The organism is Rhodanobacter glycinis (assembly GCF_900114325.1).
GTDB lineage: Bacteria > Pseudomonadota > Gammaproteobacteria > Xanthomonadales > Rhodanobacteraceae > Rhodanobacter_A > Rhodanobacter_A glycinis.
The window spans coordinates 1-49,894 of the sequence record NZ_FOSR01000021.1 but is presented as its reverse complement, the minus strand read 5'-3'; the positions used below and the strand labels follow the sequence as shown (position 1 = coordinate 49,894).

Annotated in this window: 48 protein-coding genes and 1 pseudogene; 24 read left to right on the top strand and 25 right to left on the bottom strand. The window is 64.2% G+C overall.

All coding sequences use genetic code 11. The features are described from left to right. Positions 1–226, bottom strand: a 226-nt coding sequence (locus tag BMY90_RS17360) for a hypothetical protein (protein ID WP_217638587.1), incomplete at its 3' end; no start/stop codon positions are given. Here BMY90_RS17360 and BMY90_RS17115 point away from each other — a divergent pair. After that, positions 225–671 (top strand): hypothetical protein, encoded by a 447-nt coding sequence (locus BMY90_RS17115; protein ID WP_139201781.1) that lies wholly within the window; start codon positions 225–227, stop codon positions 669–671. The genes BMY90_RS17360 and BMY90_RS17115 overlap by 2 nt on opposite strands. 137 nt (positions 672–808) lie before the next feature. Then, positions 809–1,378, top strand: a complete 570-nt coding sequence (locus tag BMY90_RS17295; protein WP_217638586.1) for a hypothetical protein — start codon at positions 809–811, stop codon at positions 1,376–1,378. A 200-nt stretch (positions 1,379–1,578) separates the two neighbouring features. On the opposite strand, the gene BMY90_RS16170 is transcribed toward BMY90_RS17295, so the two are convergent. The 3 genes from BMY90_RS16170 to BMY90_RS16160 form a co-directional block, all read right to left on the bottom strand. Then, the gene (locus BMY90_RS16170) at positions 1,579–2,070 is read right to left on the bottom strand and encodes a DUF3761 domain-containing protein (RefSeq protein WP_092705212.1); all 492 of its coding nucleotides are present in this window, start codon (positions 2,068–2,070) and stop codon (positions 1,579–1,581) included. A gap of 180 nt (positions 2,071–2,250) precedes the next feature. Further along, positions 2,251–3,897: an alpha/beta hydrolase gene (locus tag BMY90_RS16165; RefSeq protein WP_092705211.1), complete on the bottom strand. Its 1,647-nt coding sequence runs from the start codon at positions 3,895–3,897 to the stop codon at positions 2,251–2,253. Positions 3,898–4,121: 224 nt separating this feature from the next. After that, the gene (locus tag BMY90_RS16160; protein WP_092705210.1) at positions 4,122–5,777 is read right to left on the bottom strand and encodes a serine hydrolase; all 1,656 of its coding nucleotides are present in this window, start codon (positions 5,775–5,777) and stop codon (positions 4,122–4,124) included. Between the two features lie 251 nt (positions 5,778–6,028). Here BMY90_RS16160 and BMY90_RS16155 point away from each other — a divergent pair, with 251 nt between their 5' ends. The 3 genes from BMY90_RS16155 to BMY90_RS16145 are packed head-to-tail and all read left to right on the top strand — an operon-like array spanning position 6,029 to position 7,103. Continuing rightward, positions 6,029–6,433 carry a guanyl-specific ribonuclease gene (locus BMY90_RS16155; RefSeq protein WP_092705209.1) on the top strand — a complete coding sequence of 135 codons (405 nt, stop codon included), beginning with the start codon at positions 6,029–6,031 and terminating at the stop codon, positions 6,431–6,433. Continuing rightward, positions 6,430–6,867, top strand: a complete 438-nt coding sequence (locus tag BMY90_RS16150) for a barstar family protein (protein ID WP_092705208.1) — start codon at positions 6,430–6,432, stop codon at positions 6,865–6,867. Before BMY90_RS16155 ends, BMY90_RS16150 begins: the two co-directional genes overlap by 4 nt. Positions 6,868–6,869: 2 nt before the next feature. Beyond that, positions 6,870–7,103 (top strand): RNA-binding S4 domain-containing protein, encoded by a 234-nt coding sequence (locus tag BMY90_RS16145; protein WP_008208942.1) that lies wholly within the window; start codon positions 6,870–6,872, stop codon positions 7,101–7,103. 266 nt (positions 7,104–7,369) lie between these two features. Here BMY90_RS16145 and BMY90_RS16140 read toward each other — a convergent pair whose 3' ends face one another. Further along, entirely contained in the window at positions 7,370–8,191 is an 822-nt protein-coding gene (locus BMY90_RS16140) for an arylamine N-acetyltransferase family protein (protein WP_092705207.1), read from the bottom strand. A gap of 125 nt (positions 8,192–8,316) precedes the next feature. On the opposite strand from BMY90_RS16140, the gene msrA reads away from it, so the two are divergent. Next, entirely contained in the window at positions 8,317–9,015 is a 699-nt protein-coding gene (gene msrA / locus BMY90_RS16135) for a peptide-methionine (S)-S-oxide reductase MsrA (protein ID WP_092705206.1), read from the top strand. Between the two features lie 210 nt (positions 9,016–9,225). Further along, positions 9,226–10,437, top strand: coding sequence for a voltage-gated potassium channel protein (gene kch, locus BMY90_RS16130; protein WP_092705205.1), 1,212 nt, complete (start codon positions 9,226–9,228; stop codon positions 10,435–10,437). A gap of 3 nt (positions 10,438–10,440) precedes the next feature. On the opposite strand, the gene BMY90_RS16125 is transcribed toward kch, so the two are convergent. Continuing rightward, complete coding sequence (locus BMY90_RS16125) at positions 10,441–10,863, bottom strand: VOC family protein (protein ID WP_092705204.1); 423 nt, start codon at positions 10,861–10,863, stop codon at positions 10,441–10,443. A gap of 228 nt (positions 10,864–11,091) precedes the next feature. Between BMY90_RS16125 and BMY90_RS16120 the strand changes: the two genes are divergently transcribed. Next, positions 11,092–13,296 (top strand): penicillin acylase family protein, encoded by a 2,205-nt coding sequence (locus BMY90_RS16120; RefSeq protein ID WP_092705203.1) that lies wholly within the window; start codon positions 11,092–11,094, stop codon positions 13,294–13,296. A gap of 139 nt (positions 13,297–13,435) precedes the next feature. Here the strand turns inward: BMY90_RS16120 and BMY90_RS16115 are convergent, their stop codons facing one another. Beyond that, positions 13,436–14,140, bottom strand: a complete 705-nt coding sequence (locus BMY90_RS16115) for a glutathione S-transferase N-terminal domain-containing protein (protein WP_092705202.1) — start codon at positions 14,138–14,140, stop codon at positions 13,436–13,438. A gap of 295 nt (positions 14,141–14,435) precedes the next feature. Between BMY90_RS16115 and ovoA the strand changes: the two genes are divergently transcribed. Further along, a complete protein-coding gene (ovoA, locus tag BMY90_RS16110) occupies positions 14,436–16,559 on the top strand; it encodes a 5-histidylcysteine sulfoxide synthase (protein WP_092705201.1) in 2,124 nt (707 codons plus the stop codon). A 48-nt stretch (positions 16,560–16,607) separates the two neighbouring features. Next, a complete protein-coding gene (locus BMY90_RS16105) occupies positions 16,608–17,774 on the top strand; it encodes a MalY/PatB family protein (RefSeq protein WP_092705200.1) in 1,167 nt (388 codons plus the stop codon). Positions 17,775–18,356: 582 nt separating this feature from the next. On the opposite strand, the gene BMY90_RS16100 is transcribed toward BMY90_RS16105, so the two are convergent. From BMY90_RS16100 to BMY90_RS16085, 3 genes are all read right to left on the bottom strand, one after another. Continuing rightward, a complete protein-coding gene (locus BMY90_RS16100; protein ID WP_092705199.1) occupies positions 18,357–18,740 on the bottom strand; it encodes a carboxypeptidase-like regulatory domain-containing protein in 384 nt (127 codons plus the stop codon). A gap of 695 nt (positions 18,741–19,435) precedes the next feature. Next, complete coding sequence (locus BMY90_RS16090; RefSeq protein WP_092705198.1) at positions 19,436–20,203, bottom strand: DUF899 domain-containing protein; 768 nt, start codon at positions 20,201–20,203, stop codon at positions 19,436–19,438. A gap of 20 nt (positions 20,204–20,223) precedes the next feature. After that, the gene (locus BMY90_RS16085) at positions 20,224–20,877 is read right to left on the bottom strand and encodes a glutathione S-transferase family protein (RefSeq protein ID WP_008208965.1); all 654 of its coding nucleotides are present in this window, start codon (positions 20,875–20,877) and stop codon (positions 20,224–20,226) included. Positions 20,878–21,029: 152 nt separating this feature from the next. Between BMY90_RS16085 and BMY90_RS16080 the strand changes: the two genes are divergently transcribed. The 4 genes from BMY90_RS16080 to BMY90_RS16065 all read left to right on the top strand — a co-directional run bounded on the left by BMY90_RS16080 (position 21,030) and on the right by BMY90_RS16065 (position 24,366). Beyond that, positions 21,030–22,250, top strand: coding sequence for a tetratricopeptide repeat protein (locus BMY90_RS16080; protein ID WP_092705197.1), 1,221 nt, complete (start codon positions 21,030–21,032; stop codon positions 22,248–22,250). Positions 22,251–22,259: 9 nt separating this feature from the next. Next, entirely contained in the window at positions 22,260–22,910 is a 651-nt protein-coding gene (locus BMY90_RS16075; RefSeq protein WP_092705196.1) for a Vgb family protein, read from the top strand. A gap of 153 nt (positions 22,911–23,063) precedes the next feature. Continuing rightward, complete coding sequence (locus BMY90_RS16070; protein ID WP_092705195.1) at positions 23,064–23,543, top strand: VOC family protein; 480 nt, start codon at positions 23,064–23,066, stop codon at positions 23,541–23,543. A gap of 178 nt (positions 23,544–23,721) precedes the next feature. Next, positions 23,722–24,366: a glutathione S-transferase family protein gene (locus BMY90_RS16065; RefSeq protein WP_092705194.1), complete on the top strand. Its 645-nt coding sequence runs from the start codon at positions 23,722–23,724 to the stop codon at positions 24,364–24,366. Positions 24,367–24,404: 38 nt separating this feature from the next. Here the strand turns inward: BMY90_RS16065 and BMY90_RS16060 are convergent, their stop codons facing one another. From BMY90_RS16060 to BMY90_RS16045, 4 genes are all read right to left on the bottom strand, one after another. Beyond that, entirely contained in the window at positions 24,405–25,238 is an 834-nt protein-coding gene (locus tag BMY90_RS16060) for a DJ-1/PfpI family protein (protein ID WP_092705193.1), read from the bottom strand. A gap of 44 nt (positions 25,239–25,282) precedes the next feature. Beyond that, positions 25,283–27,580, bottom strand: a complete 2,298-nt coding sequence (locus BMY90_RS16055; protein ID WP_245735072.1) for a TonB-dependent siderophore receptor — start codon at positions 27,578–27,580, stop codon at positions 25,283–25,285. A 172-nt stretch (positions 27,581–27,752) separates the two neighbouring features. Beyond that, complete coding sequence (locus BMY90_RS16050; RefSeq protein WP_092705191.1) at positions 27,753–28,016, bottom strand: hypothetical protein; 264 nt, start codon at positions 28,014–28,016, stop codon at positions 27,753–27,755. A 231-nt stretch (positions 28,017–28,247) separates the two neighbouring features. Continuing rightward, complete coding sequence (locus BMY90_RS16045; RefSeq protein ID WP_008208982.1) at positions 28,248–29,246, bottom strand: GlxA family transcriptional regulator; 999 nt, start codon at positions 29,244–29,246, stop codon at positions 28,248–28,250. 371 nt (positions 29,247–29,617) lie between these two features. On the opposite strand from BMY90_RS16045, the gene BMY90_RS16040 reads away from it, so the two are divergent. Then, positions 29,618–30,901, top strand: coding sequence for an MFS transporter (locus BMY90_RS16040; protein ID WP_092705190.1), 1,284 nt, complete (start codon positions 29,618–29,620; stop codon positions 30,899–30,901). A gap of 91 nt (positions 30,902–30,992) precedes the next feature. Here BMY90_RS16040 and BMY90_RS16035 read toward each other — a convergent pair whose 3' ends face one another. From BMY90_RS16035 to BMY90_RS16025, 3 genes are all read right to left on the bottom strand, one after another. Then, positions 30,993–32,078, bottom strand: coding sequence for a threonine aldolase family protein (locus BMY90_RS16035; protein WP_245735071.1), 1,086 nt, complete (start codon positions 32,076–32,078; stop codon positions 30,993–30,995). A gap of 93 nt (positions 32,079–32,171) precedes the next feature. Beyond that, on the bottom strand, positions 32,172–34,256 hold the full coding sequence (locus BMY90_RS16030) for a beta-L-arabinofuranosidase domain-containing protein (protein WP_092705188.1): 2,085 nt from the start codon (positions 34,254–34,256) through the stop codon (positions 32,172–32,174). 291 nt (positions 34,257–34,547) lie between these two features. Then, positions 34,548–34,919 (bottom strand): winged helix-turn-helix transcriptional regulator, encoded by a 372-nt coding sequence (locus BMY90_RS16025; RefSeq protein WP_092705187.1) that lies wholly within the window; start codon positions 34,917–34,919, stop codon positions 34,548–34,550. A gap of 102 nt (positions 34,920–35,021) precedes the next feature. Here BMY90_RS16025 and BMY90_RS16020 point away from each other — a divergent pair, with 102 nt between their 5' ends. Beyond that, on the top strand, positions 35,022–35,645 hold the full coding sequence (locus tag BMY90_RS16020) for an NAD(P)-dependent oxidoreductase (protein WP_092705186.1): 624 nt from the start codon (positions 35,022–35,024) through the stop codon (positions 35,643–35,645). 83 nt (positions 35,646–35,728) lie between these two features. On the opposite strand, the gene BMY90_RS16015 is transcribed toward BMY90_RS16020, so the two are convergent. From BMY90_RS16015 to BMY90_RS16005, 3 genes are all read right to left on the bottom strand, one after another. Beyond that, on the bottom strand, positions 35,729–35,935 hold the full coding sequence (locus BMY90_RS16015) for a hypothetical protein (RefSeq protein ID WP_139201780.1): 207 nt from the start codon (positions 35,933–35,935) through the stop codon (positions 35,729–35,731). Between the two features lie 92 nt (positions 35,936–36,027). Further along, positions 36,028–36,231, bottom strand: a complete 204-nt coding sequence (locus tag BMY90_RS16010) for a hypothetical protein (RefSeq protein WP_092705184.1) — start codon at positions 36,229–36,231, stop codon at positions 36,028–36,030. Between the two features lie 176 nt (positions 36,232–36,407). Further along, positions 36,408–36,821: a VOC family protein gene (locus tag BMY90_RS16005; RefSeq protein ID WP_092705183.1), complete on the bottom strand. Its 414-nt coding sequence runs from the start codon at positions 36,819–36,821 to the stop codon at positions 36,408–36,410. A gap of 153 nt (positions 36,822–36,974) precedes the next feature. On the opposite strand from BMY90_RS16005, the gene BMY90_RS16000 reads away from it, so the two are divergent. Next, a complete protein-coding gene (locus BMY90_RS16000) occupies positions 36,975–37,340 on the top strand; it encodes a nuclear transport factor 2 family protein (protein ID WP_008208996.1) in 366 nt (121 codons plus the stop codon). A gap of 47 nt (positions 37,341–37,387) precedes the next feature. Beyond that, entirely contained in the window at positions 37,388–38,209 is an 822-nt protein-coding gene (locus BMY90_RS15995) for an alpha/beta fold hydrolase (RefSeq protein ID WP_092705182.1), read from the top strand. A gap of 202 nt (positions 38,210–38,411) precedes the next feature. On the opposite strand, the gene BMY90_RS15990 is transcribed toward BMY90_RS15995, so the two are convergent. After that, complete coding sequence (locus tag BMY90_RS15990) at positions 38,412–38,762, bottom strand: VOC family protein (protein ID WP_008209000.1); 351 nt, start codon at positions 38,760–38,762, stop codon at positions 38,412–38,414. 216 nt (positions 38,763–38,978) lie between these two features. Between BMY90_RS15990 and BMY90_RS15985 the strand changes: the two genes are divergently transcribed. Then, positions 38,979–39,758, top strand: coding sequence for a helix-turn-helix domain-containing protein (locus tag BMY90_RS15985; protein WP_092705181.1), 780 nt, complete (start codon positions 38,979–38,981; stop codon positions 39,756–39,758). 154 nt (positions 39,759–39,912) lie between these two features. On the opposite strand, the gene BMY90_RS15980 is transcribed toward BMY90_RS15985, so the two are convergent. Next, entirely contained in the window at positions 39,913–40,407 is a 495-nt protein-coding gene (locus BMY90_RS15980) for a MarR family winged helix-turn-helix transcriptional regulator (protein WP_092705180.1), read from the bottom strand. Positions 40,408–40,453: 46 nt separating this feature from the next. On the opposite strand from BMY90_RS15980, the gene BMY90_RS15975 reads away from it, so the two are divergent. Then, complete coding sequence (locus BMY90_RS15975; RefSeq protein WP_092705179.1) at positions 40,454–41,947, top strand: FAD-dependent oxidoreductase; 1,494 nt, start codon at positions 40,454–40,456, stop codon at positions 41,945–41,947. 185 nt (positions 41,948–42,132) lie between these two features. On the opposite strand, the gene BMY90_RS15970 is transcribed toward BMY90_RS15975, so the two are convergent. The 3 genes from BMY90_RS15970 to BMY90_RS15960 all read right to left on the bottom strand — a co-directional run bounded on the left by BMY90_RS15970 (position 42,133) and on the right by BMY90_RS15960 (position 46,011). Next, on the bottom strand, positions 42,133–43,776 hold the full coding sequence (locus tag BMY90_RS15970) for an FMN-binding glutamate synthase family protein (protein ID WP_092705214.1): 1,644 nt from the start codon (positions 43,774–43,776) through the stop codon (positions 42,133–42,135). Between the two features lie 351 nt (positions 43,777–44,127). Continuing rightward, a complete protein-coding gene (locus tag BMY90_RS15965; protein ID WP_092705178.1) occupies positions 44,128–45,588 on the bottom strand; it encodes a YncE family protein in 1,461 nt (486 codons plus the stop codon). Positions 45,589–45,600: 12 nt separating this feature from the next. Beyond that, positions 45,601–46,011, bottom strand: a complete 411-nt coding sequence (locus BMY90_RS15960; RefSeq protein WP_092705213.1) for a DUF305 domain-containing protein — start codon at positions 46,009–46,011, stop codon at positions 45,601–45,603. Positions 46,012–46,543: 532 nt separating this feature from the next. On the opposite strand from BMY90_RS15960, the gene BMY90_RS17355 reads away from it, so the two are divergent. The 4 genes and pseudogenes from BMY90_RS17355 to BMY90_RS15935 all read left to right on the top strand — a co-directional run. Then, positions 46,544–47,347, top strand: coding sequence for a MarR family winged helix-turn-helix transcriptional regulator (locus BMY90_RS17355; protein ID WP_217638585.1), 804 nt, complete (start codon positions 46,544–46,546; stop codon positions 47,345–47,347). After that, a pseudogene (locus tag BMY90_RS15945) lies at positions 47,344–48,225 on the top strand (SDR family NAD(P)-dependent oxidoreductase). The gene BMY90_RS17355 and the pseudogene BMY90_RS15945 overlap by 4 nt, the downstream one beginning before the upstream one ends. 26 nt (positions 48,226–48,251) lie before the next feature. Then, entirely contained in the window at positions 48,252–49,127 is an 876-nt protein-coding gene (locus tag BMY90_RS15940) for a hypothetical protein (RefSeq protein ID WP_139201779.1), read from the top strand. A 541-nt stretch (positions 49,128–49,668) separates the two neighbouring features. Further along, a partial coding sequence (locus tag BMY90_RS15935) for a transposase (protein WP_175481602.1) occupies positions 49,669–49,894 on the top strand: 226 nt, incomplete at its 3' end.

The following is a 49,894-nucleotide window of genomic DNA, read 5'->3' as shown; positions in this document are numbered from 1 at the left end:
AAAACACGCTCTTCGCCAAATCCACGCCGATGGTTATAGTGCTCATGGAGACTTCCTCTTCGTAGTGACGGTTGTGTCGCAACACCATCATGGCCATCGAGGCCGAAAGGGAGGGGAAGTCTCTTTTTACTCGTTCAAGGCGGACGGCTTCGCCGCGTTCAAGGCGGACGGCTCCGCCGCCGCTCAACTCAAGCATTGGTCTGCGTCTATGGAGGGCAAAGCGCATGAAAGGATCACGTAAAGCTTCTCTACTGTTACCGTTTGCCTTGTTCGGCTGTATCAGTGCAGAAGCTTTCGCCGCGTCATCAAGCCCGCCCCGGGCAGACGTGCTACTTGGGTGCTACGCCCAAGAGGCAAATGGCCCTATTACCATCCGCATCAACAAGGAAAATGAGCATTACTCTCTTGTTTCTATCCAGAAGGACGGTAGCTCAAAAAAAACATTCACCCTGTATAGCCGCGAAGCGAAACCAGGCCAAGCAAAGGCCGCAGAGATGATTGATGCGCTGATCTCGGATGAATCAGGCGTTATTGCCGTACTCAAGTCAAAAAACGGCGTGCCTATAAACACCCAAGGTCCTGGTAGTGACTATTATTTCCATGCGCCTCAGGTCGGCGGGCCACTATACAAAAAGCCGTGTCCAGGGGCGCAGGACCACACCCCAACATGAACCGCCTCAGGCTCGGTGAAGGCCGTTTGGTTCAAGTCGCGCCGCCGCGGCAGCACAGACTTACTGGCGAAAACTGCACACCGCGCGACTTTCGTGTCATGCGACACGTCCACCACCCGAACCAAGTGTGATCTGACATGGCCACGCAAGCACGCCGCCACATGCCCGCACTTCTTGCCTTCTTCTCGCTGGCCTTTGCGACAGCACTGGTTGCTTACGAGAGTGCCCATGGCGGCGTGCAGAGTCACCACTTGCTGGATCGCCCTGATTTGCCTGCCATCTCGAACTGGTTCGGGTTGATCGTCCTGCCTTTGCTGGGCTGGTTGCTGGGCATCCGGCTTCGCAATCACCTGACTTCATCCACCAGGTTCGGCTTGCCTGCGGGCATCCGGGCTGGCCTTGCGTGTTCGTTGCTGTATGGCACGGCCATGGCAACATCTTTTGTGCTTGGCATATCCACCGTGACCTCGGGCCTGTTCTTCGGGTTGTTCCTGCTTGCGGTGGTGCTGCCGATTTACCGCATCGAATGCATTTTCGGATTCGTGGTCGGCATGGCTTTCGCGTTTGGTGCCGTGCTTCCGGCGCTGGTGGCCGTGGTGTTTGCGGCCATCTCGGCGCTGCTGCATGCCATCTTCAGAGCAACGATGTCCGCCATGCGATCCAGGCGCCAGGCACGGTCCAACGACGCGTCCAGACAGGTCCGCTGATACACGGCCCAGCGCTGGCGCCAGCGGCCATCAGATGAGTACGGCAAATCTTCGGCTCAACCGCATGCTCATGCTTCGCCTTCACAGGGAACATCGAAAAACTTCCGTCCCCCCTTCGATTCTCGACAGCCGAAGAGCATGAAAGACATCGGGCTGGCACGTGGCCAGCCCGATGCGGTGCTGCTTCCACGGCAAAAAGCTCAGGCCGAGCAACCCTTCCCGCGCGGGCCGTGATAGCCCTTGGCCTTGGCGTCGCTTTCCTTCATGTAATGGCCATGTTTGGTGCGGCCGTACCATTTGTCGCTTTGGCAGTGATAGACCTTGCTGCCGGCGTTGACCCAGACCATGCCCGGGCCACCTCCGGGCGCTGCGATGGCGGCGGGCTGGGTCCATGCCATCGAACGTTTGCCGGCGGGGGCAGCTTTCGCATGCCTGGCGGGTTCTGCGGGTGTTGCTGACGCATCCGGTGTCGCATCGACCTTGGCGGTCGCAGCGGGTGCATCCGCGCTGGCGTACCACGCCTTGACGCCCTGGTGCCCGCGGCATGCGCCGCGCTTGTGCGCCTGGGTGGTGTAACTGCCGTCCTTGCATTGTCCGGTGGCGCCGGCCGGCGTCGCGGCCTGTTGCGCATACGCACAGGGAACGGCCATCAGGGCGGCGGACAGAACGGTGATCAAACCGAGTGATTTCATTGTGACTTCTCCTCCATGGATTCCATGTCACGCGACGGTTGCGTCACGTTGCCCGCTGCCTGCAGGAAACGCGTAGCGGTGACGTTCCGTCACGCCATCCGGGCACCTGTCAGCACAGGTGCCCGCGGTGACCACTATGGGGAAAAGTGCGGCGACCGTCGAGTCGGTCGCCGCCTACGCTCAGGGCGCTGTTCCGCCTACCGGCTTGAGCTTGGATTTCGGACGGGCGATCGCGTACATCGACCAGCTGATTTGTTTCAGCAGGCCATTGCGATCGTCGCCGATGCGGTACAGGTCGAAGTGGGTACGTCCCGGGAAGAAGCGGATGTCGGACTTCGCATGCAAGCCGTCCAGCACCGCCTCGAGCTTGTGCGCGGCACCGTCCAGATAGAAGGTATCGGCAGTGCCCACGTACAGGTGGATCTTGCCGTCGAGATTCTTCTTCAACTCTGGCCAGTTGTGTTGCAGGCGATACGCGATGTCGTAGTGGTCGCGCCAATAGCTGACCACGGCGGGGTCGACGGCACCGGTGTCACGATTGAACATCTGTTCCGGTCGGCCCCCCTTGCCCTTGGGCGAGAACACCCACTCGAACGAGGCCAACTGGCCGCCGTACGGTCCCAGCACGCGCTCGAGCTTGGCGAACTGCTGGAACGTGGCCAGCACCCTGCCCTTGTTGCGCACCAGCGGGTACGGCGTGCCGTCCGGCTTGTAGTAGACGTTGGCGTTCGGCGCGTACAGATCCACGCCGGTGAAGTCGTGGAAGTCACTGGGATCGGGCGAGGTGGACCAAGTGCCGCCGAAGATCTTCGGGTAGCGCGTCTGCAGCCACAGCGTGGCCCAACCGCCCGAGGAATGGCCTTGCAGGAAGCGGCCGTCGGCATCGGCGTCCATGCGGTAGGTGGATTCCAGGTGCGGGATCAGCTCGGTGGTCAGCGCATGGCCCCACGGACCGTTGTTCACCGAGTCGGCGAACTCGTGCGTCCCGGTGGGGCTGGACTCGTCCAGGAACACCCAGATCATCGGCGGCATGTCGCCCTTGGCCATCGCCGCGTAGACGTTTGCCAGGGTACCGATCACGCGGTCGTTGTTACCGCCGAAGCCCTGCGTGTAATACACCACCGGCCAGGTCTTCTTCGACTTGGCGTCGTAGTTCGGCGGCAGCAGCACGCGACCGCGCATATAGATTGGACGACCCCAGAACGCGCTGAGCGACGGGCTATCGAAATCGATCAGCCGCGCATGCTGGCGCGCCACCAGCAAGGCCTTGCGCAAGGCGTCGGGCGCCCGGCTGCTGAGTACCCACGGGTCATGCGCGGGCAGCGTCTTGTCCAGGTCCAGCGTGGGGATCGACGAGGCCGGCAGGTGCATCTTCACCACGCTGCTGATCAAATCGCCCGCACCGCGGCCGGTATAGTTGTAGTCGTGATTGACGTCCAGCACGGCCTGCACGTAGTAGTCGCCCGGCGGCAGGCTCGACCAGCCCGCGGGAAACGCGGTGTGGTCGGCATCGATGTCGATGACTTGCCCCGGCACCAGCCGACTCACTTCGCGCGCGGCGACGGATGTCTGCGTGGGAAAGAACGGGCTGGTGTCGACGTCGTCCACCTTGCCGTCCTTGGTCGCCGCTTCGGCGTCCTTGGCATCGATCGCGAACAGCAGCAGGCGGCCGGAGGTCGCCGTGGTCTCATGCGCGCCCAGCTGGATGTGGAAAAAATCGTGGTTCGGCGTGGTGACCGGCGCAGCAGCTGGCTGCCGCGCGACGGCATTGCCGCCCAGCAACAGCCCGCAGCCGAGCAGCGCGGCGAAGATATGTTGGTGACGCATGTGCGACTCCCCTTGGGTGAAATGATCTACCTGCAACGTCTGTGGATACGTTGTTTTGCCTTGATGACACCCGTTCGCCCTGAGCGCAGGCCGTAGGTCGAAGTCGAAGGGCATGCCAGAGCGGCCCAGCCGCCATTGATTGCGCTTCGACTCCGCCCGCTGCGCGGGCTACGCTCAGCGCGAACGGTTGGAGGCCGAGTGGTCTCAAGCAAGTGTCGTTCGAATCAATGCCCTCCCGTGTCCGCACTCGCCTTGACCGGCACCGGCCGCAGATCCTGGAAATCGAAGCTGAAATCGGTACGTGGCGAGACCGGCTTGATGCGCATCTCGCGCACATGGCCATCATCGTCCAGCGCGAAATTGACGAAAGCATCGGCGTCGAGCGAGCGGTCGTCCCAGCGCACGATGAAGGTGTCGTGCTGCCATGGCGTCATCGTGCCGATCAGCTGCTTGGTCTTGCTGAAGCGCATGCGCAGCTTGCCGTTCTGGTCGGTGATGACGATGTCGCCGTACCACGGGTCACGATAGGTGCCGGCGTACTGCGCCAGCGGCAGCGACGGCTTGCTGTGCTTGTCGCGCGCGGCCTCGTGCTTGGCCCAGCTAGTGTCGGCGTTGGCATTGAACTGCTTCACCGCCTTGTCGTACACCGCGACCCAATCGGTCTTCTTGCCGGGATTCATGTAGGCGTCGAGCACGCGATAGGTGATGGCGTTGAACGCTGCGCCGGACTGCTGGTTGGTCAGCACCACCACGCCCAGGTGCAGCTTCGGCACCATCGTCACGCGCGAAACGAAGCCCGGCCAGCCGCCGGTGTGCCAGACCAGTTTCTGGCCCTGGTAGGTGCTGAGGAACCAGCCCTCGCCGTAGCCGTAGTACTCCGGCGTGAGCGGGGCCAGCTCGGGGATCGACGGCTTGTGGATCGGGATCGGCGTGAGCATCGACCACATCTCGTGGTGGCTCTTCTCGGAGAACAGTTGCTTGCCATCCGGCAGCTTGCCGCCGGCGAGTTGCACATTCATCCACTTGGCCAGGTCGTGCACGCTGGCGTAGATGCCGCCGGCGCCCGGATCGTTGAGCCAGGCCATCGGCGGCACCGGCTTGATGTCCTTGAAGTTGTACGGCGCGTGACCGGTGGCCACGTCCATGCCGGGCTTGAGGTAGGTGCAGTCGATCAGCGACTCGTCCATGCCCACCGGCTTGAAGATGTGGTCGCGCACGAAGTTGGCGTAGCTTTCGCCGGAGACCTTCTCGATCACCAGCGTGGCCACCGCGAACAGGATGTTGTCGTAGGCGTAGTGTCCGCGGAAGCTGTTCTTGATCGGCACCTTCGCCAACCGCTCCACCACGTCCTTGGTGGTGTAGCTGGTCGGCGGCCAGTACAGCAGATCGCCCGCGCCCAGGCTCAGGCCGCTGCGATGCGCCAGCAGGTCGCGAACGCGCATTTCGTGGGTCACGTAGCTGTTGGACATGCGGAACCACGGCAGGTAATCGATCACCCGCGCGTCCATGTCCAGCTTGCCCTCGTCGGCCAGCATCTGCAGCGAGGCGGCGGTGAAGGCCTTGGTGTTGGAGGCGATCGCGAACGACGTGTTCGCATCCACCTTGGTCGGCTTGCCGATCTCGCGCACGCCAAAGCCCTGCTCCATCACCACCTTGCCATCCTTGACGATGGCCACCGCCACGCCCGGCACCTTGAAGGTTTTCAGGGTGTTGTCGACATAGGCGGTGAAATCCTGCAACTGCGCCGGCAGCGCCGCTTGCGTGACCGCCGAAGCGCTGGTCGGCGAGGCCGCCGGTGCTGTCTGGGCGCTCGCTGCGGCGGCAAAGGCGAACAACGCGCTGCACACGGCCAGGCGCAGGGAGAGGGAACGCTGGGACATCGTCGGCTCCAGTGGATACGAATCCGCCCACTATCGCGGCAAAATCGCCGCGAGGCCAGCGCTGGAAGTCACGCCCGATGCCACTCCCAGAAAAACGAGTTACTCGGGAGGCCAAGGCGGAACGACCGCGGGCAAGTGCGCAATCGCGAGGCCACCCCACGTGCGTGCAATTTCTTGCGATACGGAATCTGGCTCGTGAGGCCTCCGCACCATCCGTTAAGCTGTCCGCCTGTCCATTGCCGGCCGCCCCCATGCGCTCCTGGAAACCGCTGCTTGTCGTTGTCATTCTCGCGCTGGCGTTCATCTGGCAGCGGGAGGGGACACATACGACCGCCCCGAACACGCCGAGCGCTACGGCCACCGCCGCGGGAGACACCGGCCTGCCCGCTTTCCTGCCGCCGGAGGCACGCCAGACACTGGCACTGATCGCTCGCGGCGGCCCGTTCCCGCACCATCAGGACGGGGTGGTGTTCGGCAATTACGAGGGCCTGCTGCCAAAGCAGCCGCGCGGTTACTACCACGAGTACACCGTGGAAACCCCGGGGGCACGCACCCGTGGCACCCGCCGCATCATCACCGGCGGCACACCGCCGATGGTCTACTACTACACTGACGACCACTACCGCAGCTTCCGCCGCTTCAGCTGGCACCCATGAACACGCACGACGCCGAACTGAACCTTTCCCGCCCCGCCCACAGCGGCGTGTATTTCGTGGACGAGGACGACCTGGACAGCATGGCCGCCGCCGCGGTGCGTGAAGAGCTCAGCGTGATCCGTGTGGATCTTGCCCATTGCCATGGCAAGGCCGACCTGCTCCGGCGCATGGCAACCGCGCTGCCGCTGCCGGCCGACTTCGGCCACAACTGGGATGCCCTGGCCGACTGCCTGCGCGACCCGGTGTGGCAGGACGCCTGGGGCCATGCGCTGCTGTTTGGCCATGCCGCCGACCTGCGCCGTGCCGACGGTCTCGAATTCGACATCTTGCTCGGCATCCTCGACGACGCCGCCACCTTCGCGCTGGAACACGAGCGGCCGTTCTTCGCCTTCCTCGCCCTGCCCGACACCGACCACTCCGATACCCAGGCCTGACCGTGCATTTCCTCACCTTCGAACTCGACCGCGATTACGTCGAACTCAACCAGCTGCTGAAACTGACCGGCCTGTGCGACAGCGGCGGCGCCGGCAAGGCCATTGTCGCCAGCGGCGACGTGAGCGTGGATGGCCAGGTGGAACTGCGCAAGACCTGCAAGATTCACGCAGGCCAGGTGGTACGGATCGAGGATGTGGAGATTCACGTGGTGGCGCTCGACACCGCCAACGACTGAGCGGCGCGTTCCGAAGCACGGCGTACACCGCCCGGCGCCCAGGGCCGTCGAGAAGTTCATCCTCTCCCCGCCATGAACGTTCAAAGCCCTGGCAGGAGCCCGCTCGCGGGCGATGCTCTTGCCATGGTGGACAGAGAGAAACTCAAAACAACGGCATCGCCCGCGAGCGGGCTCCTACAAAAGATCGTCAAACCTTCTGGGCGAACGATGGGCAGTTCGGGCCGAGCGTAGCGCCGCAGGCGCGAAGTCGAAGCCACGCCGCCACCTCAATCCCCCTCAGGCAACGCCTCCAGCCGGCGATCCAGCGCGTCCTCGTCAGGAAGCCGCAGCAGGAATTCGCTTTCCAGCACGTGCCGCAACTCGGCGACACTGCGCAACGTGCGCCGCTCCGGCTCGGCACCCAGCCGGCGCACGGTGAACTCGCGGTCACACAGGCTCAGGCGCCGGTCCGATGCCGTTCGATCCACGATCAGGAGATTCACGAAGTGCGATTGCGGATGGGTCGAAACGTAGTGGTTGGCCACCTCGTAATCGATCGGCGGATGCGGCCGCAGATCGAAGCGGTACAAGGGCAACCACGCGCCGCGCACGCAGCCTTGCATGACCCATTCGTCGCCGTGCTGCAGCAGGCGGAATGGCTCCAGCGCGGTGGGTTGTTCGATATCGGGTTGCAGACGCAACGCGCCCGCCAGCGCCAGCGCGCCGAAACCCACGTCGGCCAGCCAGCTTTCGCCATCCAGCGTGATCTGCAACAACATGTGGGTCTGCGCGGTGATCGCATCCTCGGGCCGATTCCACAGCACCCGGGCAATCAAGGTCTGCACCTCGAAACCGATCGCGCGCAAGGCAGCGGCAAACAGCCCGTTCTGCTCGAAGCAATAACCGCCACGGCCACCCTGCACCAGCTTGCGTTCCAGCGCATCGACCGACAACAGCACCGGCATGCCAAGCCACGGGTTGAGGTTCTCGAAGGGCAACGCCGCGACATGGGCCACGGCCAACCCGCGCAGCGTTTGCACGTCGACGGCCGGCGTCGGGTGATAGCCGATGCGTCGCAGATAGGCGTTCAGGTCGAAATCGTCGCTCATGGCATTTTTGACAGGCGGGACTATCACGATACCACCGGCCTCCCGCGCCCGGCCTGGCATCGATCAGGTAACCGGGCAAACCGATGCAGCGAATCAACAGGTACCCACCGCTGCGGAGTTTCGCCATGCGTCATCGTCCCCTCGCCCACCTCGTTGCCTTGGTGCTCCTGGCCGGGCTTGCCGCCTGCAGCGCCAGCGCCGCGGAGCGCCCGGTACCCGCACCCACTCTCGATGCCCCCAAGCTGACGACACCCCAGGGCGACCGCACCGCCGTGTTCGCCGGCGGCTGCTTCTGGGGCATGCAGGCCGTGTTCGAGCACGTGCGCGGCGTGCGCCATGTCTGGGCCGGCTACACCGGTGGCAGTGCGGCGACCGCGAACTACGCCGATGTCAGTGACGGCGATACCGGCCATGCCGAGTCGATCGAGCTGCGTTTCGACCCGTCGGTGGTCAGTTACGGCCAGTTGTTGCAGGTGTATTTCGCCGTGGCCCACGATCCCACCGAACTCAACCGGCAAGGTCCGGACAGCGGCACGCAATATCGCTCGGAAATCTTCTACGCAAACCCGATGCAGCAACGCGTCGCTGACGCCTACATCGCCCAGCTCACTGCCGCGAAGGTGTTCGCGGCGCCCATCGTCACCCGGGTGGCCCCATTGCACACGTTCTACATGGGCGAGGCCTATCACCAGAATTACGTGCAACTGCACCCGAACAACCTGTACGTCGCGATCAACGATGCGCCGAAACTCACCCAGTTGAAGCGCACCTTCCCGACGCTGTACCAGGAAACTCCGACCCTGGTCGACGTGCAGTTGCACTGACGGCTTTTCCACAGTGGGCCGGGCGTGGCACGCGCTGCCCCGGTCCTGGCCACTCGAGCGGGAGAAAACTCGGCAGACGAGCCGACTTCGCGGCTCCGGCCGCGCGTTTGCGCACGGGTGGAAGTTGGCCCTGATCGCACGGCTTGCTAAGGTGAGCGCCATACTCGCGATCACCGCTGACGCGGTTGCCAAGGAACTGCGCATACCACGATGACTCCCGCTCCGATCCGGCGCCTGCGCGCCCAGCTGCAACGCTTCCACCATGTCGTGCGCGGCCGGCACTGGTTCCCCCACGTGCCGTTGGCACTGCTGCTGGGGCTGGCGGGCCTGTCGCTGCTGCGTGCCGAGCTGGGTACGCACTGGCACGATTACGCCCAGCTACTGGTGCTCAACGCTTCGCACCTGCAGCCGAAGATGCTGCCATCGCTGCTGATCGGCGGCGGCATGCTGACCATGGCGCTGGGCCTGTTGTGGCGTTCGCGGCTGGCCTGGACCATGGCGCTGCTGCTGGAAATCGTCGGCACCTTCAGCCTGGTGATCGGCCAGCACAGCCATCACGACCATGTCCTGCTGGCGTATTTCGTCTTCGTGCTGGTGGCCTTGCTGTTCTCCTGGCGGCAGTTCGACCGCACCAGCGTCGCCGCCAGCACCTTGTTCGCACTGACCTCGGTGGCGATGCTGCTGATGTACGCCACCTTCGGCGCGTACTATCTGGGCATGGATTTCAAGCCGCAGATCACTGACCTGGTCACGGCGCTGTACTTTTCCATGGTCACCATGAGCACGGTGGGTTACGGCGATATCACGCCGCAAACCTCCGAAGCCAAATTGTTCACCGTCTCGGTGATCGTGCTGGGCGTGGCGGTGTTCGCCACGTCGTTGACCGCGGTGATCGCGCCGATGGTCAGCCGCAGTCTGCAACGCATCGTCAATCGCAAGGGTTCGCGCATGAAACGTGAAAACCATTTCGTGGTGATCGGCAATACCTCGCTGGCCATCAACACCTGGCACGAGCTGGCCCGTCGCGGTCGCCCGGTCACCCGCCTGCTGCGCGAGGCACCGGAAGAAGGCGAGCTGAAGGACACCGATTACGTGGTGGGCGACCCCAGCAGCACCGAGATCCTGCGCGAGGCCGGCGCGCATCGCGCCGAAGCGGTGTTGGCGATGCTGGCCGACGATTCGGAAAACGCCTTCGTGGTGCTGGCGGTGAAAGAACTGGAAGGCCACGCGCGCACGGTCGCCGCGGTCAACGATGCGCGCCATCTCAGCCGCGTGAAGCTGGTGCAACCTGACGTGGTGATCGCCCCGCAAGTGCTCGGCGGCGAACTGCTGGCCATGCTGTTGTCCGGCGAACAGGTGACGCCGGACTTCGTGATGCAGCGCGTGTTCCAGCAGGTATCCGAACCCGCCAAGCCGAGCTGACGTTCAGCTCGCCGGCGCGCTCGGCACCACCACCATCCATGACACGCCGAAACGGTCTTCCAGCATGCCGAAGCTGCTGGCGAAGAAGCTCGGCCCCAGCGGCATCTGGACTTGCCCGCCTTCAGCGAGGGCGTCGAAGCGTCGCCGTGCATCGGCGTCACTTGTCGCAGTCAGCGACAAGGCCACGCCCTTGAACTGCGGCTGGCCGCTGCACATGCCGTCGGACATCATCAGCTGGGTCGAGCCCAACTGGATGCAAGCGTGCATGACCTTGTCCGCCGGCGGCTTCGTGCCGCCAGGGCAGCTGCCGTCCGGGCCGTCGCCGTAGCGCAACCGCATCAGCACTTCGGCATCCAGCGCCTGCCGATAGAAGTCGATGGCCTCATCGCAGCGGCCTTCGAAGAAAAGGTAGGGATTGATGTGCATGGGACGTCTTCCTTTGTCGTGGGCAATGGATTCCGGCATGGGATATCCATGGTCACGACGAACCAGCCGGCCCGAAATCGACACGTCGCAACCTGCGCCATCACCCCCGACGAATGGCGCATGTCCCTGCCACGGCCGGCGCCGCCTGCTACTGTTGGAAACGACTTGCCACACGCGCTGAACGGACGACAGCCCAAACGTCGCCGCCTGCCAAGGGGACCCACATCCATGCACACCCACCCATCACGCCGCACCGCTGCGCACGCACTTTTGCCGCTGGCCGCACTGCTCACGCTCGGCCTCGCCACTGCCGCGCAGGCAACCACGCCCGAACAGGCACGCTGGCAGCGCGAGTCGCAGGCCGTCACCATCACCCGCGATGACTGGGGCATTGCCCACGTACACGGCAAGACCGATGCCGACGCAGTGTTCGGCATGGCCTACGCGCAAGCCGAGGACGACTTCAACCGGGTCGAGACCAACTACCTCAACGCCATGGGGCGGCTGGCCGAAACCGAGGGCCGGTCGGCAATCTGGCGCGATCTGCGCATGAAGCTGTTCATCGACCCGGTGGTACTGAAACAGAAGTACGCGCAAAGCCCGGCGTGGCTGAAAAAGCTGATGGACGCCTGGGCCGATGGCCTCAACGATTACCTGGCCACCCACCCGGACGTGCGCCCGCGCGTGATCCATCACTTCGAATCGTGGATGGCGCTGTCCTTCAGCGAAGGCAGCATCGGTGGCGATATCGAGCGCGTATCGCTGAAGCAACTGGCGGTTTTCTACGGTGACGAGCACCCGGCCCTCGCACAAGTGAATCCGCCGAGCTGGGCCGAACCCACCGGTTCCAACGGCATCGCCATCGCACCGAAGCTCAGCACGGACGGACACGCGCTGCTGCTGATCAATCCGCATACCTCGTTTTATTTCCGCTCCGAGTTGCAGATGTCCAGCAACGAGGGGCTAGACGCCTACGGCGCGGTGACCTGGGGCCAGTTCTTCGTCTACCAGGGCTTCAACCAGCACATCGGCTGGATGCATACCTCCACCGGCATGGATGCGGTGGATGAATTCGCCGAGACCATCGTGCACAAGGGCGGCAAGCTGTTCTATCGCTACGGTGACAAGCTACTGCCGGTAACCGAACGCACGATTGTCGTGCCTTACCGAGCCACCGATGGCACGATGACATCGCGCAGCTTTACCGCTTACTTCACCAAGCACGGCCCGATCGTGCGCAAGGCCGACGGCAAGTGGATCGCCACCACGCTGATGAATCGTCCGATGCGCGCACTGGAACAGAGCTGGCTGCGTACCAAGGCGCATGACTACGCCAGCTACATGAAAGTCGCCGAGCTCAAGGCCAACTCGTCCAACAACACGCTGTTCGCCGACGACAAGGGCGAGATCGCCTTCCTGATGCCGCAATTCGTGCCCAAACGCGACAACCGCTTCGATTACACCAAGCCGGTCGACGGCAGCAATCCGGCCACCGACTGGCACGGCCTCACCCCGCTGGACCAGTTGCCGCAAGCGGTGAATCCGCCCAACGGCTGGGCGATGAACACCAACGACTGGCCGTATTCGGCCGCCGGCAAGTACAGCCCGAAAAAGGCCGACTTTCCGCGCTACATTGATACCTTCGGCGAGAATCCGCGCGGCATCCACGCCACGCAGATGCTTACCGACGCCAGCGGCTTCAGTCTGCCCAAGCTGATCACCACGGCATTCGATTCAAACTTGCCCGCCTTCGCACGGCTGATCCCGATCCTGCTGCACGACTACGACGCGCTGCCCGCCAGCGATCCGCAACACGTGAAGCTGGCCGGGCCGATCGAACTGTTGCGCCACTGGGACGATCGCTGGGGCATCGCCTCCATGCCCACGTCGCTGGCAGTGTTCTGGGGCGACACGTTGTGGAACGAGACCTACGCCAAGGCCAAGGCACTCGACGTTTCGCCGTACGACTACATGGCCGGCGCCGCCGGTGCGCAAGAGCGATTGCATGCGCTGGACGAAGCCGTTGATCGGCTGGTCCACGACTTCGGAAGCTGGGGCGTGGCGTGGGGGCAGATCAACCGTTTCCAGCGCCTGGACGATGCCATCGCATCGCATTTCGACGACAGCAAGCCCAGCATTCCGGTGCCATTCGTGTCGTCGCGCTGGGGTTCACTGGCCTCGTTCGGCGCGCACCGCTGGCCGGGCACCAAGCGTTACTACGGCACCAGTGGCAACAGCTTCGTCGCGGTGGTCGAATTCGGCCCCAAGGTGAGCGCCCGCGCGATCACCGCCGGCGGCGAAAGCGGCCATCCCGATTCGAAGCACTTCGACGACGAGGCCGAGCGCTACACCACCGGCAACCTGCGCACGGTGTACTTCTGGCCGGACCAGCTGAAAGGCCACACCGAGCGGGTTTACCACCCGGGCGAATAAGTCACGCCAGAGCTCGTGAAACACCGCCATCAGTTTCAATGGTAGGAGCGCACCCTGTGCGCGAATGCTCTTGCCCGGTCGAAACCAAGAGCAATTCGCGCACAGGGTGCGCTCCTACATGGCTGAACCTGTCGTCGCTTCAGCCGCGCGCTGGAATCGCCAGCCCGCGCTGCACCGCCGGCCGCGCCAGGCCACGCTCAAGCCATGCGGCCACATTGGCGTAGCGGTCGAACTGCACCAGCTCGCGCGCCTCGTAGAAGGTGATGAGGTTGTTCACCCAACCCAGCGTGGCGATGTCGGCGATGCCGTAGTCGGCGCCCATGATCCAGTCGCGGCCATCCAGCCGGCCATCCAGCACGCCGAGCAAGCGCTGCGACTCGGTGGCATAGCGCTGCAGCGGGCGCTTGTCCTCGTACGCCTTGCCAGCGAACTTGTTGAAGAAACCCACCTGCCCGAACATCGGCCCGATCGAGGCCATCTGGAAAAACACCCACTGGATCGTCTCCCAGCGACCGGCCGCATCGGATGGCATGAACTTGCCGCTCTTTTCGGCCAGGTACATCAGGATCGCGCCGGATTCGAACAGGCCCAGCGCTTTGCCATCCGGGCCGTCGGGGTCGATCATCGCGGGAATCTTGCCGTTGGGATTGAGTGCGAGGAACTCCGGCAGATGACTCTCGTCCTTCATGATGTCGACCAGATGCGCCTCGTAAGGCAAACCCGTCTCCTCCAGCATGATCGATGCCTTCACGCCATTGGGCGTGTTCAGCGAATACAGCTGGATACGATCGGGATGCGTCGCCGGCCAGCGACGGACGACGGGAAAATCGGCAAGCGTGGACATGGCAAATTCCTGCGGGGCAAGTGCATGAGAATGGAGTCCGCGGCGAACCGATTCAATACGCCACACGTGGCGAGGCCAACGATTTGTCCCACATCAGTGCAAGAACGGGACCGAACGCGGTAACTTGAAGCATTGGCAACGCCTGCAGCCGCCGTGGTGCCGGGAGTGGCGCAGGAACCGCAGCGCCACGTATCGCATCCCATGCGACAGCTACCTGTTCGCATGACCTTTTCCTCTTGCCTCGACGAAACGAAGGGCCCATGGTTTGAATTCCCCACGCCAAGACCGCACCCCCATGACGACGGCAGACGACCGACCACCGGCTTTCCCGCGCGGCATCAACCTGCACGGCGACGATCCGCAGGCCATGCGCCGGCAGCTGCGCGCGTATTTCACCAGCACGTTCGACCGCTACGAGTCGCTGTTCGAAACGCTGGCCTGCGATGCGGCGTATTACGAGCACGCCATCCCGTTGCGCCATCCGCTGATTTTCTACTTCGGCCACACCGCGACATTCTTCGTCAACAAGCTGCTGTTGACGCACCTGATCGACGAGCGCCTCGACCCGCGCATCGAATCGGTGTTCGCCGTCGGCGTGGACGAAATGAGCTGGGACGATCTCAACGAGGAGCGCTATGACTGGCCCAGCGTGGCCGAGGTCAAGGCGTATCGCGCCAAGGTGCGCGCGATGGTCACGCGGCTGATCGACGAAGCTCCGCTGTCGCTGCCGATCGACTGGAACCACCCATGGTGGGCGATCGTCATGGGTATCGAACACGAACGCATCCATCTGGAGACTTCGTCGGTGCTGATTCGCCAGCACAAGCTGGCCTACGTGAAGCCGCATCCGCATTGGCGCCCGTGCACCGAGGCCGGCGCCGCGCCCGACAACAGCCTGGTCAAGATACCGGCCGGCAGCGTCGTCCTGGGCAAGGACAAGAGCAGCCCGCGCTATGGCTGGGACAACGAATACGGCCGCCACGAAGCCGATGTCGCCGCGTTCCAGGCCAGTCGCCACTTGGTCAGCAATCAGGAATTCCTCACCTTCGTCGAGGCCGGCGGCTACAGCCATCCGGGTTATTGGGAAGACGAAGGCAAGGAGTGGCTCGACTTCACCCACGCCGAGCATCCGAGCTTCTGGGTGCCCGCATCGAACGGCTGGCGCCTGCGCCTGATGACCGAGGAAATTCCGATGCCATGGAACTGGCCGGTGGAGACCAACTACCACGAGGCCAAGGCCTTCTGCCGCTGGAAAGCCGCCAGCAGCGGCCAACCGGTGCGCCTGCCCACCGAGGATGAGTGGCAGCGCCTGCTCGACCACGCCGGGCAACGCGAGGTGGCCGATCGTGCCGATCACGCGAACCTGCAACTGGCCCACTTCGCCTCGTCCTGTCCGGTCGACCGCTTCGCGCACGGCGACTTCTTCGACCTCACCGGCAATGTCTGGCAGTGGACCGAAACGCCGATCTACCCGTTCGAGGGTTTCGACGTCCATCCGATCTACGACGACTTCACCACACCCACCTTCGACGGACGCCACAACCTGATGAAGGGTGGCTCGTGGATATCCTGCGGCAACGAAGCCGAGCCGGAATCGCGTTACGCATTTCGCCGGCACTTCTTCCAGCACGCCGGTTTTCGCTACGTCGTCTCCAAGGAATTGAAACACGTGCCAGGCTCACACTACGAAACCGACAAGCTGCTTTCCGAGTACGCCGAGTTCCATTACGGCGACAGCTATTTCGACGTGCCGAATTTCCCGAAGGCCCTGGTGGATCTGGCCATCGACGCACTCGGCGATACGCCTCGGCGCAAGGCGCTGGATCTTGGCTGCGCTTCCGGCCGCGCCACCTTCGAGCTGGCGCGGCACTTCGACCTCGTCACCGGCATCGATTTCTCGGCCCGCTTCATCGGCCAGGGCGTGGCGCTGGCACGTGGCGAAAGCCTGCGCTACACACTGGTCGACGAAGGCGAACTGGTGCAGTACAAGTCGCGCAGCCTCGCGGATTTGGATCTGCAGGACACCGCCGGCAAGGTCGAATTTTTCCAGGGCGATGCCTGCAACCTGAAGCCGCAGTTCACCGACTACGACTTCATCATGGCCGCCAACCTGATCGACCGGCTGTACCAGCCGGCACGCTTTCTCGAAAGCGTGCACGAACGCCTGAACCTCGGCGGCATGCTGATGATCGCCTCGCCCTACACCTGGCTGACCGAGCACACGCCGCGCGCAGACTGGCTGGGCGGCTTCAAGAAGGACGGTGAGAACTTCGGCACGCTGAACGGGCTGAAGGCCGTTCTCGGTGCGCACTTCGAACCGGTGGGCGAGCCATGCGACGTTCCGTTCGTGATCCGCGAAACCCGGCACAAGTTCCAGCACACGCTGTCCGAGGCGACCTTCTGGAAACGGGTGCGCTGAAGCCGTCCCGCCCCCAGCCGCACGCGCAAACCGCAACGAGACACTCCCTTGGCCCACGACTTCGACACCGTCATCGATCGCTCCGGCACCCACGCCACCAAGTTCGATGACCGCCAACGCTATTTCGGCACGGAAGACGTCGATCCGCTGTGGGTCGCCGACATGGATTTCGCCGCACCGGCTTGCGTGACGCAGGCGCTCGTGGCGCGCGCGCAACACCCGATCTACGGCTACACGCTCTACCCGGAAAGTCTGTATGAGGCCGTCATCCAGTGGTACGCACGACGCCACCACTGGAATATGCAACGCGAGTGGATGCTGGTGGGGCCGAGCGCCCTGCCCGCGCTGGCGGCGACCATGCAGGCCGTCACCAATCCCGGCGATGGCGTGATCATCCAGCCTCCGGTGTATACCGAGTTTGCAGCGATCATCCAGGCCAACCAGCGCCGCCCGATACTCAATCCACTGATCGAGACCGACGGTCACTACACCATGGATCTCGCGCAGCTGGAACACTGCGCCAGCCAGGGCGCGCGCATGCTGCTGCTGTGCAGCCCGCACAACCCGGTCGGCCGGGTCTGGCGTGCGGACGAATTGCATGAAGTCCTGCGGATTGCCCGGCGACACGATCTCACCGTGGTCTCGGACGACATCCACTGCGACCTGGTGTATTCCGGCGCGCGCCACACCATGCTCGGCAGCCTGGCGCAAGCGGGCGACAAGATCATCACCAGCATCTCGCCCGGCAAGACCTTCAACCTGCAGGGGCTCGGCCTGTCGGCGCTGGTCATTCCGCACGAAGCGCAGCGCACGGCCGTGGCACGCGTCTTTGCATCCATGCATCTGGACCAGTGCCATCCCTTCAGCATCACCGCCTTCGAAGCGGCCTATCGCGGAGGCGGCGAGTGGCTGGACGCGTTACTGGCCTACCTTGAAACCACGCGCGATTTCGTCGCCGATTACCTGCGCGCGCACATCCCGCAGATTCGCCTGGTTCGCCCCCAGGCGACCTATCTGCTGTGGCTGGACTGTCGTGGCCTGGGCATGAATGACGCCGCGTTGCGCGACTTCTTCATCAAGCAGGGCAAGGTCGGCATGAATCCGGGAGTGATCTACGGGGCCGGCGGAAGCGGCTTCATGCGCATGAACATCGGTGCGCCGCGTCAGCGCATTCGCGCTGCATTGGAATCGATCAAGGCCGCACTGATCGGCTGAACCGGCAAATGCGGCTTACAGCCCCGCCCCTTCCCCCCGTCGAACGGGCGGAAAAATTCCGGCAACCGGCGAATCAGACGCGCAGCCGCCTGACTTCAACACGCCGACAGCGCGTGCAATGTCGCCGGTCCGGCTCGGACCTTGCCCATCGATGTCCAACTATGCGGCACAACAGCCGCGTCACTCTGTAGCCCAGTTTCATCACACGCCCCCAACTGTCCGCTGGAAGGACGTGCCTTGTCCACCAGCGTCAGTGACACCACGAGCCAGCGCACCCGGCCAGCCCGAAACGAAATCAACATAATGTGAATTCTATCGCGGTTCAATTTTTTTAAAAGTGGCAGAGAGGCATGTTTTTAGTCTTGACTTTACTGCCTCGTGGATATCGCCGGCCCGCCAACCGACCGAAGCCATGACCGAGCCTCCGACTCCCAGACAGCAAAAAGCCTGACACATGCATGTGTCAGGCTCTGGACAAATCAGCTGCCGTCGATTCGAGGCCGGACAAGCACCAGTGGCCTCTGGTCAAGACACCGCAGCAACGCTGTCTGCGCTACCGGCAGCGGGCGACGGCAGTCAGCGTCATTTGCTGGCCGTTTCCGAACACTGGCCCGGCGCGCAATCGAAGTCCACCTCGCTCCCGCGCCCGACGATCACCGGCACGTTCAGGTGCTTCATCACGGCATGGCCGTCTTCCTTCAGCGTCACCGTGTAATTGCCGACCGGAAGCTCCCTGATGGAATAGCGACCATTGGAATCCACCTTGACCTGACGATGGGCCCCGGTGGTGGTGCTGCGCGCCGCAACGGCATAACCCATCGGCGCCTTGCCGAAGACCTTGCCCGCGGTGGCCTGTGCGTTAACCACGCTGGCTCCCGTCATGGCAAAGCCACCGACAACAAGCGCCAGCAGCAGGCTGCGGCCGTGGCGGCGCGAAGACGAATGATTCGAGAAGATGCTGTTCATGGGATGGCTCGCTTCTTGTGATTATTGATGTGGGGCATGGGCTTGCCATGGGGAATGGCAGTCAGCTCATGGGGACGCGGGATGCTTCTGACCGAATGTCCGACTTCGGATCGAGCGTCTGCAACACGCAACGCCCGCACCCCTGTCTCCCGCGACAAGAACCTGACGTCGGGAGATGCTGCGCAGACTACCCACTGGACATGACACGTCGAAGAGCCAGAGGTCATGGGGGCGCCAAAGGTCATGGCCACCCGAGCCAGGAAGCAGGCTTTGACGCAACACGCCCCACGCATGAGGCAGCGTCGCTCGATCATCCCGTCCGGAATGAATCGGGCGCTGTCCGGGTCTCGGGTTCCGGATGACGGCCGCGCCATCGTCGCCGCGCGAAAAGCCTCAACCAGGGACCCAAGTGGAAGACGCTCATCCATCCGTACATCAGCACCATGCCGTCGAGTGGCGCTGCCCCCTGCGCAACCGGACAAGACATGTTCATCGGGCCGCCGCCGAGGAAGCCGGCCAGGCATGCCATCAGGGCAAAGGTCGGCGCAGCCGCCAACCCGATCCCATGCGCAGCGCGACGAAATGCCGGATCGAAACGCCCACGCCCGGCTGCCACACGAGGACGTGTGTCGACCGACGTTTCCGCCGCCTCACCCTTTCCTAGGAGCGCCACAGCGGCGCCGTCGCGACGGGGTTCAACGCTGGTCGTACTTGTCATGGTGCCGCCACCAGACGCCGTTTTCATCGCGCCCGCGTGGCGCCCGATCGAGCCACGGGTACATGCCCCAAAGCGCGTCCAGCCCGCGCGCATAGGTGGAATACGTGTGATAGACGATGCCGTCTTCCAGCGCGAATGCACTCATGCCTGGCATCTCGCGCAGATAGGTGGCCACACCCGTCTGCGTCATCGCCGCGATCTGTCCGACGAAACCGTCCGCACCGGCTTTCAGCGCCGGCCTCACGTCCATCGACTGGTAGTTGTAATCCACCGGCCCCTTGCGCAGTTGTTCTTCGCTGAACGCGACGTTGAAGTCGAAGCCGAACTCCCCATCGGGTGCCGATGCCCATGGAAAGGTCCAGCCCATCCTCTGCTGAAACGCCTGCAGCTTCGCCAGCGGCGCCCGCGACACCGCGGTGAATGCCACGTCGTGGTTTTCAAGATGGACGACGGAACCGCTGAAGCCATCCGCGATGGCCGAGCAGGAAGGGCAACCGGCCGCGTAGTCGGGGCCGAACATGAAGTGATAAACCAGCAACTGCGAGCGCCCGCGAAAAAGATCCGCCAGCGACACGCTGCCCTGCCCGGTCTCGAACCGATACGCCTTGTCGACCCGTACCCACGGCAGTGCCTGCCGCTGGCGCGCCAGCGCATCGCTGTGTCGCGTCAGTGCTTTCTCCGCGCCCAGCAACTCGAGACGCGCCGCCAGCCACTCTTCGCGTGTTCCCGTCTTGCGTGTGTTCATCGCTTCTCTCCTTCGCCGATTCAGGCTGCCACCGGTTCGTTGCGTGCGTAACCATCCAGTTGATTGCGCAAGGCGGCATCGAACGCCGGCCGCGCCTCGCAACGCTCGACGTAGGCCACCAGCGACGGGAACCGGGCCAGCAAGTTCGTGTGGCGGATGAACCGCAACACGGTGGTCATGAGGATGTCGGCCGCCGTGAAACGACCGAGCAGGTAATCGCGATCCGCGAGACATTCGGACAGCGCCGCCAATCGGTGATTCACCTCGTCGACAACGGCGGGTCGCCGCAGCGGCACCCAAGCCTCTTCGCCGTGCAGCACATCCATCACGAACAAATTCCACAACGGCGGCTCGACGGTATTGAGTGCCGTAAACATCCAGCCAAGCGTTTCCGCGCGTCGGTCGGCAGGCATCAGCGCCTCACACTGCTCGGCAATCGCATGGACGATGGCGCCCGACTCGATCATGGCCCCGTCAGCGGATTCGAGAACCGGCACCATGCCGAAAGGATGCTTGTGTCGGTAGTCCCCGGAGTTTCGCTCCCCGGTGTCGATGCAGCGGCTTTCATAGGCAAGCCCGGCCTCTTCCAGCGCCCAGCGTACGCGCAGGTCTCGCACCAGCCCCTGGGCGACGGGTGGCACCCAGCTGAATCCCCACACAGTGATCTTTTTCATGTCGTCTTTCCTCGCGTTGGCATCTCGTCCGTGCCCGTTGCCGCCGGCACGTGGGCGGGTGATCGTGGGATAGACTGCGACCGGGCCATCAAAGGGTGGGAGTGACAACTTTGGCGGGATTCAACAAGGTTCGCTGACATGAGCTCGATCGAGTGGACGCCCTGATCACCGCCGCGGCGCGTGCGCTTGCAGCGGGCGATCCGCTCGGCGCATTGAAACGGGTCGCCTTGCGCGACGACGCGCCGGCGCTGGCACTGCGCGGCATCGCGATGGCCCAGCTCGGCGATTTCGCGCGGGCAAAGGCATTGCTGCGCCGCGCCGTGCGCGCCTTCGGCCCGCACGAAGCGTTGGCCCGCGCGCGCTGTGCCGTCGCCGAAGCCGAGATCGCGCTTGTTTCGCGCGAACTGGGCCAGTCGGCCAAGGCGCTGGATATCGCACGAGCCACGCTGGAAGCACACGGCGACCGGGTGAACGCCGCGTACGCGGGCTACCTGCAGGCCCGGCGCCTGCTGCTGATCGGGCACCTGGACGAGGCCGAGCGCACGCTCGCCGAACTCGATGTGACCGTGCTGCCACCGGCATCGCAGGCCTCCTGCGAGCTGGTCGTTGCCGGCCTGGCCATGCGCCGACTGCACGCAGCGGCGGCGCGCAGTGCACTGGCCCGGGCCGAACAGGCAGTGCAACGGGCGGGCATTCCGGCACTGACGGCGGAAGTCCAAAACACCTTCCGCGCGCTTGAGCGTCCCTGCGCGCGACTGGTCACACGCGGCGATGAGCGACCGCTTCGACTCGATGAAGTCGAAACCTTGCTGGCCTCCTCTGCCTTCGTCGTGGATGCATGCCGCCACGTGCTGCGCGATGCACGCTCGACGGTTTCGCTGGAACGGCGCCCGGTGTTGTTCGCGCTCGCCCGAGCCCTGGCCGAAGCGTGGCCCGGCGATGTGCCGCGGGCCGCCCTGATCGAGCGCGCCTTCCGCACGAAACATGCCGACGAAACACATCGCGCGCGCCTGCGCGTCGAAGTGGGACGCTTGCGCACGCTGCTTCGCGCGACGGCCGATATCAGTGCGACCCGGCACGGCTTCACGCTGGTACCGCGCCACGCAAGCGACGTTGTCGTGCTGGCCCGGCCGGTCGACGATGCGCATGCCGCCGTGCTGGCCTTGCTCGCCGACGGGGAAGCCTGGTCAAGTTCGGCGCTGGCGCTGGCGCTCGGCACCAGTCAACGCAGCGTGCAGCGTGCGCTGGAGGCCCTGGCGACCGCCAACAAGGTGGACTCGTTCGGCCGTGGTCGGGCACGCCGCTGGATCACGCCGCCCGTGCCGGGATTCCCGACAAGCTTGTTACTCCGCGCCCCCTTCCCCGGCAGCTAGGATGGACGCATGAAACGATCAGACGCCGAAATCATCAGCGAGTACGGTCCCTTTGCAGGCGTCGACAGCGTGGGTGGCGTCACCTACGACGGCGAGCAGGTGTGGTTTGCCGGCGGCGACACGCTCGCGTCCTTCGACCCGGCCGGATCGGAGGCATCGCGCAGCATCGATGTCACCGCGCATGCGGGCACGGCCTTCGACGGTCACCACCTGTTCCAGATCGCCGAAAATCGCATTCGGAAGATCGACCCGGCCAGCGGCCGTGTGCTCGCCACCATCCCGGCACCGGGTGCTGGCGGCGACTCCGGACTGGCATGGGCCGAGGGTACGCTCTGGGTCGGCCAGTACCGCGAGCGCAAGATCCATCAGGTCAACCCCGACACCGGCGCGGTGCTTCGCACCATCACCTGCGACCGGTTCGTCACCGGCGTCACCTGGGTCGACGGCGAGCTTTGGCACGGCACCTGGGAGGGCGACGAGAGCGATGTGCGGCGCATCGACCCCGCCACGGGCGAAGTGCTCGAAAGCCTGCAGATGCCGGTTGGCGTGGGTGTGTCGGGGCTCGAATCCGACGGCGGCGACCGCTTCTTCTGCGGCGGCGGCAGCAGCGGCAAGATCACCGCCATCCGCCGGCCAAAAAGCCGGACCGGCTCACCCTGAGGCGCATCGCGTCCAGACGATTGCTCCGTTGGCGAGCCGTGAGGCACACGCCGGGGCTTTGCCCCTGACTCGACTTCCCCCTCATGTCGATCTGCGTATCCCTCATTCGTCGTAGAGAATGAAGAGCACGTCCCCTGAACCAGGAGAGTCGACATGGTCCGCAAGAACACGATCTGCCTCTGGTATGACGGCACCGCGCTGGACGCCGCCACCTTCTACGCCGAAACCTTCCAGGAGAGCAGCGTGGACGCCGTCCACCGCGCCCCCGGCGACTACCCCGCCGGCAAGCAGGGCGACGTGCTGACCGTGGAATTCACGGTCATGGGCATTCCCTGTCTTGGCCTGAATGGAGGCCCGGGCGTACCGCACACCGATGCGTTCTCGTTCCAGGTGGCCACGGAAGACCAGGCCGAAACCGATCGCCTGTGGAACGCGATCATCGACCACGGCGGCCACGCCGTTCAATGCGGCTGGTGCAAGGACCGGTGGGGCCTGTCCTGGCAAATCACCCCGCGCGTACTGAGCAACGCCATCACCCATCCCGACCCCGCAGCGGCCAAACGCGCCTTCGACGCCATGATGGGGATGACCAAGATCGACATCGCCGCGATCGAGGCCGCGCTGCGCGGATAGCCGTGCTTGACCGGCTGCGACTTGAGGTGGCGTGGAACCATCGGGGCGAAAGTACGCCCCGGCTTCCATGGCATGCCTTTCCGCGCCGAGCTTCGCCCCGACTCGGCCAGAATCGAACGCGTACATCCCGCGCCATCCTGCCTTCCCATGGCATGGTGCCACTCTCCGGAGCTTTCGCATGATCCCCACCATCACCGCTTTTGAAAGTTCGCCCGACCGCGGCCAGGGACTCGCGCGCGACATGCGCGTGCGCTGGGCGCTGGAAGAAGTAGGCCAACCGTACGATGTCCGCCTGCTGTCGTTCAGCGCGATGAAGGAACCCGCGCATCGTGCCCTGCATCCCTTCGGCCAGATTCCCACCTACGAGGAAGGCGATCTCGTCCTGTTCGAGTCCGGCGCCATCGTGTTGCATATCGCGCAGCACCACGCCGGTTTGCTGCCGGACGATGCCAATGCCCGGGCGAGGGCAATCGCCTGGATGTTTGCCGCGCTCAACACAGTCGAATCGCCCATTCTTGAATTGCAGACCGCCAAGTTCCAGGAGGGCGACAAACCCTGGGCAGCGCAACGCCTGCCACTGGTGCTGGACCGTATCCGCCACCGGTTGGGCGATCTTTCCACGCGCCTCGGCGAAGCCGACTGGCTCGATGGCGCATTCAGCGCCGGCGATCTGATGATGGTCGGCGTACTGCTCCGCCTGAAAGCATCCGGCCTGCTGGACGAATACCCGAACCTCGCCGCCTATGTCGCCCGTGCCAAAGCACGCCCCGCCTTCAAGCGGGCTTTCGACGCGCAGTGGGCGGTGTTCGCGGGCACGGGCTGAAGTACCGACAGGCCTGCTGCAGCCTGCAGGCCACGCTCCTAGACCGTCGTGGCGCTGGCCAATACTTTGGCCTTTTTCACAAAGTCCGCCAGCAGCAGGACCATGGCGTCCTTGACTCCCTTGGGCGCGGTCTTCAAGGAACCGGCGTTGAACGGTGGATCGGGGTCGTACTCGCTGACGAGCTGACAGCATTCGGCATAGGTCTGGTCGCGCAGCTCCGCGACCATACTGAGGCCGAAATCGAGTCCGGCGGTCACGCCCGCGCCGGTAACGCGGTTGCGATCACGCACGACGCGGGCCTCGGTCGGGATCGCGCCAAAGCCCGCCAGCACATCGCGCACCGACCAGTGGGAGGTCGCCTTGTAGCCTTTCAACAATCCCGCCGCGCCCAGGATCAACGAGCCCGAGCAGACGCTGGTGATGTATTTCGCCCGCGCGCCGCGATCAGACATGAAGGCCAGCGTCGCGGGATCGGCGGCCGCCGCCAGCGTGCCGTCCGTGCCACCCGGGGCGAACAGCACGGTGAGATCGCGCGGACAACTTTCGAAGGTAGCGGTGGGAACAATCGTCACCCCGGCATCGCTGGTCACCGGATCGAGCGACTTCGCGACAAGGTGGATCTTCGCCCCCATCATCGAACCGAACATGCATTGCGGCCCGATCAGGTCCATCACCGTCATGCCGGGGTACATCAGCATGCCGATCTGCTCGTCCCCCAGCCAGTGCACCTTGTTCATTTCCGGCCCCATATCGGGCATTTTGTGTTCGGGCATCGACGCAGGTGTCTGTGCGAATGCCGTGCCGGCCATGCTGGCGACGAACGGGGCGAGCAGCGCCAGTTTGACGACGTTGCGGCGGTTGATGTCAGTCATTTCCTGATGTCCTGTGGAAGGGATGGCGGTCAGCCTGGTGTTCTTCAGAGGCGGGTTTTCAGCGTGACGTAGACCGAGCGAGGCTGGGTCGGGATCACGACCGGGAACGAGAGGTACTGGTACGTATCGAAGGCGTTGCGTCCAAACAGATTCACCGCTGAGAGTTCGACCGTGAACCGGCCAAAATCGTAGGCAGCTTGCGCATCCACCACGGCATAGCCCGGCACCGGCACGCTGTTTGGCAAGGTGATGTCGCGCGCGCTGAACGCGGTGACGCCGGCGCCGAACGACAAGCCTTTGGCGAAGCCGCCCAGTACCCGATAGCGGGCTGCGACACGCCCGCTGTTCCGTGGCACGCGCGGTAACCTGTCGCCGACCGGAATGATCGTGTCCTTCGTCACCTCGGCCTCGGTGTGGGCATAGTTCGCGAGCAGCGAGAACGCCGGCACCGGCTCCCAGGTAAGGTCGCCCTCCACGCCCCGCGCGCGTTGCTCGCCGCTCTGGATGGAGAACAGCGGATGGTTCGGGTCGGCGGTCGCCACGTTGCGGCGGGTTTGCTCGAACGCGGCGACCGTGCCCGACAAGCCGCTTCGTGTCAGCGCGAACTTCAGCCCGCCCTCGACGTTGCTGGATGTCTCGGGCTTGGGTGGTTCGAGGCCGATGAAGTTGACCGCCCCGCGAAACCCGGTGGCATAAGCCGCATAAAGCGCCACGCCGGGTACGAGGTCGAACGTTGCACCGACTCGCGGCGTCACGCGCGAGTAGCGCGTGTCGATGCCCTGTTCGAGCTGGCGCAAGTTGAATTGCGTCAAACGCAGCGAGCCCAGCAGATGCAGCCGTCCGTAAGTCGCCTGGTCTTGCACATAGGCGGCGACCGTCCGGTAGCGGTTGGTCTGCGTCGTGCTCGCCGACGGTATCGCGCCGAATGCCAACGTGTAGTTCGGTCGCGCCAGGTCGAGCTCGCCCACGGGCACGCCATCGAACCTGACCGCCGAGTCGACGCGGGTGCGATCGACATCGATGCCACCCAGCAGCTCATGCTTGCCACCGAGCGCATCCACGCGCACCAACAGGTTGGCATCGAGCGTGTCCTCCTTCACGGTGTTCGGAAGATAGAGGGTAAAGATGGGATAGACGGTCGGTGTCGCCGGATCAGGCGGCAGAAATTCCGGATAGACGAAGCTGCCATAGTCGCGAACGCGGCCATCGAAATGGCGCCCGGTCACCATCAGGCGCACGTCGTCACTGAAGTCGTGCCGAAACTCGGCCGTGGTCAGGCGGTTCTCGGTCGTCGAGCGCGGCTGGCCCGTGGTCGTGCCCGGGAAGGCATCGCGATCCAGTTGGCCGGCCAGCGCCTGAGCGGCGGGCAAGCCGGAATATTCGACCTGGCTGCGGCGGTCGTATTGCCCGCGCAGCAGCAGTTCGGTGTCCGGATCCAGTTGGAACGACAGGCTGGGCTGCACCGACCAGCGATTACCCTTGAGCTTGTCGATCCAGCTTGTGTTGCCCTGGTAATCAGCCGTAATCCGCGCAGCGACCCCGGCACCCAGCGGCACGTTGAGATCGGCATAGGGATTCCAGGTCGAGAAGCTGCCGGTGCGCAATGCCACGAAGCCGCCCGCCTCGGCTTCCGGCCGCTTGGAGACGACGTTGATGAGACCACCCAACGGTGCCCCTGCGCCACCGCCGTACACGGTGGACGTCGGGCCCTTCAACACCTCGACGCGCTCGATTCCCACAAGGCTGGTCGGGTCGATGGACGCAGTCGTACCGAAGGCGGGCAAACCATCCAGATAAATCTCGGCCGGGAAGCCACGCACGATCGGCTGGGTGAACAAGGTTTCCTCCGGCCGCACGGGAGTCACGCCTGAAACATTCACCAAAGCGTCGGCCAGGGTCTGGCGATCCTGCTCGTCTAGCAGCGTGCGGGTAAGCACTTGAACCGACTGCGGCACGTCGATCAACGCGGTATCGGTGCGCGTGGCCGAACGGGAACCGGTTGCGGCGTAGCCCTCGGGCGTCGCCGTGACGACGACCGATCCAAGCGTCCAAACCCGCTTCTTGTCATGCTCGTGGCGAGCCGGAACGGACGCCCTCGTCGCGTCATTTGTCGCCACCACGGGCGATGCGATGCCGGCAACATGCTTGCCGACGCTGTGACGCATGTCCTGTTCTGGCATCCGGGTCTCAAGCCTTCCTGTCGCCACAGGCGGCTGTACCACCGCGAGGCTGACCGCTGCAGCCGGCACAGATCGGTGGCGAGTCTGCATCGGCTCATCGGCCAACGACACAGGGCAATGGATGGACGCCAGTCCGCCGGTGATGGCGACGAAAAGCGGCATGCGAAAACCTGCAGGGCGCGCGGCAGACAAGGCGCGCCCTGTTTTGTATCGAGCCTTCATGGCTGCGCGCGCCTCGGGCCCGGGCAACACTCGAAGATGGCGCTCCGGGTCGCAGCGAGGCACCCGGCGGTGTGCACGACAGGCCGCACCATGGCGTTGATCCAGCCATGCATCATCGTGCACCAATAGCCGACGTCATGGCGGCGTGCTGCACAAGAACACGGCCGGCCGAGGATGCCGCGTCTCGCTCCGCATCACGCAGGATGCGCTTCAGGAAGGCGATGACGGCGTCGCCCCGGTTGGCCTGCACAAGTTCCCGCGCCGTATTGCCATAGGGAAACAGGGGCGTCTCGAAGAACCATTCCCGTACTGCATTGGCATCGGGTTCAACGTGGTCGGCCAGGCAAAAAATTTCGTCTATCAATTCGTCGATCATTTCAGGTTCCTCGACATCGGCAGCACGTGCCGAAGTGACCCCTGGCCATTCGCCATGGGCGTCTGTTGGGTTACAAATTCACTGCGTTTTGCTTGATGGGCCATGCCATGAAATGCATGGCTTCTCGAAACGCACGGGCACATTCCACGGCCCATCGGCAAATCCCGGGCAACACAAAGCCATGCAGCGACCACGCCGCAGTCAGACAAACGGGAAACGCGTCGAACCGGCCTAGCTTTCCGACAGACTTGCCGCGTTATGGGCCGTCATTCGGCGGATGCTTTGCGGCGGATGTCCGAGCACGCGTATGAAAGCGCGACGCATTCTCTCGGGATCCTTGAAGAACGCATGGGCGATGACTTCGATGGGTTCCGCACTTCGCTCGACCCGCTGGCGCGCCACTTCCACGCGCAAGCGCTCGACGGCCTTGGCGGGCGTTTCTCCCGTCTCGGCAAGAAACGCACGACCAAACTGCCTGGGACTGATGCATGCGACGGAAGCCAGTTGTTCGGTCGACAACGACTCGTGCAAGTGCTCGCGCATGTAGGTGAGAACCTCGCGGATCCTGTCCGATTCCGGCTGCATGTCGGCGATGGCCGAGAATTGCGATTGCCCGCCCGGACGACGGTGGTAGACCACCAGCATTTGCGCCACGCCATGGGATATGGCGCTCCCGAGATCGTCATCGATCATGGCCAGCGCCAGATCGATTCCGGCGGTGACACCGGCAGAAGTCCAGATGCCGCGGTCCTTCGTGAAAATGCGATCGGGCTCGACCTTGATGTCGGGGAACTGGCGCTGCAATTGCTTCGCATATTTCCAATGCGTGGTGGCGCGACGCCCCTCCAGCAGGCCTGCGGCAGCGAGCAGGAATGCGCCAGTGCACACACTCGCAATGCGTCGGGTGTTTTTTGCCGCCGCCTTGCCCAGATGGGCTGATATCGCGGACAAATCGTGCAGATCAACCGACGTGCCTCCGCCGGAGACAATCAGGGTGTCGTACGCACTCGACCGGATTTTCCGCGTGACGACCTCCAGGCCGGACGAGCTCACGATGCCGCCACCGGTCAATGAAACGACATGGCACCGGTAGGGAATGCCCGTACTGATCCGTCGGGCCGTATCGAAGGCGGCCAGCGGGCCGCTCAAATCCAGTATCTGGAAGCCGGGGAAAACCAGGAATGCGATATCACGCGTGGCTTCGTCTTTGCTCGCTGCGTTTTTCTGCATGACAGCCTCTGGTCACCCGGTTCTCGCGGCCCACGTAGCCCGTAACAATCAATGGCCGCGCCATTCATGCATTGCATGATGCAACGAAAGGCAGATGGCTTAAAGGACTAATATCCCTCAAAAGACGTCATCACCAAGATGGCATGGACCAGCAGAACAACGCACGCGGAAAGACCTGTTGTCACTGACCTCACCATGCGTCACGCATGTGCGTGAGGAGCCGCGACCGACTGATGTCGAGGAACGAGGGAAATCCGTCCTTTCGGCCCGATGACGTCTTGGCGAAAATGCCCCGATTATTCGATCGATCGGAGAGTCAGCATGCCAGTCTGCCGTTGCTCAGCCATCGATCTCCCCTGCTAGCACGCGGCATGAAAAGGTTCGGAAAACACCCACGACGGGGTTCTTCGCGGCGCGTTGCATCTGCGCGCGATGCAACGCCGACACTGCGCTCCAACGCGTTTGTCCTGGCCATCGCGCAAGGCCTTTTTACCGCGGCGATCGCCATCGACCTCACCTTGACGGGGCTGACCGGCTACCAGCTCGCCCCCGACAAATCCCTGGCAACGCTGCCGTTCGCAATGATCACGGTGGCGGGCGCCGTGACGACCTTGCTGGCCTCCATCCTGATGCAGCGCATCGGCCGACGTTGGGGTTTTGTCACCGGGGCGGTGTTTTGCGCCACCGGCGGGGCCATCTCCGTCTGGTCGGTGTTTCACGCCAACTTCTGGTTGTTCTGCCTTGGTACCGCGGCGGTCGGCGTTTTCCAGGCGTTCGCCCAGTATTACCGGCTTGCTGCGGCCGATTCGGTGGATGTTGCACACAAGGCAAGCGTTATTTCGATGGTTTTGGCCGGTGGCGTGATCGCCGCCGTGATCGGCCCCGCCCTGGCGGCATGGAGCAAGAACCTGTTCTCGACGCTGTTCGCGGGCTCCTATCTGGTCGTCAGCATGCTAGGCGTTGCGTCGGCGGTTCTTCTCGCCGTGGGGTTTCGCGACACGGAACCCGGTGCCGGCGTGCCTGATGACGCGACGCTGCCTGCCCGACGCTTGCGGATCGTTTTTTCGCAACCGATTTCACTCGCCGCACTGGCCAACACCGTCATTGGCGGCGTGGTGATGATGTTCGTCATGACGGCCACACCCCTCGCCGCGATCGACAGTCATCACACCATCAATGACGGCGCCCATATCATCCAGTGGCATCTGGTGGGCATGTACGCACCGTCCTTTTTCGCTGGTCGCCTGATCAAGCGTTTCGGCATGTCGTCCGTCCTGTTTGCCGGTATGGTGCTGACCGCGACGTGCGGGCTGATTGCCGCCATGTCGACCAGCCTGACGGCGTTCTACCTCGCGCTGTTTTGTCTCGGCATGGGCTGGAACTTCATGTTCGTGGGTGGGACGACGCTTCTCGCCTCGTGCCACACGCCGCCGGAACGCGCCCGCGTCCAAGGCGTGGCCGAACTGGTCCGTTATGGACTGACTGCAGTGGCGGCGCTCGGCGCCGGCCCCGTGCTTGAGCGGTTCGGCTGGCTGGATCTGAACATCATCACTTTTCCGCTGCTGGCGATCGCTGCGGTCATGACGCGGATCTGGGTGAGGGCCGATCGCGCCGGCAAGGCCGTGACTTCGCATGACGTGCAACGTGCCGGCTGACTTGCCCGACAAGGCCACGTCGCGACGTGGCCTTGCGGAAAACGCGCCGCGCACCTGATTGACTGGAAAGCATCCTGCCTGAGCGAGCGCTTTACGCCGCCTTGGCGTCGATGAACTGCCTCACCGCTTCGACGGCCTCGGCAATCGTGTAATGGTCGGACGCGGGCCCTAGCTGGATTTCGGCCATCGCATGGCCAGCCAGCGGCGCTTCGCTGAAACCATCGAACAACCAGCGCTTGTGTTCGGCGGCAAACCTCGCGTGGCGTGCCGCCAGCTCGGAAGGCGTACCTGCCAGCCACACCTGGAATGCATTGGTGTGCGGTCGGGCCGGATGCACCAGCAGCCCGGGCAGTTCGTTCAAGCCGGCAGCCAATGCGCGCGCACGCGCCACGAATCCCCGCAACCGCGGCGCCAACGTGTCCAGTCCATCCAGTGCGGCGATGGCATAGGGATAGGCGGTAAACAGGTCACCGCCATAGCGGGTCTTCCATGGACGCAGCGAATCGATGAATGCCTGCGTGCCGGTCACCATCGCACCGCCGAGCCCACCCAGCCCCTTGTAGTACGAGACATACACGCTGTCCGCCAGCGCCGCCAATTCGGCCTCGGATATGCCGTAGCCGGCCGCCGCTTCCCACAGCCGCGCGCCATCGAAATGCAGCGGGATGCCCAGCCCGCGACACCATGCCGAGATGGCGCGCAAATCATCGAGATCCGGCAACAGGAAGCCAGCCCGTCGCAGCGGCAGCTCGATCACCACGGCAGCCAGCGGCTCGGTCAGCGCGGCCAGCGCCTTGGCGCCGAACGGCGCATGGCGGCCAAGCCGAATCGCCGTCAGGCCAGCCGACCGTTCGATCGCACCAGCTTCGTCGATATCCATGTGGCTCAGCGGGTGAATCACCACGTTTCGGCATGCGCGCGCCTGCGCATACGCACGCAGCACGTACAACTGCGCGGTGACACCCTTGATGAAGAACAACCCCGCCTGCTTGCCGAGTTTTGCCGTGGTGGCCTGCTCCAGTCGCGCGACCGCTCCGCCGGCGCCGTAATCGTCGATCGCGTCGACCGCGGCAGGATGCGCCGCCAGCCGCGCCAGCGTTTCGGCGGCGGACGGTGGCAGCGGGCGCGAAAGCACGAAGTCACAGCCTTGCTTGATCTCGCGGTCGGATCGGTTCATCGCTTCATGGGCCTGTGTGGAAAGTGGCGGGTCAACTTGCGGGGCACTCATGGTAAGCGATGAGGCGACTCCCATCCCCACTCCGTCAGGCATTCAACCCACGTGCCCATCCTCGGGATGTTCGTTGCTACCCGGCGCCAGCAGCGGAAATGCCGTGATGCGAAGTTTGGGCGCCGCATACGGCATCAGGATGAGCATGACCGGCACGTCGGCAGCATCTGCCTGTGGCCGACGCGGCACCGGGTCGGCCGCGCCCTCTTCCGCTTTCCAGGTTGCCACCGGGCGTCCTTCCACGCTGAGTGTCACTGGCGGGTGCCGCCGCGAGAACGGCACCGGTCCCACCGGCTGTTCGGCTCGGCGGAAGCTCGCGCTTTCCGGCAAGCCCATGTTCCAGCGCGAGGCGGGATAGACCATCCAGTCCGCGGTCAAGCCACGCTGGCGCCACTTGATCCACGATTCGGCAATGGGCAGCGCAAATACCAGGGCGCCATCGCGCACGCTGACCGAATCGTTGAAGCCGGGTACGGTCTTCGGCACGCTGGCAAAGGTCAGCGCAATCGTGTCGCCGGGTTGCCACTCGCGCTGCAGCGTGAGGAAACGCCCGGCCGATCCGGATGCTTGCGCGTGGCCATTCACCGTCAGCGTCGAGCCCGTCGCCCAGCCGGGAATGCGCAGCTTCAATGCAAACGCGACCGCTCGCGCCGGATGCAACACGATCTCCACGCGCGACCGAAACGGATAGTCGGTGCTTTGTTCGATCCGCAACGGCACACCGTGCACAACCGTCTGCAGCGTACATGGCGCATAGACCGTCGCCGCCATGCCGCCGTCTGCCGTCGCCATCCACAGGCTCTGGGTGAGCTTGGGCCAACCCTGGTGGAAGTTGGCGGTGCAGCAGCCGAAGTGCGGCTCCAATCCGAACAGATTCGACTCCGGGCCGTTGGTGGTCCACGGACGCCGATGCAGGCTGGATTCCACCTGATTCGGCTCCTGGTCGTACTGATGCGCCCACATGTCGTCGGTGAAGGTGCCCGGCAACGCGTTGTAGGCAATCGTTTCCAGCCGATCGGCCAAAGCCGGGTCACCGGTGATAGCCAGTGCCACCTCCAGCGAAAACATCGTTTCCACCACCGTGCACAGTTCGGTGCCCTGCGACGGATTGCGGCCGGCCAGATGTTCGTCGGCCGAGAACATGCCATTGGGCAGGCCGTGGTAGGTATCGAGCATGCTCAGCTGGTGATGCACGGCATCGCGGTCGTGCGCGCGGCCGGAGACCAGTGACCATACCGGCGAGGACTTGATCGACATGGCGATGTTGACGCCATGCACGCGCTGGCCAAGGTCTTCCATGAAGACATCGCCGCCACCGCCTTCCGCCTTGAGCTTGGCCACGTCGACTTTCTGCTTGAACTTGAAATCGGCAAACATGCCCTGCCAGTCGAAACCCTGCCGGTGCAGCAACGCGGCCAGTTGCAGCAGGCGCTTGTCGCCGGTGCGGTCGTAAAGCCACAACACCGAGAGCAGTTCGTCCTGCCAGCGCGACCGGCCCCAGTCGCGCAACGGCCGTGCCGGCAGCGCGCCGAGCTGATGGACAAAATAATTCGTCATCAGCGGTATCACCCGCGCATCGCCGGTAAGCTCGTGGTACTGCGTGAGCACCTTGAGCATGACCATGCGTGGCCACCAGTCATTGTTGCTGCGCGGACCGAACATGCCATTGGGCCACGGGTTGTCCAGCGTCCAGTCGATGAACTTCTGCGCCTTCGCCTTCAGCGGTGCCGAGTCCAGTTGCCAGGCCAGCGGCAGCAGCCCGTCCAGAAAATACGGGCCGCGTTCCCACGATTCGCCCGTGCCTCCGAGCCAACCACTGTCGGGCCCGACATCGGCCCAGGTTTCATCCAGGTGCCCACCCAGTCCCGAGGCCTGGATTTCCAGTTGTCGACGCAACCAGCCAGCTGGCCGAATGGCGCCTGCAGGCAAGCGCAGGAAAGGCTGCGAAGCCAGCGGTGCGCGTGCCGGCAAGGGCACGTCCGAAGTGGCGTCGGTATCACCCGGTGGCACGACCCCGGCATGGGTACTGGCCGCACGTACTGCACCAGGCAGCATCGTGGCCAGCCCCAATGCGCCGGATGCGCGCAGAAAATCGCGTCTGCCTTGGAACGGGCCATGCGGGGCCATGCGTTTTCTCCGGGGATTTCGCCGTCTCTGCGCACACGGTGCGGATCACGCACCTACCGGCGGAGCAGCAGTAATACTACAAATGCCCGCCAGCAAGAAATCCGGAACGTCCCGACGGGCAGCCTGACGCGCTCACCGGATCTGCGAAACGGATACGTTCGCCGGCATCCGCCAGGGAAAATGGACTGGGCAAGCATGCCGGCCACGCGTCACGCCGACGGCGGCGGCCCTGCAATCGCGGTGAAACCGGCGGAGGCTCCCGCAGAAGCGGAATCGAGCCGGTTTTTCGCCTCACGCGCCGGACGCCGCACCCGCATCGTAGCGTTGCTGATGGGCCGTCACCGCTTCCATGTGGGTTTCCGCCCAGACGCGCAGTGCGTCCACCGTATCGGCCAATGTCTGGCCCAGCGGCGTGATGGCGTACTCGACCGTGACGGGCACCGTCGCGAAGGCCTTGCGGCTGACCAGGCCATCGCGCTCCAGGCTCTTGAGCGTCTGCGAAAGCATCTTCTGGGAAATGCCGTCGACCGTTCGGCGCAACTGGTTGAAGCGCATCGGGCCGCCCATCAACAGACCAAGCACCAGCACCGCCCATTTGTCGGCGATGCGATCCAGCACTTTCCGTGTCGGACAGTCACGGGAATACGGGTCGCCAATGATCATCGCGGTTTCCTTGAAGTGACCAGGTAAGCATCAAGTGCCTTCTTTACACCAATAGATATCTTGGCACCTAATAACTTTTAGAAACCACAAGAGGAAACCCTCATGCATGTCGCTCTCATCGGTGCCACCGGCAATGCCGGCTCGCGCATCCTCGCCGAACTCGTCCGACGCGGGCATACGGTCACTGCCATCGTTCGTGACGCGACCCGCGTGCCTTCGCTGCCGGGTGTCGAGGCGAAATCCGGTGACGTCTTCGACAAGCCCGGCATCGCATCCCTGCTGGCAGGCCATGATGCCGTCATCAGTTCGGTCCATTTCGCCGCGGGCGATCCCGCCACGCTGATCTCGACGGTGCGCGCATCCGGCGTAGGCCGCTACCTCGTCGTCGGTGGTGCGGGCGGTCTCGAAGTCGCGCTGGGCGAATTTCCGCTGGGCCTGAAGCTGATCGACATCCCGAACTTCCCGGAGGCATACCGGCAGGAAGCAGCGGCAGGCTGCGATTTCCTCGATCTATTGCGCGCCGAAACCGAACTGGACTGGACATTCCTTTCGCCACCGCTGAGCTTCACTCCCGGCGAGCGAACCGGTCATTTCCGCCTCGGCACCGACCTGCTGCTGTCGAACGCGCATGGCAGCAGTGTCTCGTTCGAGGATTACGCGATGGCCTTGGTGGACGAGCTGGAACAACCGGCACACTCGCGCCAGCGCTTCACGATCGGCTACTGATCGCGCCGGTGGAACGGGTGCCAGCTTGATCGGCCCTTCGGCCGTTGAGTGCCGCTGGGAAGGCGAACAACATCAGACCTTCCCTAAGGCAGTAGCGCGATGGCGCGATCCCTTGCCTGGCGGGCAAGCAAAAGTCCGCTGCTGAAGGCACTCTCCGCATGGGTCTTGCCCTGGTCATCGTGGTTTGCCAACGCCAGGATGTACGCCGCATTGAAGACGCCATACAACTTGTCGACCACCGCTTCGTAGGACTGCTGGATGACAGCCTGGTCATTCAATCTGTCGTTCATCGTCATTCTCCTGCAGGGATGATCCCGGTTCGGCGCTGCGAGGCTCGACCCGCTTCCGGTGCCGCGCATGTGCGCCGCTGTGTGGGGTCTCTTCAGACCTTCACGAAATACGGCACCGCCATCAGCGCAATCCCAATGATGACCAGCCACGCCGTACCGCTCACGAAATACGGAAACACCATCAAGGCTACGCCGCAGAGCAGCGGCACGATCGCCTGCTGCTTCTTGCCATAGATGGAGAACCCCAGCCCGATCGAGCCAAACAGCATGCCCCACAACAGTGTCGATGCATTCAAGGTGCGCCCCTTGGCCCGCGGGAGGAAGCGAGCATCGTACTCCGGCGATCCTGTCGTGCCTGGCGTGGGGGGGGGAGCTCCGAACCCGCGCCCACCGGCCAGGGGAAAGCCCCGCGCGGAAATGACGAAAGCGGCAGGCCAGCCGATCGACGCCCTACGGCGTCACGCGCCCGGCATCACGCCGCGTTCGCGGGCATCGCCGCCATGTCCATCCAGAACGGGCCCCACACATGGCCATCCGGGTCGGTAAGGTCACGGCCGTACATGAAGTCCATGTCCTGCACGGGGTTGATGTCGGCGGTGCCACCGTGGGCTGCGGCAGCCGCAAGCATGGCGTCCACTGCCTCGCGGCTGTCCAGCGCCAGTGCCAATGACACCTCGCTCGAAGTGGACGGCGGAATGGCACGATCGGTGAAGCCACGCCACTTGGCGTGCGTCAGCAGCATCACGTAGATGGACTCGCTCCACACCATGCAGGCCGCGGTGGCGTCGGTGAATTGCGGGTTGTTGGTGAAGCCCAGGGCCTCGTAGAACGCCATCGAGGCAGGCAGGTCGGCGACGGGGAGGTTGACGAAAATCATGCGGGTCATAGCGAACTCCTTCGGGTTATAGGTGTAGACACGACGAACCGGGGTCTCCCGGATCGACATCGACCGCACCGGCGCGGCCCATTACCTGCCAGGTAATCGCCCCGCCGCAGCCGGCGCCGCAAGCTGTGCCCACACACACCACGGAGCACCACCATGCACGCCACCAACGACCTGGTCCACACCTACCTGCGCAGCTGGAACGAGATCGACCCGCTGCGCCGCCGCGCGCTGGTCGAACAGGTCTGGACCGAGCACGCCCGCTACACCGACCCGATGGTGCAAGTGCAGGGCTGGCAAGGCATCGAGGCCACCATCGCCGCAGTGCAGGGCATGTTCCCCGACTACCGCTTCGAGCTGGATGGCGCGGTGGACGCACATCACGACATCGTGCGTTTCCGCTGGCTGCTGCGCGCACCCAACGGCGAGACGCCGGTCGCCGGTTTCGACGTGGCAGAGCTCGACCAGGGCCTGATCCATCGCGTACACGGCTTTCTCGACAAGGTGCCGCAGGCCACCTGAATCGGCCCGGCGCCACTACGTCTTTTCCATTATCAAGGAGCACTTCCATGAGCCAGTTCATCACTTCCGATGGCACCACGCTGTTCTACCGCGACGCCGGCCACGGCCAGCCGATCCTGTTCGCCGCCTCCTGGGCGATGGATTCGCGCGCATGGGGCCGCTACATGCTGCACTTCCAGGCGCGCGGCTTTCGCTGCATCGCGCTGGACCGACGCGGTCATGGCCGCTCCGACGACCCTGGCCACGGCTACCAGCTCGACCGCCTGGCCGACGACCTGGCCGAACTGGCCGAGCACCTGGACCTGCGCGATGCCATCGTGGTGACCCACTCCATGGCCAGCGGCGAATGCACCCGCATGCTGGCACGCCACGGCAGCAGCCGCTTCGCGCGGGTGGTGTTCCTGGCCCCGGTGGCGCCCAGCTATGTCGAGGGCAGCCGCGCGCCGTGGAGCATGGACGAGGCCACCACCGAGCTGGCCGTGGCCGCCATCGCCCGCGACCTGCCGCAGTGGCTGGCCGCCAATGCCGACGATTTCTTCCTGCCTGCCGATACCGGCACCACGCCCGAATACGTGCGCTACACCATCGACTGCATCCTGGACGCCTCGCTGCAAGCACTGGTGGAATGCTTCCGCGCCAAGCGCGTGGACCAGCGCGCCGAACTGGCGGCGCTGGAGCTGCCCTTGCTGGTGATCCATGGCGACCGCGACGCCAGCGAGCCGGTGCAGCAGGGCCGAGCCTTGGCTGCGCTGGTGCAAGGCACCCGCTATCTGGAATATGCCGGCGCCCCGCACGGCCTGTACCACACCCACTTCGAGCGCATCGTGGCCGACATCGAAGCCTTCATCGGCGAAACCGCGGCATCCTGACGCGAAGAAGTGCTACGCCCCCGCCCACATCTGCGCGCAGGGTTGGGCGGGGATGGGGGCTTCCTGCCGTCAGCCTCCCTCCCCCATGTGCGCCTGCACCCGCTCGGGTGGCAGCCGCCAACGCCAATGACCATCGCGTGCCAGCTGGCCCGCGCAAACGCTCACGCACGGCTAACTGCCGCGCCACGCGGCAACCACGTGCTCAGGCATGTTGCAGGATGTTCACCAGTCGGCCCAACGGATCGCGCACATAAAAGCGACGCACACCCCAAGGCTCTTCGGCCGGCCCGTAGACCAGCGCGATCCCGGCGGCCTGCACGCGGCGCAACGCCTCGTCCAGATTATCCACCTCGATCGACAGCTCCGGCACCGGCGTGCCCGAGCCGCCCTCGCTGGCAAAGCTCACCTGCACCGTCATGCGCTCGGCACCCGCATAGGTGCGGATCCAACCGTGATCCATCGCAAGCTCCAACCCCAGCACGCCCCGGTAGAACGCATCCACCCCCGCCGGCTCTGCCGCGGGCATGTTGGCAATGATCCGCTTGACCTGCATGTCGTCTCCGCTTTCATGGGTAAGACGCCACCATGACATGTGCGTGCACGCCATCGCCACTGCCTTGGATACTGCGGCGTCATCGGTGCAACTACCCAGTAGCGGAACGTCTCGCGCGCCGTGCGCGCACATATCGTGCGCCCCCAACCTCCGGCACACGGGCACGCGGCGCAAAGCTGGCATGCTGCTCGTATGAATGCTCAGGCCCAGCCAGACATGCGACCGGTGGGAGATCTGCTGCGCGAGTGGCGCCGGCATCGCCGGCTGTCGCAACTGCAGCTGGCCGCCGAGGCGGAGATCTCCACCCGGCACCTGAGCTTCGTGGAGTCCGGCCGCTCGCAGCCCAGCCGCGACATGATCCTGCACCTGGCGCAGTACCTGGACATTCCCCTGCGCGAGCGCAATGCGCTGCTGGTGGCGGCCGGCTTCGCGCCGGCGTTCCGCGAGCGCGCGCTGGACGACCCCGCGCTGGCCGCGGCGCGCGCCACCATCGACCAACTGCTGGCCGGCATGGAACCCTTTCCCGCCCTGGCGGTGGACCGCTACTGGCAGCTGGTGGCCAGCAACCAGGCCACGCTGCGCCTGCTGCACGGCGTGGCGCCGGCGCTGCTGGCGCCGCCGGTGAACGTGCTGCGGCTGAGCCTGCACCCGCAAGGCCTGGCGCCACGCATCCGCAATCTCGGCCAATGGCGCGCCCACCTGTTGCACCGCCTGCGCCAGCAGATCGACGCCTGCTTCGATCCCGCCCTGATCGCCCTGCTGCGCGAACTGCAGGCCCTGCCCGCACCCGGCGAGGGGCACGGCGATGCCGCCAGCGGCGGCATCGCCGTGCCCATGCAGCTGGAACTGGGCGGCCGCGTGCTGTCCATGCTCAGCACCACCACGGTATTCGGCACACCGGTGGAGGTGACCCTGGCCGAACTGGCGCTGGAAGCCTTCCTCCCCGCCGACGCCGATACTGCCGCGCAGCTACGCGAGTTGGCCGGCGACGCCTGACGCCGGAGGCGCCATCCCGCCCTGCCTTGCTGGGGAGGGAATGGCGCCGTGGCCTCACGCGCCCCGAGGGGCGTGGCAAGGGGGCTCACCCTGGGGCGCGCCGCGCTCGCCCGCCACGGCACACGCCGCGCCCCGCCGCACAAAACGGTATGTGTCAGCTCGCCTCGTCCGGCACGGAATGCGCTTCCAGGTCGGCGGCGAAACGCTGCACCAGGCGCACCAGGGTATCCACGTCGGCCGGCTTCCAGCTGGCGAACAAGGCCTGCGCGGCACGCTCGCGGGCGGCATCGAGCGCGTCGGTCATGGCCTTGCCACGGGAGGTGACCACCACGGCGCGTACCCGCGCATCGCGCGCGTCGGCGCGGCGCGTCACCAGGCCCTGGGCCTCCAGCCGGCTCACCTGGCGGCTCACCGTGGTGTAGTCGCGGCCGCCGCGGTTGGCCAGCTCCACGATGCCGATCGGGCCGAAGCGCTCGACCATGGTCAGCAGCGGAAACAGCGCGCCCTCCAGCGGAATGCCGGCCGCGCGCACCATGCGCTCGTCCACGTCGGGGCGGTTGAACACGCTGCCCATCTTGAGCAGTGCATCGTGCAGCGCGCGGGTGCGTGGCGATATATGTGCATGTTGCACATTTTTCTTCGTGGTCATAGCATGCCTCCAACTGCTTGCATTTTACACATATCTGGAGACACGCATGAGTCGTTCCGACATCGACGTACTGGTCTGCGGCGCGGGCGCCGCCGGCCTCACCCTGGCCATCGAGCTGGCCCGTCGCGGCGTGGCCTTCGCCGTGGTGGACAAGCTCGCCACGCCCTTCCCCGGCTCGCGCGGCAAGGGCTTGCAGCCGCGCACGCTGGAGGTGTTCGAGGATCTTGGCGTGCTGCCTGCGGTGCTGGCCGCCGGCGGACCCTACCCGCAGCTGCGCGAACACCGCGCCGACGGCAGCCATGTGGACAGCCCGCTGGGCGACGCCAGCCCCACCCCGGCGGAGCCCTACGCCCAGCCGTGGATGTGCCCGCAATGGATTACCGAACGCATCCTGCGCGAGCGCCTCGCCGCGCTCGGCCACACGGTGCAGGGCGGTTGCGAGCTGCTGGCGCTGGCGCAGGACGCGCACGGCGTGGACGCCACGCTGCGCGATGCGCACCGCAAGCGCACGCTACGTGCGCGCTACCTGGTGGGTTGCGACGGCGGCCGCAGCACCGTGCGCCAGCTGCTGGACGTGGCATTCCCCGGCCACGACCTGGGCATGCGCGCGCTGGTGGCCGACCTCACGCTTGAAGGCTTGTCCCGCGATGCCTGGCACCGCTTCGGCAGCGACGATCCGGCGCGCCAGCTCGCGCTATGCCCGTTGGCCGGCACCGAGCTCTTCCAGCTGCAGACGCCGGTACCGCCGGAAGGCGAGGTGGACATCTCGCTGCCGGCGCTGCAGGCGTTGCTGGCCCAGCGCAGCGGTCGTAGCGCGATCACGCTGCAGGCCGTGCACTGGGCCTCGGTCTACCGCATGAGCGCACGGCTGGCCGCACGCTACCGGACAGGCCGGGTGTTCCTGGCTGGCGACGCCGCCCACGTGCACCCGCCCACAGGTGGCCAGGGCCTGAACACCAGCGTGCAGGATGCCTGCAACCTGGGCTGGAAGCTGGCCGCGGTGCTGGCCGGCGCCCCCGACGCCCTGCTCGACAGCTACGAAGCCGAACGCCGGCCCGTCGCGGCCGACATGCTGGGCCTGTCCACCTCGCTGCTGGAGGCTGCCAAGCGCGGTGAACTGAAGCGCAGCCGCGCCACGCGCCAACTCGACGTGGGCTACCGCGGCTCGCCGCTGAACCTGGAAGCACCGGCGCGCCACGAGGGACTGCGCGCCGGCGACCGCGCCCCTGACGCCCCGCTGGTGCGCGCGGCCGACGGCACGCCGGTGCGCCTGTTCGAGCTGCTGGCCGGTACCCACTGGACCGCACTGGGCCATGCGGCCGACGCCGACGCCATCGCGCCGCACCCGCAGCTCAAGCGCTTCGTGGTGGGCGGCGACGGCGAGCTGGCCGACCCGCACGGCCACTTCCAGGCCGCCTGGGCGTTTCCGCAAGGCAGTTGGGCGCTGCTGCGTCCGGACGGCTATCTGGCCGCGGTGGTCGACGCCGACCACGCAGGCGCGATGCGGCGATGGTTGGGTCAGATGCTGGGCGAGGCCTGACTGGGCTGTACTGGGCCGTACCGGTGAAAGTCCGAGCGTCGTCGCCGGAGCAACGTCGCGCGGACGGACAACGCGCGCTGCGTGAACGCAGGACACCTGGCGACCCCGATGCCGCTACGCTCGCGTGACGCACCGATCAGACGTCCGACGATGCCCGCCGCAAGCAACGGATGTGGCACGCCGCTTCAGTCCACCGCCTCGCGCTTGTGCTTGCGGGCGCGGTCGGCCACCAGGTCGGTGGCGGGACGGAAACTGTCGGCGCGGGCGGCGCGCCACCAGGAGGCGTAGACGGTGTCTTCCGGCGCGGCCAGCAGTATGCCTTCGGGCAGGAACACCTTGATCTCGTCCACTGGCAACGCCTTCTCCGGGCCCACGCGATGGATGAGGTGATGCGGCGCCAGATCGCGCGGGTGCTCGAAGCCCACCGAAGCCACGATGCGCGCCAGGGACTTCAGCGTTTCGGCGTGGAAGCGCGCGGCACGCGGCCCCTGCACTTCCGGCACCAAGCCGCGCTGGCGGCTGGGGTCCTGCGTGGTGATACCGGTGGGGCACGTGCCCAGATGGCAGCGCTGTGCCTGAATGCAGCCGATCGAGAACATGAAGGCGCGCGCCGCGTTGCACCAGTCCGCCCCCTGCGCCAGGTTGCGCGCCAGCCCCATGCCCGAATACACCTTGCCGCTGGCCGCCAGCCGCACCTGGCCTTTCAGGCCGGCGCCCACCAGCGCGTTGCGCATCACGACCAGACCATCCTCCAGCGGCATGCCCACCCAATCCGACAACTCCTGCGGCGCGGCGCCGGTGCCGCCCTCACCGCCATCCACCACGATGAAGTCAGGCAGGATGCCGGTTTGCAGCATCGCCTTCACCAGTGCGAACGGCTCGTGCATCTGGCCGATGCACAGCTTGAGGCCCACCGGCTTGCCGCCGGACAGCTCACGCATCTTCGCGGCGAATTCCAGCAACTCGATCGGCGTGGAGAACGCCGAATGAGCCGACGGGCTCAGGCAATCTTCATGCGCAGGCACGCCGCGCACGCGGGCGATCTCCTCACTCACCTTGGCGCCGGGCAGCAAGCCGCCGTGTCCCGGCTTGGCGCCCTGGCTGAGCTTGATCTCGGTCATCTTCACCGCATCGTTGGCGGCCTTGTCGGCGAACTGCGCAGGGTCGAAGTGCCCCTGCTTGTCGCGCGCACCGAAATAACCCGAGCCCAGCTCCCACACCACATCACCGCCATGCGCCAGATGGTGCTCGCTGAGCCCGCCTTCGCCGGTGTCGTGGTAGAAGCCGCCCAATTTGGCGCCCAGGTTCAGCGACAAAATCGCGTTGGCCGACAGCGCGCCAAAGCTCATCGCCGAAATGTTGAATACCGAGGCCGAGTATTTCCTGGCGGTCTGCTCGTTGCCCACCGTGACGCGGGGCGACTCGTCGGGTTTCTCCGCCGGCGCAATGGAGTGCGCAAACCAGTGGTAACTGGCCGCATCGGTATGTCGCTCGGTGCCGAACGGCTTGGTATCAGTCAGACCCTCGGCGCGCTCGTGCACCAGGTTGCGCGCCGCGAACGGAAACGGCGTGCCGTGGAGATCGTCCTCCACGATATACGCGCGCAGGAACGGGCGCAGATCGTAGAACAGCCAGCGTAGCCGCGCGGCCACCGGGTAATTGCGCAGGATCGTCCATTGCCGCTGGGTGATGTCGTAAATGCCCAGCGCGAGAACCGGCACCGTCAATAATAACGGCCAGAACCAGGCCGGTGACACCTGCCACCCCAACCACAGGAAAAGCAGGGAAAGCAGCAGCGCCGCGATGGGCATCAAGTTGCGTCGAAGCATATTGAGCACGTTCGGTGTACTCCGGCTGTGGGCCGGCGACACGGCGGAAGCCCGCGTACCGCCTCCGACGCAGGACACCACCGCGGACGTCGGCATTCAAGGAAGCGGCGTAGCAAGTTGCATCAACCACCCGACGCTACAAAGCACCGCGTCAACTGCGCGCGAATTTCCGACCCGCCAGCGTCGACAGGCATACCTGCCAGGAGCTTGCCCAGACTCATTCCCGAGTGGCTCGGATTTCAACTCAAACGAAAAAGGAGACGCAACGCCCTTGCGGCTCGATGCCGCACAAGCGATGCGCCTCCTGCATTCCCTCGGGCGAAGCCGCCCGAAGGGTTACCGCCGTCTCGGCTAGCGCACGGACGTCTGGACCTGCACTGGCGTACCGGGATGGTCGACGGTTCCCGAGGCAATCACCATATAACGCTTGGTAGCACCATCCTCGCCGTTGACGATCTGGCGGATCGGGCCAATCGCATTGACGATGGAAGCACCGGTGGGGTTGGCCTTGAACCCGGCCAGCGTCTGCAGCCGGCCGCTGCCATCGGCGTTCGGGGCAATGGCGAGCACGTAGGGCTTGCCTAGCTGAAGACCGGTCACCGAAGCTTCAAGGATCTGCGACAGGCCCTGGTTGTAAAGAGCCACCGACGTGAGAGCCTTTTGCCCCTTCGCGGTGCCGGGAGTGCCAAGCGCGATGTGCGCGGTTTCACCCGCCAGGCCGAGTGGTTTCAGGTTCGTGGTGGCGTCATCGCCGGCGGGTACGGCATCGGGCACATAGGCCACTGCCTGCGGTGCCTGGCCAACGGGGATGTTGGCAATCACCTTGTTGGTCAAGGTATCGATCGCCGCCATCTCCGCCGCGCCTTCCAGCCCGACGTAGATGCGTGTTCCATCACCGGATGGCCAGAGGCCGTGCGGCAAATCGCCGACGGGTATCGTCGCCACCTGCTTGAAGTCGTCGGTGCGGTAGACCTTGACCTCGTTCAAGCCGCCGATCGTGACGTAGGCGAAGGTCCCATTCTTGTTGTGCGCAAAATTGACATGATTGGTGATCGGCCCGGTATCGATTGTCTTGATGACATTGAAGGGCGGCCTGGCGTTGAAGACCTGGGTCTTGCCAATGTCCTTGAGCGTAAACCAGACCTGTTTGCCATCGGGGGTAGCCGCGATATCCGGGCAGAAGGCGCTCGCCTGCTTCACCTCGTGGATGATCTTGTGCGTGTGCGCATCGATCACATAGGTGACCGGGTTGAAAGAGTCGCAGACATAACCGTATTTGCCATCCGGCGAAAAAATCTGCATGCCGGGTCCAAAGGCAGTCGCGATCCGGGCTTTTTCCTTGAAGGTCTTGCCGTCGAGCACCAGGACGTAATTCTCGCCGCGAACCGTTACCCACACTTCCTTGCCGTCGGGAGTAAAGAACGCTTCATGCGGGGAGCGTCCGAGATAGGTGACGTGTTTGACTTTGTTCGTGGCCGTATCGATGAAGGACACTGAATTGGAGCCGATCGAGACTACCGCGATGGTCCGGTGGTCGGGCGAGAAACCCATGCCATGGACCAGTACTTGCCCACCATAGAGCGGGCTCAGGTTGCCAGGCTGCGATTCGCCGAGGCGGATGACTCCCAGCAGCTTGTTGCTGGCCGGGTCAATCACGGAGACGGTGTTGGAGTACTGGTCCGCCGAATAGACCCGATCCTGGTGGCTGACCGGGAAGTTTTTGGCCGAAGCGGCATAGGGGGGCTGGCCCGCCCAAGCCGCGCCACTGGCAAGGGCCAGGCCGAGCGCCGCGGCAATCAAGGTGGTTTTCATTTGAAGCTTCCTTTACGGGTTGGAGTGCGTGTGTGACTCGCTTGGCAAGACAGGCGAGGCATGCGACGGTGGAATCGGCTCACCCACGGCGAGCTTCATCGCAGCGATTTCCTGCTGCTGCGTGACGACGATCTCTTGGGCGAGTGCCTTGAGCCGAGGACTGGTGCCATAGCGCAATTCCAGAACGGCCATGTCGATGGCACCTTGATGGTGGGGAACCATCATGTTGACGAAATCCCTGTCGACATCGCCGGTCGGCTCAACGGCCATACCCGCCATCATTTTTTGCATGGCGGTGTCGTTCTGCTTGAGGAATGGTTGTTCCTCAGCAAGCGCACTGCCGGCTTGATCGCTCGGCCCATGGGCATGCATGGCCATGGGCTCGTTCTTCGCATACACGCCTACGGTGATCGCCGCAAACATGACGCCCGTCATCACGAGAGGGACCCCGAAGCTGCCTCTAAAAAAATTTGTCCACATGTCGATCTCCTTTCATGAAACAGGGATTGCCCGAACGCCACGGCGAAACAGTCATTCGGGATGGTTAACTCGATGGAAGTCTGATCAATCGATTTTCTGCTCGTCATTCCCTCAAAAGCGAGGGGTGCTTTTCAACAGACCAATGCCAAGCCATCCCGCCTCAGTGCCTTCAATGGCTTACAGGCACTCAATCCCGGCTTTTGCCGGGATGGCGAGCAATATCAGATTTTCCTTGTCACAACGAAACGCTGAATGGCCTTGGCTTCGCAGATAATGCCTGGAAGCTTGCAGCATTCACGGCATGATGACTAATGCATCCTTCTGCCATGAGGCATGCACATTTGGCATATGAAACCTCATCGCTAATCGCCGTTACCCGTGTATCGCCAAGGTTGGCAATGGGCAACGAAAACATGTCGCATTCGATGAAAAACGAAACAAGAGGCAGAGTTATCTGCACACCACAAACATACTTGTGGACCAGCCTGCCAGAACAGAAACGCGGCGCAAACGAACCCATAATCAATTAAATATATTCAATTCATTGTCTTCAAAAAGAAATTTCGATGAAAGGACATACTTCCCTCCATTGCCGTCATCAGAAAACAGGCCTTCCTGTGAAGCCACGTACGTTTTGCGGGCAGGCGCGCACCATCACTTCAACACTTTCGCCGCTGCCGGCCAGTCGGTTACATCGACGACACCGCCCTCCCAGAACAGCCAGGATGCTTCATCTCTCCTCGGCATGCTCGACGACAGTACTTTGAGTTTCAAATCATTGGAAATTCCATGTATTGTTCGACCCATGAACAACACACGCCTGAACGAAGAGCTGATCGATTGCCTGTTTGCGATCCGTATCCAGATACATACCGAGCTGAAGGAGCTGGCCCGCGATGCAGGGCTGACCGATACCCAGACCGATGTCCTGTGGCGGCTGAGCCGCGAGGCGGAAATGACCGCGCGCCGATTGGCCGAACTGCTGCAGTGCGATGCCTCGACCGCCACGTCGATGATCGACCGGCTGGAAAAGCGCGGCTTGGTACGCCGCATTCCCCATCCATCTGATCGCCGCGCAAAGCTTATCCAGCTCACTCCGGCAGGCTGCGAATTGCGCGACCGCGTGATCCGGCACACCAGCGCGCATTCTCCATTTGTCCGTCTCGATCGCCCCCGCCGGCTGCAGTTGCACGCATTGCTGCGCGACGTGGTCGATGGAACCACCACGGAAGGCGAAACCTCGCCCGGCTCGAACAATCACGCCAAAGGCCCGCGATGAATCGCAAAACTACCGTCATCACCGGTGGCAGCTCCGGCCTGGGCCTGGTCACCGCACGCCACCTGATCGCCGCCGGGCACGACATCATTCTCGTCGGCCGGGATGCGGCACGTACCCGTGCTGCGGCCAACAGCTTGTGCGCCATGGCGCCTGCCGGCAGCAATCTCGCTGCACCGAAGACATACGTCGCCGACCTGGAGCAATAGTCGCAAGTCCGCAACCTGGCTGCGAAGCTGGCAGCCGACGCCATCCGTGTCGATGTGCTCATCAACAATGCGGGTGCGGCTTTTCCCAAATACCAGCAAACCCCCGACGGTGCGGAGCGTACCTACGCGATCAACCACCACGCGCCGTTTCTGCTCGTCCACGCATTGCTGGCGTCCGGTGTGTTTGCCACCGACGCGCGGATCATCAACCTTTCCACGTTCGTCGAGAAGCGCGGCCAGCTCGACGTGCACGACCCGGACGTTGCCGGCACCTCATGGAAGCGGCGCTTCTACAACCAGATCAACGTCTACGCCACCAGCAAACTGGTCAGCCTCCTGGCAGCTCGCGAGCTGGCCCGACGCCTGCCGGACGGCATGCATATCTACAGCGCCAATCCCGGCATGGTGAAAGACACCGCCTTCAGCACCCATGCTGGCGGCCTTATGCGCCTCACCAACCCGTTGTTTCGACCCTTTGCCCTTACGCCGGACGAAGGCGTGCAAACTCCCGTGTGGCTGGCCACCACCGCAGTGGCTCCCCAGCCCAATGGCGGATTCTTCAGCAAATCAAAAGCGGACATCCCTTCCCGTCTCGCCCGGAACGATGACCTCGCGCGCATTGTTTACGACAAGACAGCCGTCCTTCTCGGCATTGAGGCCACCAGAAAATAGTCGAGCCGCCCACTGCCCCAGGCGAAATGTCTCCGGGATGTCCGGCACACCCGGCCCATCTCGATAGACCAACGAATCGCGCTCTGATAGAACCGCTCTACTGGGATACGGTAAACGCAGAACCCAAGGCTGACGGCACGAGCATCGTGACCGCGCACATCACGGACCAGACAACAACACGGGGCACAGTCATGGAAAACGGCAAGGGATACGTGAACGGCTTCTTCCGCTGGGTCTGGCGCATCAATGGATTGCTCTTGCTGGCACTGGTGCTGTACGGCACCGCCAACATCATCGGGCGCCTCGTATCATTCAGGCATTACGCACAAGTGCCCAACGGCGAGGCCACCCTCGGGCGCCTCGGCCAGCCAAATCAGCACCAGGCCGCGCTCAAACTCGGCAGCTTCGAAGCGTTTCCTGGCACATCCGTGCTTTATGCGCGACTGGGCAGCGATGGAGCACCGATAGGCGGGCTCAGTTCCAGCTACACGCCCACCGACGTACATAACCTGCTGTTCTTCGATACCGCGTCCCGGCAGGCGCACTGGCTGTTCGACGAGAACGCGCAAACCATCACTGCAATGTCGGTGATCAGCGAATCGACGCCCGCGCAAGCACAAGGTGCGAAGCCGGATTGCCAGGCACTGGGCCTGTTGTTCCTCAGCCGTCCTGCTCAAGCTGACAGCCGGGACAACACATCCTGGGACATTGGCTTGGCTTCCATCGACGGCCACCAGCTCAAGACCCTCGCCACCGGCATCGATACCCTGCTCGGCCATCGGCTGACGGACAACCATGCCTTGCTGGTGTTCTATGCCAAGCAAGGTGCAGCTCACGTGCTGGACGTCGACCTGGCGACGCGTGAAGTACGTTCCGACAAGGTCCTGGCGGCGAAGAACTGAAATCTGCAGCGCCGAACGCCAAATCAAAAACCTTGAGGCTCGCGGGCCTCCCCTCGGGCCGGCACCCGGCGCAGCTCGCGCCGCGCGCCGGCCAGCACGGTAACCGCAGATTTCGCGAACAGCACGGCGATAGCCGCACCCACCACCAGCAAAACAGGGGCCAAAAACAGGGGACAGAGTCGACTGCTCAAGATTTTTAATATTTTTATGGAGAAAGTGCACTCTGACCCCTGTTTCCGCTGAGAAAGTGCACTCTGACCCCTGTTTCCGGATGTATCTCCTCCGTATTAGGTGAAATTTGACTATGCGACATGTACCCAAGTTGGGTCTGTTGACGATGACAGTACTTTCGTTGGCTCAGACTGTTTGTGCGGCGCAGGTGAGCTACAGACTTACTACTAACGGTGACAAACATCGATGCGAAATCTTCTTTGAGGCACTAACAGGCTGTTGAGAAACTCTCGCCCGAGCCGACTGTCATAGGCTCGATCAATCGCAAGGCTTCCCCTCGATGCGCAGTCCTGACGTCCAACAGCTTGGCATGTTCTCGTACGTTTCAGTCGAGGATCGCGTGCCGACCGATCACCCGATCCGTAAGCTACGCGTGCTGGTGGACACCATTCTGGGCGAGTTGGATGGCCTGCTCGGCGAACGCTACGCCGAAGGCGGCCGGCCATCCATTCCGCCGGAGCGCATCCTGCGCGCTTCGCTTCTGCAGGTGGTCTACAGCGTGCGCAGCGAGCGGTTGCTGATGGAACAGATGAACT

What these genes read in the sequence shown, in the direction of transcription:
- kch (WP_092705205.1), top strand. Translation starts at nt 9,226, where the DNA reads ATGACTCCCGCTCCGATCCGGCGCCTGCGCGCCCAGCTGCAACGCTTC.
- BMY90_RS16155 (WP_092705209.1), top strand. Translation starts at nt 6,029, where the DNA reads ATGCGCTCCTGGAAACCGCTGCTTGTCGTTGTCATTCTCGCGCTGGCG.
- BMY90_RS16030 (WP_092705188.1), bottom strand. Translation starts at nt 34,256, where the DNA reads ATGGCCCCGCATGGCCCGTTCCAAGGCAGACGCGATTTTCTGCGCGCA.
- BMY90_RS16055 (WP_245735072.1), bottom strand. Translation starts at nt 27,580, where the DNA reads ATGCCGCTTTTCGTCGCCATCACCGGCGGACTGGCGTCCATCCATTGC.
- BMY90_RS16020 (WP_092705186.1), top strand. Translation starts at nt 35,022, where the DNA reads ATGCATGTCGCTCTCATCGGTGCCACCGGCAATGCCGGCTCGCGCATC.
- BMY90_RS16050 (WP_092705191.1), bottom strand. Translation starts at nt 28,016, where the DNA reads ATGATCGACGAATTGATAGACGAAATTTTTTGCCTGGCCGACCACGTT.
- BMY90_RS17115 (WP_139201781.1), top strand. Translation starts at nt 225, where the DNA reads ATGAAAGGATCACGTAAAGCTTCTCTACTGTTACCGTTTGCCTTGTTC.
- BMY90_RS16045 (WP_008208982.1), bottom strand. Translation starts at nt 29,246, where the DNA reads ATGCAGAAAAACGCAGCGAGCAAAGACGAAGCCACGCGTGATATCGCA.
- BMY90_RS16125 (WP_092705204.1), bottom strand. Translation starts at nt 10,863, where the DNA reads ATGCACATCAATCCCTACCTTTTCTTCGAAGGCCGCTGCGATGAGGCC.
- BMY90_RS16165 (WP_092705211.1), bottom strand. Translation starts at nt 3,897, where the DNA reads ATGCGTCACCAACATATCTTCGCCGCGCTGCTCGGCTGCGGGCTGTTG.
- BMY90_RS15995 (WP_092705182.1), top strand. Translation starts at nt 37,388, where the DNA reads ATGAGCCAGTTCATCACTTCCGATGGCACCACGCTGTTCTACCGCGAC.
- BMY90_RS16140 (WP_092705207.1), bottom strand. Translation starts at nt 8,191, where the DNA reads ATGAGCGACGATTTCGACCTGAACGCCTATCTGCGACGCATCGGCTAT.
- BMY90_RS16120 (WP_092705203.1), top strand. Translation starts at nt 11,092, where the DNA reads ATGCACACCCACCCATCACGCCGCACCGCTGCGCACGCACTTTTGCCG.
- BMY90_RS15975 (WP_092705179.1), top strand. Translation starts at nt 40,454, where the DNA reads ATGAGTCGTTCCGACATCGACGTACTGGTCTGCGGCGCGGGCGCCGCC.
- BMY90_RS16090 (WP_092705198.1), bottom strand. Translation starts at nt 20,203, where the DNA reads ATGAACACACGCAAGACGGGAACACGCGAAGAGTGGCTGGCGGCGCGT.
- BMY90_RS16160 (WP_092705210.1), bottom strand. Translation starts at nt 5,777, where the DNA reads ATGTCCCAGCGTTCCCTCTCCCTGCGCCTGGCCGTGTGCAGCGCGTTG.
- BMY90_RS16025 (WP_092705187.1), bottom strand. Translation starts at nt 34,919, where the DNA reads ATGATCATTGGCGACCCGTATTCCCGTGACTGTCCGACACGGAAAGTG.
- BMY90_RS16000 (WP_008208996.1), top strand. Translation starts at nt 36,975, where the DNA reads ATGCACGCCACCAACGACCTGGTCCACACCTACCTGCGCAGCTGGAAC.
- BMY90_RS15940 (WP_139201779.1), top strand. Translation starts at nt 48,252, where the DNA reads ATGTCTCCGGGATGTCCGGCACACCCGGCCCATCTCGATAGACCAACG.
- BMY90_RS15965 (WP_092705178.1), bottom strand. Translation starts at nt 45,588, where the DNA reads ATGAAAACCACCTTGATTGCCGCGGCGCTCGGCCTGGCCCTTGCCAGT.
- BMY90_RS16075 (WP_092705196.1), top strand. Translation starts at nt 22,260, where the DNA reads ATGAAACGATCAGACGCCGAAATCATCAGCGAGTACGGTCCCTTTGCA.
- BMY90_RS16040 (WP_092705190.1), top strand. Translation starts at nt 29,618, where the DNA reads ATGAAAAGGTTCGGAAAACACCCACGACGGGGTTCTTCGCGGCGCGTT.
- BMY90_RS16085 (WP_008208965.1), bottom strand. Translation starts at nt 20,877, where the DNA reads ATGAAAAAGATCACTGTGTGGGGATTCAGCTGGGTGCCACCCGTCGCC.
- BMY90_RS16070 (WP_092705195.1), top strand. Translation starts at nt 23,064, where the DNA reads ATGGTCCGCAAGAACACGATCTGCCTCTGGTATGACGGCACCGCGCTG.
- BMY90_RS16065 (WP_092705194.1), top strand. Translation starts at nt 23,722, where the DNA reads ATGATCCCCACCATCACCGCTTTTGAAAGTTCGCCCGACCGCGGCCAG.
- BMY90_RS17295 (WP_217638586.1), top strand. Translation starts at nt 809, where the DNA reads ATGGCCACGCAAGCACGCCGCCACATGCCCGCACTTCTTGCCTTCTTC.
- BMY90_RS15985 (WP_092705181.1), top strand. Translation starts at nt 38,979, where the DNA reads ATGCGACCGGTGGGAGATCTGCTGCGCGAGTGGCGCCGGCATCGCCGG.
- BMY90_RS16115 (WP_092705202.1), bottom strand. Translation starts at nt 14,140, where the DNA reads ATGTCCACGCTTGCCGATTTTCCCGTCGTCCGTCGCTGGCCGGCGACG.
- BMY90_RS16060 (WP_092705193.1), bottom strand. Translation starts at nt 25,238, where the DNA reads ATGACTGACATCAACCGCCGCAACGTCGTCAAACTGGCGCTGCTCGCC.
- BMY90_RS16035 (WP_245735071.1), bottom strand. Translation starts at nt 32,078, where the DNA reads ATGAACCGATCCGACCGCGAGATCAAGCAAGGCTGTGACTTCGTGCTT.
- BMY90_RS15970 (WP_092705214.1), bottom strand. Translation starts at nt 43,776, where the DNA reads ATGCTTCGACGCAACTTGATGCCCATCGCGGCGCTGCTGCTTTCCCTG.
- BMY90_RS16150 (WP_092705208.1), top strand. Translation starts at nt 6,430, where the DNA reads ATGAACACGCACGACGCCGAACTGAACCTTTCCCGCCCCGCCCACAGC.
- BMY90_RS15990 (WP_008209000.1), bottom strand. Translation starts at nt 38,762, where the DNA reads ATGCAGGTCAAGCGGATCATTGCCAACATGCCCGCGGCAGAGCCGGCG.
- msrA (WP_092705206.1), top strand. Translation starts at nt 8,317, where the DNA reads ATGCGTCATCGTCCCCTCGCCCACCTCGTTGCCTTGGTGCTCCTGGCC.
- BMY90_RS16005 (WP_092705183.1), bottom strand. Translation starts at nt 36,821, where the DNA reads ATGACCCGCATGATTTTCGTCAACCTCCCCGTCGCCGACCTGCCTGCC.
- BMY90_RS16100 (WP_092705199.1), bottom strand. Translation starts at nt 18,740, where the DNA reads ATGAACAGCATCTTCTCGAATCATTCGTCTTCGCGCCGCCACGGCCGC.
- BMY90_RS16170 (WP_092705212.1), bottom strand. Translation starts at nt 2,070, where the DNA reads ATGAAATCACTCGGTTTGATCACCGTTCTGTCCGCCGCCCTGATGGCC.
- BMY90_RS15960 (WP_092705213.1), bottom strand. Translation starts at nt 46,011, where the DNA reads ATGTTTGCGGCGATCACCGTAGGCGTGTATGCGAAGAACGAGCCCATG.
- ovoA (WP_092705201.1), top strand. Translation starts at nt 14,436, where the DNA reads ATGACGACGGCAGACGACCGACCACCGGCTTTCCCGCGCGGCATCAAC.
- BMY90_RS16015 (WP_139201780.1), bottom strand. Translation starts at nt 35,935, where the DNA reads ATGAACGACAGATTGAATGACCAGGCTGTCATCCAGCAGTCCTACGAA.
- BMY90_RS15980 (WP_092705180.1), bottom strand. Translation starts at nt 40,407, where the DNA reads ATGACCACGAAGAAAAATGTGCAACATGCACATATATCGCCACGCACC.